We start from the raw sequence: 57,671 nt of genomic DNA, 5'->3' as shown, positions 1-57,671 counted from the left end.
TTGCATCAGTTCACCGTTTAATTTGAGCCAGATTCTCATGTTATCTACATCTTGAATTTCATCTTTGGTGGCAATGAACGGACCAATAGGAGCGAATGTATCGCAACCTTTACCTTTGTCCCAGGTGCCACCTCTTTCGATCTGAAACTCCCGTTCAGTCACATCGTTATGTAATACATAGCCAAAAACATAATCCAGCGCTTCTTCTTCACTGACATAGGAAGCTTTCTTGCCGATAACGATAGCAAGTTCGGTTTCCCAATCGGATTTCACGGAATTTTTAGGTAATGTAATACCATCGAAAGGCCCATTAAATGCAGAAACCGATTTCATGAATACAATAGGTTCTGCCGCTTGTTGCAAGTTGGTCTCCTTGACGTGATCGTCGAAGTTAAGTCCAACACAAAGAATTTTGGAAGGAGTTTCTAAAGGAGTGCCGATACGTTCATTCGCATCGATTTCTTTTAGGGTTTCGCTATTCTTTTCTACATATGTCTGAAGTTTCTCCAAATTTGCCGGATTTGCAAAGAAATCACGGTTATATTGAAAATTTCCTTCTGAAACATCATATTTCTTTTCATTTAAAATGACTCCCGCCTTTTCGGAGCCCTTTGCGCCATATCTAAAAATCTTCATAAGCCGCAAATATACGGATTTTGTCCCGAAAAGGCTTGAAATTAACCGGAATTAACAATTAACCAATGTGTAAATTATCTATACAATTATTGTCCAAAGTCGGATATTTAAACGGAAATTTCTCATTAAGGATCTTTTTATTGCTCACGCGGGTTCCGTTGAGTACCATTTCCTGTCCTTTTTTTCCAAGAAATAGCCTAATCAAAAATGCGGGTACAGGAATAGGAAGGTACAGTATGCCATATCGCCGTCTTGCAATCCGTTTAGTGAACTGGCCAATCGGCATAGGTTCGGACGAACAGGCATTGTAAACGCCAGCGACAGCATTGTTTTGTATGGCAAATAGAAGCATTCGGGTAAGATCCTCCATGTGGATCCAGCTCAGCACCTGTTTGCCCGATCCCAAAATGGGACTTAGCCGAAAACGTAACAACTGATTGATCTCTTTCAACATACCCTGGTCTTTGCTGAGCACAACTCCGAATCGAAAGACGACGAGTCTTTTTCCAAGGGTTTCGATAGGTTTGACACTACCTTCCCAAAGGTTGCAGACCCAGGATAAAAAATCGCCGCCCTGAGGATCACCTTCTTCAAATGGCTTTTTTTGATAGCTGTCATCGGCTCCATACCAACCGATCGCTGATGCTGATATAACGGCCTTTACCTGATTTGGAATCTGTTTTAATGTCTGATAAATCAGCTGCCCACTCTCTACACGGCTGGATATAATTTCTTGTTGATACGCTTTGCTCCATCGTGCGGCATTGAGATTGGCGCCAGCTAAATTGATGATGTAATCAGCCTCCTGGATTGATCTTATATCAACGATTTGCTTTTTCGGGTTCCAGTCGACATACCGAACGTTATGTTGTGCCGGATGAGCCTTTGGATCTCTTGTGAAGATGATTACTTCATAGAAATTGGCGACCAGCAATTTTGTCAAATGAAGGCCAACAGCGCCTGTTCCTCCTGTAATAATTACTTTTTCCATGGATTAAATTTCATCTTATTTGATCACGATATCTCTATTGTCCTCCTTAATTATCTCTTGTGCGATTAGCCTGATGCTCCTTCTAATATACTATTTTGAATTAATAAAAGAAGCTATAATTTAAGGTTTATCCTTTGAAATAATCTGTTTTTAAGGATTTCGTTTGGTAATTTATATTTCCGAGTCAACATGGGGTAGCTAATTTGGAAGATATCATAAAAAAGGCCCGTCTGCGTTGCGGACGAACCTTTTGGTATGTATACTGATCTCTTTGAAATGCTGGTCTCTTTATTGTAAAGTTTGGATTGTACTTCCGCAAGTCAGCATCTGGGCACCATAATATGGATTTTTGACGTCTTTATTGAGGCTCAACCAGGTTGCACCTTTGCCACCGTTAAACATGGGGCATTTTTGTTGATAAACCGGAAGTGCAGGTTTAGAACTTTTTGCCAACTTATAGACAACTTCAGAGAGCGATGCAAATGCTACACGTTGTTTCGCAAGATCTTTTGCCTCCTGGAGCGCTTTCGCATGTTGCGTAATGGCGTTTGCTTGTGCTTTCCACACTTGTTGCTCGTCAGCGGTTAAGTCAGACGATTTCAACTTCGTTATCAAATTTGAAAGTTTTGCTGCACCTGTAGCGACAGTCTTTTGATCAGAGGCAACCAGCGCATCTTTCAACTGGAAATACTGATCGTAAATAGCTTGGAAGTTACCCGCTTTAATGACAGATGATGCTCCTGTGCTTTCTTCTTTGCTTTCAGGAGTATTTTCGGGGTTGGCGGGAGGGGCATTTAAAGTTCTGTCATATTGACAACAGCCATGTAGGTCTGCATAAGTTGCCGCCGGTGCGAGATATTTTTCATTGTCATAACCGGCAAGTGCAATATTTTTCAATACAGCATCCAATGAAGTTTTGCTGGCATCAAATGAGATATTTGCTGTTTGATTGTCTTCATTCCAATCGACCTTGGAATCAGCCGAGTTTCCAGCTTTTTCTATTGTTTTCTTGCACATGCCGCAATTGCCACTGATTTTTACGGTTTGTGTTGCCATGCTAGTATGCTGACCATAAGTAGTTATGCTCACGCAAAGAAGAAGTACAGCTGTTATGATATTATTTAGAATTCTCATGTATTCCAATTTTTAAAATATTTTGTTGATTTAATAGACTTTTAACCTGCTTTATCCGGTTCCTATTAGAGTTTTGAGATAGGTGTTTTTTGTACATGTATACCTCGATCTCCTTTTTTTAGGCGTAATAAGTTTATAATGAGCTTATTTTTGGCGGAACCCAGGGATAAAAGTAACCGTCCGAAGGGTAAACGGATAGCAAACTGCTGTATGATCTTTTTAAGAATGAAGAGGAAATTTTAGGAAGCTGTACGGGCACTGTCGAGACAGCCAAGACACTTGTTACAGAAGCACAGTGGCAGCTACAGTCACGACATTGCTTGTGATGCTGGCACATGCTTTTCTCCTTACCTTGGAACTTTTTACAGCAATTATTTTTTTTACGCCCAGATTCCGTACTGTCCATACGGCAAGTCTGAACTTTATTTTGATGACATGGTAACGCAACTATTGGCTTGAACCATAAGCAAATAAAAAGCAATAATCCGATTAGATGTTTCAGTCCGGTCACAGTTCAAAGATAAGTTTTTTTGAATAAGTATGAGATCCATTCTTATGTTGGTTCGTGCTTTTTTCCTTATTCATACCAGCATTGTTTCCAGAAAAAAGGGGGGCTGTATTGGATTTCAGTTGTTTCATAAAAAAAGCGCAGTAGAAAGTTTTGCTATCTACTACGCTTCTTTTCCTTATTTAGGATTTCGTTAGAATTTGAAATTTGATAGAAATCCGGGTTTCTTCCAAGTCTTTTTATATTCATCTGCCAGTGGGCTATGATCTGAATAAACCAGTACTTCGTTGAGCAGATTATGCGCTTTTTTTAGGTTTCCTGTTTTGTAATTGACAAGAGCTTCTGCTAGCTTTACAGACTCACAGTCATCATCATAACCCCATTCACCTTGTGCATAGATACCGTTAAAGATTATTACATTTCGGTTGACTTCGGCTAGGTTTTCCTGTTCCGCAAGTAGCATGATTCCGAATTTTAGCCAAAGTACATAATCTTCAGGATCCATGACTGTGGCGACCCAAGCGTCATCGCGTTGAAATATTTCTGCACCCGATCTAAATTCGGAGCGGAAGTAATGCCCTTTGATAATCAGATACAAAGTCTTTGCTCTATCAAAGTCATCGATGATAAATTCTTTTTTATTTTTGAGGTATTTTTTTGCAGCAGCTACAATAGCGCTATAGTCGGATATTTCATTGTATAGCTGCATGAGGATATACTGCGGTTGTGCTTCATGCGGATATTGCTGTGCCATATCTTCATAATAGTGGATACGGTAATCACGATCGTAGGGCTCGAGGATATCATAAATTATACCTTCCACACCATTTTTAGCAGCCTCAAAATCCCTATAATGATAGTCGTTCAGGGTAGGATGATTTATATAGAAATGATAAATGTGCTCCAGAAGATATTGTGCTTCTGCCTGTATATCAGCAGAAAGTCCCAGATGATAATTTACTTCAAGCTGATACACAAACATTTGATAGCAACTTGGGAATACTAAATCTGAGTCATCTTCATCGAATTGTTCTTCCATTTCCTCATCGCGCATTTCATCGAGGTCGCTCAAAGTGACTTGATATGTGTCGAAATATAGTATGAGGGCGTCTTTTAAACGTTCATAATCCTCCAATTTCGACAATGCATCTGTTCGTGTCTGATGTAGTTCTTCAAAATCTGAGTAGTTTAGCCCTTCAGTTGCGATTTGATAGCTATCTTCGAGGAGATCTACATTCTTTAATGCAATTGCCAGGTTATTGCAATTCATTGCACGATTGTGGCTTCCACCGAAATAATCACTTTCATATTTTCCTTGTTCGAAATAAGCCGCAAAGGCATCATAAGCCTGGCGATAAACGGTAAGGTAAAGGTGTCTCAGGGCCAGTGTGTCTTCAGCTGACAGGGTATCCAATGCATCGACAAAGTCAGATAGGTTAATTGCTTCATTATAGAGATCGCGTGGTAAGTCATCGAACGTCGGAACTTGCGCATATACGTCGCCTGTTGTTAAGTAGGTGCATTCGACAAGACGGCGCCAAGATGTTGCATTCCACTGTCTTTCGCCCAATTGTTGGAGGTAAGGTAACGCAGCTTGATGTTGTCCATCGTCATAAAGGTATGCGGCTGCAAAATGATAGCCTGCGTATAAGTCTGGATATTCGTCAATCAGTTTTAGTGCGTGTAGATAATAATAGTCTAGCGGTATCCCAATATCTTCGGAATAATTGCGTTCAATGATAAGCTGGTAATAGAACACCTCAGGGTTTTCATAACCGTCAGCGATAAGCTCTTCAAAGCGACCATGCCATTTGACCATTTCCGCATGGATATGGGCAGCTGAATTTTCGCCCTTAATAAGTTTTAATAATACTTTTAAGGCAAGATCTATCTCTTTGTTTTCATAAGCGATCTCTGCAAGGTCCACATATTGCATTTCACTGCCGCTGACAAAGCGATCAAATTGCTCTCCTATTAAAGCGGTTAGCGCTGTACCCGAAATCTGTTTGGTACGGTCCAAAAGATATATTTTTTTCATCCAGAATATGGAGAAATTTTGATCAGCAGCTTCGCGATTGTCTTTAAAAGTTTCATTGAAATAACCAATCCCCTCATCCAATAACGCTAATAGGGCTGTATCATCCTGGAGACTCTCATAAATGTCTGCAAGGAAACCGTAGCCATAGGGCGCCATTTTAGGTATGGCGATCAACTGTTTTGCATAGTGAATAAACTGGTCTTTGTTATCCTCGCGAATGTGTTTCCTCGGACGATTGATCAGGGCCATTGAAGCCTCATTACTTAGAACGTAGTTGAGCAGATGGTAAAGCGTTGTTTCGTTTTCAGGCTCCACGCTTAGAGCCTGCTGAAGATAGGGGATCATCTTCTCCTGGATGATATCAAAAACAGCTTCATGTCCTTCGTAGAATACCTGATCGTGATACGCGATAGCAAGATGTGTCCAAAGCGGCACATCCCGGTCGTTTTGTCTCAATTGATTTTCACCTTCAATGATAAATAGATCCAGCTGTCCACTGTAAAATAAATCGTATATATTTTGCTCTTCCATTCCTTGTTTTTCTTTTGTTGTTTTCCCTAATATGTTAAATTTTATTGAAAATTATTTCAATAGCGCGTGTTTTTTGAACTTATTGCCATCCCATTGAAAATGTTCTTCTCTTTTCGAAATGCGATAGTCGGGGTCTAAGGTATCATCATCTTTCGCTTCACCTTCTTCGATGTATTTATAGATCAACTGGTTGTTTCTTTTGTGTTCTGAGGGGAATAGGATTTTTTCGTCGTAGTAAAAGAAACTAGCATCACTAACGGAGTACCTACTGGGGAGATTGATCAATTTCTGACCAGTCCAGGCCATGTAATTATACTCCGTGGGAACCCCGCAGGCGCCTGATAAAAACTCCATTCGTAAGATCTGTTTTACATTATCTAAGCCCATTCCGGATAACAATTTACTTTGTGCGCTCAGCTGGCCTGCAAATGCAAATTTGTAGGACTGGCTCGCGATTAGCGAGTCTTTTGTATTCAATACTTTTAATTTGGTTAAAAAATACGCAGGTTCTTCGTCATTTCCCTGTTTGATAAAGCGGTCAAAACCGAATAAGTATTGAAAACCCTCCTTGTCGACTTGCTTACCAAGTGCCAATAAGCCAAGCCAGATAAAACCCTGTTTAAGTTCGCCATGCTTAAAGTAGCTGATCTGATACCAAGGAGCATAGAAATTTTTGATGATGTCACCTTTAATTGGATCGCTGGCAATGCTGACAGTAGCGCCATGGCTTAATGAATCTACTCGTTTTGAGCTGAGCCCGGGACCGGAACGGATGTAGGCCTTTTCAACAAAAATCGTGGTGGTTTGCCCTTTCTGTATATTCCAAAGATTAAAATCATCGTCGAATGAGATGCCATCCTGTGCTTTTAGCAGTATAGGGAATAAGCTTATGCATACAAGTGTGATATTTCTTAAATTCATTTTTGTCCTGTTCGCTGTTGCAAAAATAGCAGAATTTTTACGGAGGCTTATCACTGGTTTCAGGTATTTTCCTGCTTGAGATAGTGGTAGGGTGTGTGCTTCTTAACCTCCTTGCTTTACAACAAATGAGAGGAAATAGATTTTATATTTAAAACAATTTTGTGCTAAATATGGTATCTTAAGACGTTAAAGTTTATACAGGCTGTTCAAGTGGCCGCCGAAAAGCGAATAATCGAATTTTATGAAGAAAAAAATAGATCAGAAACAGCAAATAGCTGAACTGTTTGATCGCTATAGAAATCATCTGGATAATCCAGCATTTACAGAAATTGAACTTTTGGTTTCAATTGTAGCTATTATTCGTCCAAAAAGAGTTCAGTTATTTTATCATGTCGATATCCAGTTTTTTCTTGATTTTCTGAAGGAGTTGCCCGATGTAAGGCGTCAATTTGTTCAGTATCTCAAACGTGTTCTCTGTCGAAGAGATTTTGATCAATTGGTGTCCGATACGGGGATTATTAGTTATGCCGACTTTATTTATGAACTCAGAAAGCGAATAACGGAGCGCTACTTGCCTTATCAACCGGCGAAGTCAACCTTACAATATTTACTGAACCAGGTGTTTTATACCGTGAAAGACGCTGATTGGATATCAACGATTCCTACGGAGCAATTGCATGAGCTTTTTCGATTATGTGAATTCAATTCGATCTATGATGATGAAGCGGGTTTTGAAATGATTGAAATCTTATATGGTATAGAATTGCTGGTGCAGCGTATCACGGGGCGTGCCATGGAAACTGATGTGAATAAAATGGTGCCTGAGTTTCAGAACTTCGATAGTCCATTTATCGCAATCATGCGGGAGTTTACAGAGTTAAATGATCGTATTTTACAATCGGAGAAAAAATACATTACGACTGAAGATCTTTCGTACAAACAGTTGTTGGTGCTTCACAAGCAATGCGAAACTTATATAGAAACAGCTTTTAGTAATTCACATCGTTTCGGTATTTCTATTAAAGTGAACCAGTCCTTATTGCGAATTCGGCAACAGCTGGAGCGCATCAAGGAGATGCTCTCTTTTTTGGTTATTGATTCAGAATCCCAAAAAGAAGAGAAAAGCATTCAATTGGCGAAGACGTTGATTGGCTATAATTCAAGAAAAAGCAATATTCGGAAATTAATAGGGCAGAGTACACAATTGCTGGCTTACGAAATTACCCACCATACTGCCCAGACAGGGGAACATTATATTACATCAACCCATCAGGAGTATTGGAAGATGTTTCGTTCTGCCTGCGGCGGCGGTGTAATTGTGGGTGCGATGTGTATTGTAAAACTTTTATTTGGAAAAGTGGAGACAAGCGAATTCGGGCACGCATTTCTGTATAGCCTGAATTATGCGATCGGTTTTACGGTGATTTATCTTTTTGGCGCCACCTTGGCAACCAAGCAGCCGGCGATGACAGCTTCATCGCTTGTTAGTGCGATTGAACAGGGAGCTTCGGACCAAGGTGCTGACAGACACCGTTATTGGGTCTTTGCGCAATTTTTCGCACGTTTATTTCGTTCGCAGTTTATCGCTTTTGTTGGTAATGTGATTATGGCATTTCCCATTAGTCTGTTGTTAGTTTGGGGAATAGCGCAGCTGTCGGGTGTAAATATAGCAAGTGCAAAATGGCTACATCTGGTCGACGATTTAAATCCGACGAAGACTCCCGTTATCTTGCACGCTTCTATTGCAGGAGTGTTTTTATTTCTGTCAGGGATTATCGCTGGAAGTATCTCAAATCGAGATAAACATAATTCCGTTTACTACAGGATTCAGGAGCATCCTCTGCTGAAAAAGATATTTGGGAAAACGAAGACGGACAAGATTGCCTCTTTTTATGAAAAGAAATGGGCTGGTATTGTTTCCAATCTCTGGTTTGGTGTTTTCATGGGCTCAACGGCTTCCATTGGGATGTTTCTTGGTATTAATATCGATATTCGGCACATTACCTTTGCGAGCGGAAATCTGGCCCTGGGTTTATTTGGACATCGTATGGAGCTGTCCACGGATATCTGGATATGGGGAATTTTGGGTATCGGGATTATTGGGTTCTTTAATTTTCTGGTAAGCTTTGGTTTGTCATTGGTGCTCGCATTCCGTTCGCGAAACCTGTCCTCTAAGGAGCTGGCGAAAATGGCCAAGGCGGTGTGGATTTTTTTTAAGATGAATCCAAAATCGTTCTTTTTTCCGCCTAAAAATTAAGGAATTATTTTATTTGATATCCATCTTACAGCCATGCATATTGTTTTGTAGAATTACCTAATTTTTGTAGATTACAGTCATGAATAATATGATTATAGTCCTTGGTGCACCGAACGACGCACAGGGTAATTTGTCTCAGATCGCGCACGACAGACTACATTGTGCTTACAATTTATACTTGGCAAATCCCGGTTTTAAAATAGTATGTACTGGCGGGTTCGGAGCCCATTTCAATACGGCCGATCAACCACATTATTTTTATGCACATAAATTTTTAAGGGGGAAAGGTGTTGCGGAAAATGCGCTTATGGAAGGAGTTCTTTCAACCAATACCATAGCGGATTTTGAGTTGTCTAAAGCATTGGTCATGGATGCGAGTCCGGAGATTTTACTTGTAATAACATCTGATTTTCATATGGAAAGAGCCCGAATTTTGTACAGGCAATATATTGGCTATCCTAAAGTTGTATTTATTCCTGCTGTTTCATCATTATCTGAGGAGCAGTTAGCTCCACTTATAGCACATGAATCACGCGCGGTAAAAAAGTTACGGGAAGAAGAGATTTAAGGAATTGCACCTAAATGCAAAAAGCTCAACTAATGTTGAGCTTTTTTAGTCTTGGCGGAAGAGGCGGGATTCGAATTTCACGTTTCTTCATAATATTGCCTTTATTTTGTTTAAACTCAATTTTCAACACCAATCTCAGTAAGTTTTAGGCCCAAATTTGGTGCTGTTTTTGGTGCGTTTTTTTATTTATTGAATTTCTAATTTAAACATTTATTTACAAATATCCTAAATCGAAGTATCAAAAATACACCTAAGCCGATATTTTTAATGTGTGAATGTTTCTGTTAAATAGAAAAGTCCAATTGCAGTTGTCGACCAGAAATTTTACTGGTACCGGAACGAATATCCAATGGACATATACTTATGACCCGACATCAAAATTGCTGGCCCAAGTGGCATTGGTAAATGGAGATGGCAACAATTCGACCGTTGCTTATGTCTATGACACGTACAAACGCCTTTCATCCCAGACCGAAGATAATTCGTATGCGTAGTTCAGCAGAACATTTCTATGTGATGCATTCGGGAGAGTAAATAATACGAAGATCAAGGTCACGCATAAGCCGACATCGACATCGGTCGAAAAGACTGTTTTAACACAATATCAGAATGGTCTAAGACAACAGCTGAACCTTCCGGCAACTCCCGATGGGGGACATATCTTATGGCTTGAACGCCAGCAGCTGCTTATATTTGATGACTTCGCCATACAGCCCTTTGATGCGCAAAGCAGGGCTGCCCTGATGGAAATTATAGAAGATAGGCATGGAAAAACCTCCCTGATCATAACTTCCCAACTCCCAGTTAGCGCTTGGTATGAGGTGATAGGTGATAAGATTATCGCAGACGTGATATTGAACCGTATCGTTCACGATGCCCATAGAATGGAAATGAATGGAGAATCCATGAGAAAAAAACGATCTGTTCAGCTTGAAAATAAAACCAGAATAGATACGTATTAATTATTACTTTTGAAGACATTACTTCTACAGCACCAAAGCTAGCTTCGCCAGAAGATCAGGTGGTCAATTTGCCACGGAATAGCAGGGTCAGTTTATCCGAAGTCTATGCCTATGTTGAGAAGTAAGGGAAATATGGCCACAATTCGCAATGAATTTGATGATTTCATCAAATTGGTGTTTCAATAGCGGAAAATATTCCATTAAGTTTATCTTTTTTTTCTTTTAAAAATAGACTGGATAAATATCTAAAATATGCGTTAATAGCTAATTTAATCGACTGTATACATCAATTTAAAGATGTGAAATATTTATAATATTTCTTCGGAAGATTATAAATTAATATTGCTTTTTTTTGCGTTAAACTGTTTTCGCTTAGTGACCTGATCACAGTATTTTTATAGATGTATCAAAATGACCTTCTCTAATAGCTTTACTGTTTTTGATCTCAAAATAGGCTCCGGATCGATATCAATATGAATTACTCATGTCGAGCATAACAGGTTTTAAACATTTTTACCCTTCTTTTAAATATTCGTTGCAAAGCTCTTTTGCCGAAAGCTATAGCTTTGCTTTGTAACCAATTGTCAGATAACCGGTCGATTTCAACGCAATGATCCGGTAAACTACAATACTGATTTTTTAGGAAGCATCTTATTTGAAGCAAAGTATTTATGCATCGTGTCTTCGGGTACTTCTTAAAGTATTAAAACAACATAGGGAAATAACCAATATAAAAATAGATAACCAAGTAAGTGCCTTTAGGAGCTAAAGGACATTTATCTCAAACAAAGATTATGAACAAAAATTATGTCTCTTCTTTCTTTTGTTTTCCGAAAGAAAGGAATAAGAAAGTGAAGTGGTTGTTAATGGTTTCGATGTTAATGGCCATGGGACAGCTATCCGCGCAAGAAAAAGTCGTCCATGGGAAGATCTTAAATGATCAAGGAAAACCAATTATTGGAGCATCGATCAAAGTGAAGGATAAAACCCTCAGTACATCAACGAATGAGAAAGGTGAATTTATCCTTAAGCTGAATCCGGGAGAGGTCATCGTTGTATCCAACGTAGGTTATAATCGTGTTGAATACGTCATCGGCAATTCTTCGGAAATCAGCATTCCCCTTGTTGCGGCCGAAATTGCTGTGGACGAGGTGGTCGTGGTGGGCTATGGTAAGCAGAAAAAGGTCGATCTGACATCTTCTATTGCTGTAGTTGACACCAAAGATCTTGTAAAAGTACCCGGAGGTACAATAGCGACACTTCAGAGTGCTGTACCCGGGGTGCAGGTGACCAATGGTGCTATCCGCATCCGCGGCGTTGGGTCCATTAACGGAACAGATCCACTTTACGTGGTTGATGGGATGATCGGTGGAGCGATGCCCGACGAAAATAATATTGCAAGCATTCAGGTCTTAAAAGATGCTGCTTCGAGTGCTATTTATGGAGCCAGGGGGGCCAACGGCGTTATTTTGGTCACCACAAAACGAGGCAAAGCCGGAGATGTGAAGCTGGATTACAATGCTTTTGCTGGTATCAAAAATATTTCCCACAATGTGCCCCTGTTGAACGGACAGCAATTGGCCGAATTGATTAATGAGGAGATGTATAATAAGGATCCTTCACGTAAGGACTATTTGGCTGCGTTGTCCAAACCGTCTGCCATCGGTCAAGGGTATAATATGATGGATGAACTGCTACAGACGGGCAATTACCAACGGCACAATCTCTCGGTTTCTGGCGGTTCGCAAAATGCTAATTTTCGCCTGAGTGGTATTTATGCAACGGATAAATCCATTATTATTCAGGACAAAAACAAGTATTATGGTGCTCAATTTATCTCTGATTTTACCAAAGGAAAACTCAAGATAGGTGAAACGCTATCCTTGGGTTACACGCGCCGCAACTGGAGCGACAAAAATATCATCGATGCACAAAAGTGGTCTTCCACTTTACCTTTATATGATGCCAACAGTAGCACCGGATTTGCAGGGGCCGGCAATGGAACAGATGTGCAGAGTGCTTTAGCAAATGCTTATCTCAACAAAAACGTCAATGACAATTTTTCTGTCAATGGCAATGCTTGGGCTACCTATGAAATCATCAAAGGGCTGACCTATAAATTCAATATGGGGATAGACCTTAGCCGTATTAGAAATGAAGGTTACATTGGAAATTACTCGGTCGGACAATATCAGAATCACAGTCCGGATGAGCTCAATATTTCGAGTAGCCAGAATAACCGCTGGTTGTTTGAAAATACGCTGACTTATGAAAATAATTTCGGAAAACACGCAATTTCTGCTTTGGCAGGGATTACATCGGAAGAGTCCCGGTACAACGCCGTCAATGCTGGTGCCCGTGGTTTGCCCAGTCCCGATGTATTGATTCTTAACTCTGCCTCCTTGGCCAGCTCCCGTCTTGTGGGATCAAGCGTAGGCCAGTCGGCTATGTACTCCATGTTGGGCCGGGTCAATTACAACTACGACAATCGTTACTTGTTGACGTTTAATATGCGACGTGATGGTTCTGCTAACTTTAGCAACCAATACCGCTACGGGAATTTCCCCTCGGTATCGGCAGGCTGGCGGATCAGCCAGGAATCCTTTATGAAAGCTTTTCCTGCGATCAGCGAACTGAAGCTCCGCGGTAGTTATGGACTCCTTGGTAATTCGGATATTGCGCAATATCAATACCAACGAACGGTTAGTTTTGACCATGTCTGGTATTATCTAAACAATGTGATGGTCACGGGTGCCTTACCGCAAACTCCTTCCAATCCGAATGTTAAATGGGAAAGCCAATATTCCACTGACATCGGGCTAGATTTGGAACTGTTTAATCACAAACTGGCTTTGACGGTCGATTATTATAATAAGAAGACCGAAGATATGCTGATCAATGTGCCTATTTCGTTCACCGCAGGGTATGTCAATAACTTTCCCGTGCTGAATGCGGGCAGTATACGCAACCGCGGATGGGATATATTGGCGTCCTATAAAGATCAGTCAGGTAATTTCAGTTACCAGATAGGGGCTAATATCTCTTTTGTAAAAAACCGAGTATTGAGCTTGGGCAACAACAATGAAATCTTATGGGGAAGTATTGCTCCTGGAGGTGAAAATGTGACACGAACAGCGGTCGGCCGATCCGTAGGTGAATTTTGGGGGTATACCACCAATGGGTTATATACGAGTCAGGTACAATTGGATGCAGACAAAGCCTTTGCTCCAAACGCAGCACTCGGCGATGTCCGGTTTAATGACCGAAACGGAGACAAGGTTTTAAATGATCAGGATAAGGATTTTTTGGGAAGTCCGATACCTGATTTTAGTTACGGCTTCAATGCCGATTTAAGTTACCATAGCGCTGTAGGTACATTTGACCTGTCGATGATGTGGCAGGGGAGCAAGGGCAATGACATCTACAACAATAGCCGATATTGGGGGGAAGGGATGTATCATTATTACAATAATTTTGCGTCAACGCTCGACCGTTATCGCGCAGAGGAGCTGATCTTCAAAAATCCGCTGTCCGGTGAAACGACCGTTTATCCTAAAAATACAGATACAGACATTCCACGGGCTGTCTTAGGGGATCCCAATCAGAATCTAAGGGCGTCAAACAGGTTTGTGGAAGACGGTTCTTACCTAAGGCTGAAGGTGCTCAACATCGGCTATAGTTTTTCTAGCCCTACGCTCGAACGCTGGAAGATCGATCGCTTAAGATTTTACCTTGGCGCAAAGAACCTGCTGACCTTTACCAAATATTCCGGTTATGATCCCGAGGTGGGGTCGGGGGATACACGCTCCAATTTAAGCCGTGGAATCGATGGACAAACGCCATGGGGACTGAGCTTCCCGAATTCAAGAGAGTATTTTATGGGTATTCAAATTACATTCTAATTACTATTTCGATATCATGAACAGACACTATATAAAACTAGCTGTTGTTGCGCTGCTGCTACAGTTTTCGAGCTGTAAGCCAAATCTAGATCTCTCCAATCCGCAGGAATTGTCGACAGAGACTTATTATAAAACAGCAGATGAATTGGAAAATTCGGTCATTCCTGCGTATCAGGCGCTGGTGGGCCGTACTCAGGGGGGCTACGCCCGTAGTTTATACTACGAATTACTGGCCCCGGGAGATGATTATAATCATACTTTCAAATGGGAGCCCATGTACCAGGATACCTACAATACACCGGCTAGTGACGGAATGGCTGCACAGACCTGGAGAGATCTCTGGAATGGGGTGTTTGCGGCAAACCTGGCGATCGACCGTATAACAAATTTTACGGGTGAAATAGAACAGAATAGAAAAAATAGACTTTTGGGCGAAGCCTATTTCCTGCGGGCGCTGCATTATTTGCACCTCGGTATGCTTTTTGGAGAAACCATCCCGCTGATCAACAAGCCTGTTGAAACCAATGAAGATTACTATCCGGGCAATTCACAGGCTGGTGCTGTATACGCGCTGATCCTGGATGATTTTAAAAAGGCTTCCGAATTGTTGCCAACGCGGGCAGCGCTCTATGCTGATAGCAAAATGATCGGCCGGGCAACCAAAGGTGCCGCACAGGCCTATCTGGCAAAAACTTATCTCTATAAACCTATCCTGGCCAAAGGACAGGCAGCTGACTTTTCCAATGCCGAAGCGCAATTGAAAAGCGTGATTGATAGTAAGGAATATCAATTGATGTCTTCCTATCGAGATAATTTTTTGGAAAAGAAAGAGAACAATCAAGAATCTATTTTTGAGGTCCAGCTCTACAATGGACCTGGCTGGCTCGGGGATGATATATCGAGCTCATGGCGATGGCAGGAAATCGGTATGTTTGACGGCACAGGTGGTGCCTGGTGGAATCTGGCTCCCAATAAAATGGCTCACGATGAATTTGAAAATGGCGACCCTAGAAAATACATGACACTATGGTGCGAGGATGGTGCAAAGTTCACCCAATTGGACGGTAAGGTCACGGCCTATGCCGACTGGATGAAAAACCTGGCTACGAACAAAGACTTCTTTGGGACAAGAAAATATTGTCCGGATGTTCAGATAGCGGACTTTGATAACGGCAACAATGACCGGATTTTTCGCTATAGTGATGTGTTGCTACTTTATGCTGAGTGTCTAAACGAACGCGGAGATATTACCGGCGCGAAACAATATATCAACCTTGTCCGTACTCGTGCGAATAATATTGTCCCAGATGAGCAACCACACCTTTGGTATCAAAAATCGAAGGGGACAATTCCCGATGTAGATGGCTTAATTGCCCAGGGGTTGGTAAAAAATGGTATACCATTGAATACTGTCAAAAATATCATTGTACATGAACGATTTGTTGAATTTTTGGGAGAATATCAACGATATTTTGACCTACTGCGATGGGGGATGGCCAATCCAACCTGGCTGGAGCCACTGAAAAAAGGAGGCTGGTCTCCCAAAGCAATGTATTATCCTTTCCCGCAGTCCGAATTGGACAATAATAAAAATCTGAAAGGTAATGATATGAACAATTGATTTTGAGATTTAGGTGTTTTTTTATTCATAGTTAGTGGTTAGGTGAAGGCGTCCTTTTGGGGACGTCTTTTTTCTTGGGGCAACAGCATGAAAATGTGGTCTACGTCGATATTGTGCAAGTATTCATCGATTATGTAGTTTCTTTCATGATTCAATACCGGTACTTTTGGTAGGAAAGAAGATAACAAATTATAAACCGAATGACTTTGTCCCACAATTTTGGCTTAGGCATTCTGACCGAAGATCATTGTATAATGAATAGAAGAACAGCAATTAAGTTTCTCGGTGCAACTATTCCGACCCTTTTCCTTGGTAAATTCAGCGCTGCCTACGCCTATCTGGGGAAAGCTCCTTTTCATCCCGACTGGCGTTCATTGGAAAACTATCAGGTACCTGATTGGTTTCGCGATGCCAAATTTGGCATCTGGGCACATTGGGGACCACAATGCCAGCCTGAGCGCGGTGATTGGTACGCCCGTGGCATGTATCAGGAGGGATCGGACCAATATCAATATCATCTTGAAAAGTATGGACATCCTTCTGTTTTTGGTTTTAAGGATGTGATCCATCAATGGAAAGCCGAAAACTGGAATCCGGAGGAGCTGATGGAGCTGTATAAGAATGCCGGTGCACAGTATTTTATGGCTCTGGCCAACCATCATGATAATCTGGATCTTTATCGCAGCAGTCACCATCGCTGGAATAGTGTCAATGTCGGACCTAAAAAAGATCTTGTTGGCGGCTGGGAACGTGCCGCAAGAAAAAGAGGTCTTAAATTTGGCGTGAGTGTACACGCAGCACATGCCTGGACCTGGTACGAAACTGCTCAGCGAAGTGATAAAGAAGGCAAGTTTGCAGGAGTTCCTTATGATGGGAAACTAACAAAAAAAGATGGTGCGGGAAAATGGTGGGCAGATTACGATCCACAGGAGCTTTATGCCCAGGATCATCAACTGAGTCTGGACAGCACGGATGATCACACGGTTCATCGGCAGTGGCATTGGGATGTCGACTCCGGGGTGAGCGTACCTGACAGAGCCTATTGTGAAAATTTCAAAGCGCGTACCCTGGAACTGATGGACAGCTACCGGCCAGATATCGTTTATTTTGACGATACGGTGCTGCCACTTTATCCAATAAGCAATGTTGGCTTGGAGATCGCAGCTGATTTTTACAATAAAAGCATGCAGGCAAATAAAGGCAAGGTTGATGTGGTAATTAATGGCAAAATCCTCAATGAACAGCAGCGTAAATGTCTAGTATGGGATATCGAACGGGGGCAGAGCAATACCATCGAGCCACAGCCCTGGCAGACCTGTACCTGTATAGGGGCTTGGCATTATGACCGCCGGATTTATGATAATAATCAATATAAATCCGCTAAGACCATTATTCATATGCTGATAGACGTGGTCAGCAAAAATGGCAATTTATTACTGAGTGTACCATTGCGCGGTGATGGATCTATCGATGAAAAAGCAAGGGGAGTGGTTGAGGGTATAGGGGGCTGGATGGCTCTACACCGGGAAGCTATTATCGGAACCAGGCCATGGCATATTTTTGGCGAGGGCCCTGCACAGGAGGAGGCTCCTTCACTAAGTGTTCAGGGGTTCAACGAGGGAAAAGGAAAAGCTTTTACCGGGGAGGATGTTCGTTTTACGACAAAGGGAAATGTACTGTATGCCTTTATTATGGGAACACCGACCGGAAAGGAGATTAGAATCAAGTCATTGGGGCGTTCCGCACCCGATCCACGTGCGGTCAGCAGGATACAGCTGCTGGGCATTAATGATCGGATATCTTTTCGGCAGCTCGACGATGCTCTTGAGGTTCAGATACCCGACAGTTTTGTTCGAAATACCATAGCTACCGTACTAAAAATTACGTAGATTGTTTTAGTGTAGCTATGGTATAGACTGGATTCAAACCCCGGAGGAAGAACTAAAAAGATTTTGTTTTCTTCAGAATCTTAAGCATGCTTGCCGCATAGTTTTTGCCTAGCTGCCGGTATCCCGCAGGACTGAAATGCAGTCCGTCGCCAATACCTGCACAGCCTTTGGAGGAGATGATATGGGCAGTAGGGATGGTAGCGGGCAGTGTCTGAATGATAGCGTTCATGCTTGCGCATTTACCGCCGGCTTCGGCCGAAAGGAGTTCGCCGGCAAGCAGCGGGACATCTTGGGCGCTCAGGTGCAAATCGCGCAGGAGGCTTTCATAGACTTTTTTTACTTTATTGGGCCATTGCCGATCGCCAGTGTTGGACTCACCCTGATGAAGCAAAATACCTTTGATAACACCTTTCTGCTGCGCCATCCTGGCTAGGGCTACCAGTCTCTGATAAGGATTGTTGTCATAGGCAGCAAGCATGGATTTCATCCATTCCGGTGACTTTGCAACATAACTTGCTGTGCTGTCCTGATCAAATAATTGAATATGACAGCCACCTACTGAAACGTTGATGACACCGACCTCAATATTTTTGGGAAGATTTTCTACAAGTGTTCGGCCAAAATAATCTGCAGGTGTAAGTCCAGTGTGGCAGCGTGTGAGTGGTGCCCGGGCCGGCGACCATTGGCCATATTGCCGCCCTAAATCGGGGCAATCTACTGCCGATAGTACCTTGAACCGTTCGATGGCCATGGTATCCTGTGCTTCGAATTTACCGTGCCCTTCCATATTGGATTGTCCAAAGCAAAGGTAAATATGGAAGTTTTTGTCTTGGGCGAACGCTGCTGTACCTGAAAAACCGCATAGTAGGAAGATCATTAACAGGATTTTAAATTGTGTTTGTCGCATGGTGAAGTTTTTCATGTGATTAAAATAAACTATTTCGCGGTAAGAATAGCTTACCGCGAAAAGATGACCTTTAGTTCATCGCTATAAATTTGAATTTAAACAACTGACAGGATGTACCATAGTAATCCCAAAGCTGCAGATTGGAGTTGCCATCCATCGTACAGCTGGGTACATCCCAACCGCGTGTGGCATCTACCTTTGAGGTAATTTTGTAATAGCCATTAGCTACAGCTGTGACCTTCCAGGCCTGCGCATCATTGCCATAGTTCTGCCAGAGCCGGATGGCAGTTCCGAGTACATTGCTGTTACTTGTCAGATCGATGCAACGACTGCTTGCGCTTGCTTTGGAGACAAAGCGCCAGTAACCATTGCCTGCATCGATGGCTACCCAGCGCTGTGCGTTTGCACCATTTCGGGTCCAGGGTCTGAGTGCTGCACCGTTGGCATCTTCCCCTGATTTCAAATCAAGGACTTTGTTGGCATCGGTCTGAAATTCAATTTCGTAAATCCCATTGTTCACCAAGCTGGTGACGGTGCAGTTAGACATGGGGTAATTGGAGGCGGCATATTGCTGAAACCATTGTTTGCTCGGTGCAGCGCAGGCCTCCCAATCGTTATTAAAGGCGGTGCCGGCATTGGGGTCTCCTTTGTGAAGCAGGTCGTCGGGGGCAAGGAGGTTCCAGCTGACATTGCCCGATTGATCGACGATATATTTCAAATTTGCACCAAAACCATTACCACCAGCGGTGCCCGTAGATCCAGTGCCGAAAGTACCATATCCCTGTGGAGCCCAGTCGGTCTCTGTAATAGCGATTGGCGCAATGTCAGCAATAGGTTTGACATTGGTATTCCAGGCATTTTGGAAAGCTTGATAGGTATTGACACCGCCCCAATAACCGGGATAAATGTGTACCGCATAGCCAATGTTGCCACCCGTAATCTGGTTATTGACGTAGCCTTGGTAATGGGATTGCCAACCGGTACCGGGTATCCAGCAGACGTTGTTGGCTCCGTTGTTACGGATGATATTGACTAAGGGCTGAAAGAAATTTTTCAGCGCGGCAAAATGTTCATTTCCCGTCATTCCCCAAGTACCGTTCGTCCCAAGGATTTCAACAGGCTCGTTAGCCAATTCAAACATCACATTGTCTGCATTTTTCAGGGCAGTGTGCTGCGACAGAAAGGTCCATACGGTCTTGAGATAGGTATGATAGGCATCATTGACGGCGATACGGTGCGGACATACACCTGGAGGACGCAAGATGACATACATACCGCGGCTGCGGGCATGATTGATTAAGGGGACAATGACCTGGTCGGTGTAGGTAACCAGACGATTGTAGTTGAACCGTGAGATATCGTCTTCGGGAATGGGTGCACCTGGATCATTGGTCCAATAAGGATCAATATGCAGACGGATATAATTGAGGTACCAACCGTCGGCGGCGCTGCTGAGCTTGTCCATGACCGCCTTGTTGTAATTGAGCGCGCCCTGCACATTGTAATTGTCCCAGGTGCAGTAGCCCGAGTTGGCTCCATACTGACAGCCATTGAACCAAGGGCTTGGCGTAATGGCTACCCCATGCAGGACAATGTTATTGTCGCAGGGATCTTTGAGGTACTTGCCTCCGACATGTAGGGTCGGGGTTGGCCGCGGCCAGCTTGTAACGGCTTGCGCGGAAACATTGGATTTAAGACTTCTTTCGGATTCGCTGGTCAATGTTTTTTCTTCCAGCCGTGAGCAGCTGGAAAAAATAGCTAATAAAAAGATCAGCAATAACCACATGTTGTTTGTTCTCATAATTTACATATTTAAAGGGTGATTAATGATCTTATTTTTTAGCTGACAATGCCTTAGCAACAGCCTGGTAGGCTGGCTTTCGAACAAATCCTTCGGTCCATAAGCCGATGGGCTCTCCACGTCGCCAGAATGAACCCTCTTGGTCTGGACTATCCAATGGGCTCCATAGGGTGATACCGTACTGTTTATCCTTGGGAATGATCTCGAGGTATTTCTCAACGACAAACTTGTATAAGTCAGCTTGTTTCTGATACATTTCAGCTGTTGCATTGCTGGTCTTTATGCCGTTTCCAAGGCCGATATCGAGCTCAGACACTTTAATCAGCTTGCCGGTTGCGGCCAATAGATTGAACATGCTGACGATTTGGTCTTTACTGGTATTGATATCGATGTGCATCTGAGTGCCGATTCCATCCACTTTGGCCCCTTTGCCTTCGATGTAGCCGACATAGGCGATGAGCCCTTTACATTTGTTGCCACTGCCTTCCAAGCCATAGTCATTGATGAAAAGGAGATCATTGGCATTACCATATTTGCGGGCAAACTGGAAGGCTTTCACGGCATAATCTTTACCCAAATAATCCTGCCAGTAGAATTCATCATCCGCCAGATCGGTTTTGCCGACTCCCGTCTTTAGGGCATATTGGTCGGGCCAGTCGGACATCGGTTCGTTGACTACGTCCCAAGCCTTGATGTAGCCTTTGGTTTTCTCAAGCATGCCGGCAATAAATGTCTCCATCGCTTTTGCGAGAATGGCTTCTTTCTCGGCAGGGGTTTTCTCGATCGTGCTGCCCCCAGGGCTTCCATAACCTTCGCCATTGGCGGACTGCGCTCTGGAGGAATTGTTTCCCCAGCCAAACCAACCATCAATATTGTTTTCAAAATCACTGTTGGCAATAAGGCTTGCCGAACTACCTGTTTTTGTCAGCACGACTTTGTCGATGAAAATAGTTCCATCATATTGACCAAAATTGATGATAAAACGGTTACGCGCTGCAGTTGCGGTGACTTTGAGTTCGTATTCTTTGTAGCTTGTTGTTAATGCCAATGAACCCATATTGTCGCCCGTATAATTGGAGGTGCTCTGCAGATCAATACCAATATTGCCTGTTTTGCTACCTCGGGCCACAATCTTCAAAACATATTCTTTACCCACTTCCGTTGGGTTAATGTCTGTGGCTGTCTGTGCTTCCCAGGCATTGACAACAGAGGGATTGCTCATTTTTAGTGCATGTCCCGCTAGAGCTGGTCCTCCAGAACCTGGTATAACCACAGGAGCCATTAACTTATTCAGGTAGGCGGCATTCTGTCCCGAATGCCAGCACAACGTGTGGCCATACAGTGCCATGTTGTTTTCCTGTGCAGCTGTGATCAGCTGTTCTACACGAGATAGATTCAGGTTTCCGTCGGCTTGCACAATGGAACCATGCTTCATTTCATAGCCCATCACCATTTCTTCGAAATTACGATTAGCCAAGCGGTAGAGTACTCCTTTATTAAAATAATCGTTCATATTGAGCGCGACACCAAGTTTAAATGCGGGGTTTGCCTGTTTGTCTAAATAAGTTTTCAGGGGATTGTAGGCATTTATATCTTCCTGCGCCAGCACTTCCTGCGGTTTATCAACAGCAAATTCCAAGGGTTGATATTTGGAGCAGGAACTCCAGACAGTGCCGAGCGAAAGTAGGATGACGATAGTTTTATTGATTTTTTTCATCGTTGTTCGTTATTGAATTGATACTACTTTTTGACGGGCGTAAAAGTTTCCATTTTTACGGATCGGTCCCGCATAACGAGGGTATCCTTGCTTGTGACGGTCATTTGTGCCATATCGATCGTGTAGGATAGATATAGTGCGTCTCGGTCTGCATTGCCCCAGCTGTTTTTTTCGCCCCGTTTGACGAATTTTCCACTTCCGGTAGCTGATACGCCGGCACTAGCCGAGCTAACACTGCAATTGTTGTCGTCGTCAAAAGATAGGTTCAGATTGACATTGATATTGACATCACCTGCTCCCTTAAAAGATAGGGGCAAGACTGATTTCTTAAGTGCTGCCGTACTGATGTTTTTGACTTCATCTTTTTCGACGTAGGCCTGATGCCTGACAACGCTTTTTGTCAAGCTACTGTTGGCGCCTTTGCCAACGATCTGATCGGTACCGCGGCGAAGGTAATTGCCATGCCAGGGATTGATATATTTGAGGGCATAGAAGATAAAATCTTTCGGTGCAGCGTCCCAGTCGGATGCAATTGCCCTATTGGCAGTCTGTAATGAGGTTTTACCGGAGAGTATTGAATCGGCATTGACAACCTTTGTCATCCGGAGCGGTAAAACGTAATAGGTTTCCAACGACTTGGGGTCGGCAAAAAACGCGTCGGTCAGCTGTACCTCCACACCGCCCGTGAGGCTACCGCTGGGAATGCTGATCTGGTTGCTGGCAAGCTGATAATAATTGTCAGGCAGTGCGGTAACAGCCCGCCCATTTGGGTAGTGAAGCCCATTTGTGAGACTGTTGTCGACAACGAAGTCGATACGAATATCTTTTTTGTTGTTGTACACGCCGCCTGTAGTTGCCATGACTTTGACCTTATGTTGGTTGTCGAGGCTATTGTCAAAGATGTCTTCGCCCAGGGTCACTGTTCTGACCGGTGTCTGATAAGCGAAGTATACCGATTGAAATTCAAAGTCAGGGAACTCCCAGTCGTTATTTTTGCAGGACGCCAAACTTACTAAAGCCATTGCGTACAGGATATTGATTTTTTTCATCGTGTGCATGTTAAGTTTAATTCCAACCTATATTTTGTACAAGATTGCTGTATTTAAGTACCTCGCTGTACGGGATTGGGCCGTAATTCATATAGTTTTCATAGAGTCTATTCTCGACAGGTATTTCGGTATAGCTGTTGTTGTTGATACTCATGCCCTTGGCGGCGACATTGATATCCATTTTCCAACGGCGAAGATCCCAAAACCGGAATCCTTCAAAGCAAAGCTCCAGTCGGCGTTCGTTTCGGATCAGCTGCCGCATTTGATCTTTATTATTTTTGACTTGCTCCAGGTAAGGGTCGCCATTGTTGGTGCCGACACCTGCACGCCGGCGAATAGCTTTGATGATGTCGTAGGCCGAGAACGTAAAGGTACCCATACCTGTAGGTCCCCAAGCTTCATTGGCCGCCTCGGCATAGGCCAGATACATTTCCGTCATGCGTATACGCGCGTTGAAGTGCATTTGTTGCGTAGAAGATGAGGGGTTGAGGTTGACATCCTGACGCAGGAGCTTTTTCAGGTAATAACCCGTCCGTGTGGATGTTTCGACTTTGTTCAAGCCGTCATTGGTCGGACTATTGGCTGTCGTATTGATTGCTGAATTGCTCACACCTGCTGTCGCACCATTGACAATGATATAGGTCTTCAATCGTGGATCCCGTTTATCGTAAGGATTGGCTTTATTGTAGGCCGAATTGGCATCGGCAATGGGATAGCCATTTTCCATAGGGAAGGCATCGACCAGGTTCTGCGTTGGGTTGAGTCGGCCCCTACCGAATAATGTTGGCGGAAAATGATCTTGTTCCATACTGTTACTATTTCCTTTGTCTGTACGCCAAAGAATTTCGGCCGGATTGGAGCCAGAGGTTAAACCGTCGACCACCTCTTTATTGTACCAGGTAAATCCTTTAGGGTCGATCCCACTGACACCGCCTTTGGCTTGGATGACCTGCCCCGCATAGATCGCGGCTTGCTCCCAGGTCGTTTTACTCCCTTCACTGTATGCTGGACTTGCTGCTAATAGCGCTGCCCTGGCACGAATAGCCTGTGCAATGCGCTTGGTCATCCGTAATTTAAACGTGGAGCCAAATACGCGATTGTAATCATTGGCGTTTACGGTTCCTGCATATTTAACTGGAACCTGGCTATCGCTTGCTATATTTTCATAATCCATCGGCAATAGATCCTCTGCTTTGTTGATGTCGTCGTACAATTGCTGCATACAGGCTTCAAATGAGGCTCGGGGTTGATTGAAATCCGAATTGACGGTCTCAGGAGTCAAATGGATCGGAACGCCCAATATCTCTCCAGTGCCTGACTTGCCGGCATGCGCCTGTAGGAGATGGAACATAAACAGTGCACGGAGGCCATAGGCTTCGCCTTTCATCCGGTCGTTGAATAGGGCGCTAACTTTTGGCTCCATGGCCCATTCAACCTGGTCTGTTAAGGACAGAAAATTGTTCAGGTATTGTATGGCCGAATAGCTGTTGCGCCATTGATCAAAGGGGTTGTTGATACTTGTCCACTGGCCGGTTGCCGTTTTTAGAAATGTATTGTTCTTATCGTTGCTCACCGCATTGTCGGTCGCAACGTCATCAAAGCTGTAGCTATTGCTTGGGATTCGGTTGTATCCGTTTAAAAGCAATCCCTGAGCATATAACGGGCGGCTATTGGCCGTTTCAATTTCAAGATTATTCTCGAGAGCCGGTTCAAACATATCTTCGCAGGAAGAAAATAACAGGCTACTCGCGATGGCTAGCGTTAATAGTTTTTTCATCATTCTCATTTTAAATATTCATGATTAAAATAGAGCCTTTAGGCCGACGTTGAAAAATCGCGTTTGAGGCGCTTGTCCGATATTCAATTGCATGGTTTCTTTTTCCTTTGCAATCATCAACAGATTGGATCCGTTGGCGTAAATACCTAATTCATGGATAAATTTGGAACTGAGTATACGTTTGGGGAAATCGTAGGAAAGCTGCACTTTGGACAGGTTGATGCGATCCGTCTTATAAAGCCAAAAATCTGAGCTTCGAAAGTTGTTATCACTGTTGAAGGTAGTTAGGCGTGGATAAGTAGCGGTTTCTTTGGTCGACTCTGTCCAGCGGTCGCGCACGACCACGGAATATTTATCCTCCGCATCTACCCAAAAGTAAGAACTGTTTTTCATGGCCTTGGCACCAAACTGGCCTGTAGCGGCAGCAAAAAGGGTGAAGTTGTTCCATTTGACCGTCAGGTTGAGTCCTAATGTAAGTGGAGCTCCGCTCCATCCGCCTTTGCCCAGATAAACTTCGTCACGCGTATCAATCGTGCCGTCCCCGTTTTGGTCTTTATACTTAATATCACCCGGTTTTACTTCACCAAATGAAGAGAAGGCCGAATTGTCAATGTCGGACTGGCTCATATAAAAACCATCATGCTGTAAACCCCATAATGCATCGAGCGGTTTCCCGGCTTTATTTTGATAGCTAAACTGATAAAGTTCGTCCCTTTTTGCGGCCTTTGTTGTATAGTACATCCCATTGAGTCCCAGTGATACAAAAGTTTGGTTTAACTGTTTGTTCAGATTGACTCCAAAGTCTACACCCCGCCGTTCGTCACTGTTGTAATTGATAAAGGGAAGATCCGAATAAACAGGCCAACCTGTCGTAAAATACATCGGGTATTGCGTTGCCGCTTGCACCAAACCACCGCTCATGCGGTTAAAAAAGTAGGATGTATTGAAAGTGATCAAATTATTGTAAAGTCCACCTTCAAGGCTGATGTTAAGTTCCTTGCGTTTTGGAAATTTCATGTTTGGATTGTCGCCTCTCCGTCGGTCGAAAGAGTGCACCAATGCGCCATCCGCCCAGCTATACCAGGCCCCATTGTTGTAGGTATAATAGCCTTGATACAGGAAATAATCGCTAATGTCCAGATCTGTGTTTAAGATCCCCGCCGAAGCGGACAATCTTAGGTCATTGACAACTTTGCTATTGACAAGAAAGTTTTCTTTTGACAGGCGCCAGGCAAGGGCTAATGTCGGGGAGAGGGCCTGTCTGTTCCCCTGCGGTAATTTTGCCGAATGGCTATAGGCGCTACTAAAATCAACATAATATTTACCGGAATAGTTGTAGCCCAACTGTAGCCCTAGGTTGGCATTACTGAGTTTATGGTAACTGCCGGAGGCAGCGATCTGAAATGCATTGGCCAATAGGATTGCCGAAAGATGGTGGTTGTTATCGTAGGTGCGGTTAAAGTTTAAGGATCCATTGAGTCCGATGGTCTGCCGATAGGTGCTGCCGCTGATGTTTTGCAAACCCGAAATGCGGTCATCCCCATATTTTGTAAGGCTACTGATTCGATCTTTTCCGTCATAGTTGTTCCATGAAGCTTGATATACTGCATAATTGTTGTTGTAGGCCTGATTGTAATTGGACTGATAGTCCACGGCGAGGTTGGTTTTGAAAACCAATCCTTCCAGGATATTTTTCAAGTCAAAATTCAAACCTGTATTGAATTGAAACTGGCGGTTGAGATAGCGGTTGGTGCCACCGGCATAAATGTTAGCAAAGGCATTGGTCTGATCCAGCTGACTTCCCCCCAGAAGGTATTTACCATCGATGAGAAAATTACTATTGTTGACATACACCATCGAATTGATGTCACCTTCTTCGATCATATCGATCGGGATGAGTGGGGAGAAGCGATGCGGCCTAGCGATGGCGGCTGCTCCCCAATAATCTGCGTTGACTCCTTTTAACATGTAAAAGCTGGCCGAAGCGTCCACATTGAGCGAGATCATTTCATTGACTTTGACGTCGATGTTGCCACGCATATTAAATCGATTGGCACCACCATTTTTCTTGGCCTGTCCAAAATTGAGCATAGACCCTTCAGACCAAAAACCAAAGTTGGTATAATATTGTGCCCGCTGATTTCCGCCTGAGATTTCGGCGGTGGCATCGTAGCGATTATAATGATCCTTGATATAGTCCGAGGAATAATAATCAACATTTGGGTAGCGGAAAGGGTTTGTTCCAGCTGCATGTTGGTAGATGGTTTCGGCACCGTAGAGTGCCGAGAGACCGTCATTTTGCCGGGCCTCGTTGTATAACGTCATATATTCGGCAGAGCCCAGGTATTGCGGATAACTGATCGCCGTATTGATACCGCTATTGGCCCTGATTTTTATCTGCTGACCCCCAGCTTTTCCGCGTTTGGTGTTAATGCTGATTACTCCTTTTGCCGCCCGACTACCATAGAGTGCAATGGCATTGACTCCTTTTAGGACACTGATCTGATCGATCTCGGTCGGCATAACGTTATTGGCGTCGCGCGGAAATCCATCCACTAAGACCAGATAACCGCTCATCCCCCAGATATTACCGTTATATCCGGAAATAAAGGCATCGAGATTTTCTAGACTGTAGGTGTTGTAGCTCTTGTCGAGCAATTGTGGGATGTTGATGGACTGGACATTGCCCATGAGGTCTTTTTTCTGAACTTTCCGGAAAGCAACTTGTACAAGTGTTGTACTGTCTTTGCCGATACTATCCTGAAGACCAGTTTTCGAACATGTTGAATGTGTATTTTTATATTGTCCAATGGTTGGATTAAGCGATTCTTTGGCCATTCCTTCCGTGGTGGCAATCCAGCTTAATCCAAGACATAGTGCTATACTTAATTTTTTGTACTTCATTTTTTAAATGATTAAATGAAAAACTCGTTACCAGCCTGGGTTCTGATAGAACTCGGGATACATATTGACATCTCTGACCTTTAGTGGCAGCCAATAATGCTTGCTCGTAAATTTGCGTTCCAGAATAACGTTCTCTTGAATATTGACTACGCGATTTTGAGACGGATCTTGGTTGTTAAACATACCTGCTCGATCAAACGAAACTGCTTTCTTTAAGGTGTAAGGCGCTTCGGTCAATAACAACCAACGGCGCAGATCATTAAAACGGTGACCTTCGAAGGCAAGTTCCACAGCACGTTCGCGACGTAGCTCGGGAAGCAGGGCGGCCGCGGAGCTGAGAAATTTGCTGTCTACATGGCCCACACCGGCGCGATCGCGTACGATATTGATGGCATCGACAGCTGTTTTACCGTAATTGTCTGCTTTGCCCGTAGCCGAATTGGAAGCCATTAGGGCAGACTCGGCATACATCAGATAGACATCAGCAAGACGCATGTAAGGGACGTAAATATGAAGATTGGTACCGTAACTGTAGGCTTGATCATATTTATTGGATGTTAAAGGGATAAATTTGCGTAAGACGTAGCCTGTCTGACTTCCGGTACGGGTATCCCGATAGCTTCCGCCTGTGAATAGATTGGCATAGCGGTTTTTTTCTTCTGATGCCGACATATTTCCCTGTACGACTTTTGTGCCGTCAAAAATAATGTCCTTATAAAAGCGTGGGTCGCGATCTTTCCAGGGGTATTCGGCATTGTATCCCGACTCCGCATCGGACTGGGTAATGTCCTTGATCGGTAAGCCGCTTTTCATGCCATAGTAATCGACATAATTTGCCGTTGGATTAAACTTAAGGTCGCCATCTCCAACCTCCAGTGGAATATATTGTTTGCTTGTTCCCCAGTTAGACACCCAAGCGTCAATATAAGGGCCTCTGAATATGGCCTCTGTACTACCTGGCATGGCCCAGTTTTGTCCCGTGGTGTAAAAGTTTAAATGAATATTGGCCAGGGGTACCAGTGCATAATTTGTCTGGCCGCTCTCCACAAGGGACAGCAATTCGCCAAAGGCCTGGGCAGCTTTTTTGCAGTAATCAGCCTGATAGGTTTTACTTCCGGTGGACTGAAAATTCATCAGTGGACTTCCTGCCCAAAGGTAGTTTTTGCCAAGATAGGCCAGTGCCATGATTTTATTGATGCGCAACTGGTTTTTACCGAGTGTACGCTTTCCAGCGGTTGTATTGTCCCAGTCGATCGGCAAGAGGTTGGCCGCTTCTCTAAAATCGGCCGCGGCAAGGTCTGCACAGGCCTGGTAGCTTAGTCTTGGCAACCGAAGCTTTTCGTCACTTGGGAGTACATAATTGATGTACGGCATACCGCCAAAGTATTCCATCAACCGGTGGTGAAACCAACCCCTGAAAAATAACAATTGCCCTTTGATCAGGTTTCTTTCCTCCTGCGTAGCTTCGGTCAGTTTATCGATGTTCTCTAGGCCAAGGCTTATTTTACGAAGGCCAAACCAGGAGGCACTCCATAGATCTCGGAAGGCACGATTGGCAAATACATCGTCGTTTCTGGTGGTAAAATCCCCCTGATCCATCCAACCCGCACCCCAGCCGTCGAATTCCCTTTGCCAACCCCAAAAATTGCCTTGATCGATCTTGTTTACATAATGAAAGTTGTTCGCTGTGGAAGTTATTTCATCTTCACCCCAGTTCCAGGAGTTGGTCCAGTAGTTGTTGCTGAAATTGACTACACAGTTGTACAGTTCTTCAGTATAACCCTGAAAGTTGATAAAGTTTTTAAATGCTTCTTTGGATGATACATTCGACTGTTCCTCTTTGTCTAGATATTTATTGCAGGATAGTAGTGAGGCAGTGGACCACAGTACACCCGTTATAAAGATTACCTTAAAATATTTTTTCATCTGTCTAATTGCTTTAAAAAGTAATGTTTGCACCTAGATTGAAACGCTTTACCGTAGGATAGGCTCCTTGAGAAGCCCAACCGGTACCGGCGTAATTGGATTCTCGGTCATCCGGCATTTTCGACCAGAAGACCAGGTTGTTGCCATTCAGGAATAGGCGGAGGTTTTGAAGGCCCAGGCGTTTGATTACGCCGGATTCGCGATTAAAATTGTAAGCAATTTCTGCTGTCTTTAATCGAATGTATGAACCGTCAAACATATATCTGTTGCCAGGGGCGTAGCTGCTTGACTGGGATAACCACCGGGGGAGTGGTACATCCGCATTGATATTGTCCTTTGACCAATAAGAACCTTCATCGTAGGCTAAATTTAGTTGCCCCGAGAAACTATTGAAGACAACCTGACGCGTCACATTGTTGACGGCATACCATTGTGTCATGACACTGAAATTCTTCCAGTCAAACCCAATTGTACAATTGTAGGTGTTTTGTGGAACGGAGGGAAAGGCATAAGGAATATTGTCTTTGGCATCGATAATACCATCGCCGTTATAGTCCAGGATGTGGTAATTGCCGGGAAGCTTCGCAAGGTCATTGCTTTCATGTATGGTGCTGCCATACAGTTCATCCCAGGTATTATAATATCCGGAGCTAACATAGGAATAGGTTTGACTCACCTGTTTGTTATCCGGTTTTTGATATTCGGGTAGCAACTCAGGTGCATCGGCATTAATGACTTTATCCTTGGCATGAGTAAAATTGACATCGGCCCATATCCGCCAATCGGGGTTAAGTTGTTTATTGAATTTCAGTTCGACCTCATAACCTTTATTTTCTACCTCTCCAAGGTTGGCCGTTGGAGCCTCGACCCCAAAATAGGATGGAATAGACCGACCGCCACCTGTGATAAGCACATTCGTCCGATGATCTTTAAAGAAGTCTACCTTTCCGGAAATCTGTCCATTGAACAGTCCGAAATCCACGCCGAAGTTTAATTTCTTCACTTTTTCCCAACGGATATTGGGGTTTCCAAGCACATTTTCTTTATACCAGATGTAAGGACTGGTATTTCCATCCGAGTAGGAAAACCGGCCATCTACCCCCATTCCTGAAGTACCGCCATAAGCCCATTGCGTTAAATAAAGAAACTGTCCACCACCACTATCGTCGCCAATATCCCCATAAGAGCCACGCAGCTTTAAGGTGTTCAAAAAGGATAAAGGTTTCATAAACTCTTCTTCCGAAACTAACCAGCCAATACCACCTGAATTAAAAAAGGCAAATCTGTTTTCGGGGGCAAATTTCTCCGATCCTGTATATGCGCCGTTATACTCCAGCATATATTTGTTTTTATAGTTGTAGGTCGTGCGGAATACCCAGTCTTCGCGATAGGAGGGAACGGTGCTCCCCCTACCGTATTGATTTCGGTTGACAAGTCCCATTGCCGAAATATTGTGGTGTTGCGCAATGGTTGTTGCATAATTTAATTGTAGCTGATAAAATAATCTTCTGTAAGTGGCTCTGTCGTCGACAAATCCTGCTCCTGTTGTCCAGTCAATACCCTCCACAAAATCAAATCTATTGGTGCCATCGAAAGGGATCTGATACGTAGGAAGTCCAGTTTTGGGATCTATCCACTTGCTCTGTGTGTTATTATTTGCGTCGTTGATACCACGATTGGCTTCAACAAAAGTGTTATCCAGCGAGAGTGTTCCACGTATATTAAGCCCTTTTGCTAAAAACTTAAGATCCTGTTCCAGTGTGAAATCGCTTGTAATGCGACTTGTAGTTGTATATTCCGTTCCACTGATGGCCAGTACACGCGCGGAGTTTATTCCGGCATTCGGATTTGGCGCATTAAATCCCCAGGTACCATCGGAATAACGTGGGTAAATAACATCCGGTGCTACGGTATAGGCTGCAATCCAATAGGAATAATTATTGCCGCCACCAAATGGACTTTTTCGGACACCACGGGAGCCCGCTAGATTCGTTGAAAATTTTGTTGTTGGCGTAAGCTGGAAATCCAGATTCGAACGTACATTGAGCCGGTTAAATCCATAACCCGCTTTATAACCTCTGGCGTTTTCAAACTGGCGGAACATATCACCTTCGTAGAGATAATCTGCATTGGCAAAGTATTTGACAAATGGTGTACCGCCGGCAATATTAACACTGCTATTTTGCGAAAATGCTTGGCTTTTAAAGAGTTCTTTTGCCCAATCGGTATTTACATAGCGCTCCCGTTCCGTTTGGTCGGCCGGGAAACGGTATTTATTGATAATATCCTGTGGTGAATAATCGGCCCAACTTGCAGGGTTAATGCCTAATTCATACTCAATCACTTTATTGCGTAGCATCAATGCATCGTATGAATCCATTTTGCCCGGAAGTTGGGACACGGTCTTAACAATGTTGTTGACGGTACCGCGTATCAGCATTTGCCCTTCTTTCCCCCGCTTGGTGGTGATTAAAATAACGCCGTTGGCTCCTCTGACACCATACACGGCGGTTGCTGATGCGTCTTTGAGCACGGAAATAGTTTCGATGGAACTGATATCAACGGCGGATAATGGTCGTTCCACCCCATCGACCATGACTAATGGGTCGGTATTATTCCAGGTACTGCGTCCGCGGATCACAATACGAGGGTCTTCTTCCCCCGGCATACCGGTACTTGCCGTGGTAATGACCCCGGGTACGTTACCGGTCAATGCCGCTCCTACACTAGAAACACCACCTGCGCGCTCGAGGATTTTACCGGAAGTTTGCGCAATGGCGCCAACAACGGTTTCTTTTTTCTGACGACCGTAACCGACCACAACGGTTTCCTCGATTTCGATAGACTTATCGGTTAACTGTACTTCTACCGTATTCTTATTGTGGATATCCACTTCGAGTTGACCATATCCTAGTTTGGAGATGGTCAATAAATTATTATCTGCAGGGACTTGGATCGTGAAAACTCCATTGTCATCGGTAGCCGTGGCTAGCGAGGTGCCCTTTACCCTGATGGAGGCGCCGCTCACCTTTTTATGGTTACTATCGACGACAATGCCCCTTATCTGCCTTTTGGCCTGAGCATAGAGTGTTGCCTGTCCCACATAAAGCAGGAACAGCAGTAAAGTGAATGGCTTAGCTATACCCCATAGCTTTTTCCAATACCTTACTCGTGTGATTGTACATGTAATCATCATCGCATTTTTGGATTGATAAATAGGTTGAAGAATTCGTGGTTAAATTTTCTCTAATTGGCTAGATACGTTTGTATCCGTATTCCCCTTGATTATTTTGATAAAAAATCAAGGGACAGTCATGGATCATCAGGTACTGTCATATGCTGTATAATAATTGGTTAAATTTTCTTTTATAATGACATAGCAACCGGTTGCATTGATTGCATATAGTTTTCCCTATATTGGGAACGCCTTTCAAAGCCGTTTATAATTGTAAATCAAAGCTAGCCATTGGAGAATTTAGTGGATAGCAAGAATGTTTAAATGAAGGATAAGAATGTCAAAAATTACCCCTTACATGGTGTAAATGATAGTGGAGACTAGTTTAGTAGGGATTAATTTGATAATTTAGTTGACAGCTCACTTCAAGTTTTTATGGTGGGATGATATACCTAAAGATATGATACGGATTTTACTGGCATTGAGCTGGATATTGCTGACCTTTTTTTCGTACGGGCAAAACCAGCCTGTAACATTTCAACGCTATTATTCAAAAGACGGGCTTTCTTCGAATACCATCTATAGTATCTATCGCGATAGCTATGGTTTTCTTTGGTTAGGAACAGAGGATGGACTTAACCGCTTCGACGGACGTCATTACAATGTGTATCGCTATGATGCCAATAAAGCAAACAGTTTAATGGCAAATCATATATCGGCCTTAAGTGAAGACAGAAAGGGAAGGATATGGATTGGTACTAATGGAGGTGGATTAAGTTATTATGATCGGGAAGCTGACCGCATCCGCTCGTATAATCTTACTCCCGACGGTAAATGGCTCAGTACCGCTATTAATGCAATTGATAACGACGCAAACGGAAATATTTGGATCGCTTCCTATGGTGCTTTGTTTATCGTGGATGTGAATGATCTACAAAAGAAGATGGATCCCACCTATCGACATATTGTGGAAATGTTTGCGGGTAAAGTGACGGGCTGTGTCTTTCGTGATCGACGAGGTAACATGTGGGTATCCTCAGAGAATGGAATTTTTCGTATCTCAGCAGATTTAAAGACTATTAAACGTTTTGAAGTCCTTTCGGAGCAGGAGAGGTATGGGAATGGGATTGAAGTTACCTCCATTGTTGAAGACGATGAGGGGAGAATCTGGATTGGGTCTATGCTTGGACTTAAATATTTGAGTCCTGGCGATGTTCAGTTCAAAAAATTTGGTACGGGATTAGGAAAAGGTGCTTTGAGCAGCCCACGCATTTATACGTTGTGTTACAATCAAAAGCGGGACTTATGGATCGGAACGGATAATGGTCTCGATGTACTTAATACCGGCGATTTTACAGTTCGGACCTTTAAACCTGATCCAAGTAATGTACATAGCCTTTCTCATAAATCGATACGGTCTATTTTTATGGACAAGAGTGGAATCTATTGGATAGGTACATTTCAGGGCGGCTTAAATAAGTTCGATACCAATTTAAGTCAATTTAGTTTGAAAAGCCTGGATTTCCTGGAAGGAATGACTGGGGACCCAGCTATAGTGACTTCGTTTGCGGCCTATCAAAATAAGATCTTTCTGGGGGTCGATGGTGGTGGTATTTGGAAATACGATCGAACGACGGATCGATTGTCGCCTGTTGTACTATCTGCGAGCCTGCCTAAAGATCTTACGGTGCTCACCTTGGAAAGAAAACTCGATCAACTTTGGATCGGAACTTATCAGCAAGGGGTGATGAATTACGATCTCACTTCAGGAAATCTCAAAAGATACACCGTTGGGAATAGAACAGACAACTTGAATAATAACGATATTTTTTGTTTGAAAGTCGACTTTCAGGGAAATACATGGGTTGGGACAAATGGAGGCGGTGTGAATATCATCCAAAAGGGAAGTGGAACTGTCAAAAAATACAAACGGGAAGAACACCCAGACGACGGGATCGAGTTGCCGGGGAATTTTATACGTGCGCTAACGGAAGATCAGGAGCACAATATGTGGATAGGAACGTACGGCTCGGGTCTGGTGATGTATGACCCTTTGAAACAACGGACTACACAATATGATAAAGCGAAAAATAAGCTTCCAAGCAATTATGTATTGGCCATACATATGGATAAAAATGGGAATTTATGGGTTGGAACAAATGGCAATGGGGTAGGCTTGCTACGAAAAGGGAAATTACTATTTGAAACACTTTCCGAGAAAGATGGACTAGTAAATGGTGCTATCCAGAGTATTGTGGAAGACGACAAAGGAAGAATATGGTTTTCAACAAACAAAGGATTGAGCTGTTATTCTCCGGCACATCATACGTTTAAAAACTATTCAAATGCCGTGGGATTGCAAGAAGGTGCTTTTATGCTGGGTGCGTCGTTAAAAACGGACGATGGAGAAATTTACTTTGGCGGTCAGAAGGGATTTAACCATTTTTATCCGGCACATTTAAAAACAAATAGCAATCCTGCCAAGGTCGCACTGACGGATTTAAAAATTGACAATGTGATCGTGCAGCCCACGGAGAAAGGTCCAATTCAGCAGTCTCTGTTGACTGCCGATCGTATCAACCTGAAGTACAAACAAAATTTTTCAATTTCTTTTGCGGCTCTAAATCTAACTGTGCCTGAGGATAACCAATACGAGTACCGACTTGTCGGTTTTGACAAAAATTGGATTCGCAATGGCAAGGAAAACAGCGCCTATTATACAAATTTGGATCCCGGAGACTATGTCTTTGAGGTACGCGCAAGCAATAATGATGGCATTTGGAACAAGGAGATCAAATCAATTGCTATACATGTTGCTCCACCGTTTTGGCGTACCATTTATGCCTATCTATTTTATGTGCTTGCAGTGTTGGGTGTACTTCTATGGATCAGGCATCGTGGCATTCAAAAGTTAAAGCAAAAATTTGCGATTGAGCAGGAACGTATCCAGGCGCGGCAGCTTATTGAGCAACAGAAAAGGGATGCAGAGACCAAACATCAATTGGATGCAATGAAGATTAGGTTTTTAACTAATTTAAGTCATGAATTCCGCACACCAATCTCTTTGATCATGGGCCCTATAGATGCATTGGTTGCTAAAAATAAAGATAGTAAGCTGGGGGAACAGCTTAATTTGATCAGTCGTAACGCGCGCCGCCTGTTGAATTTAGTCAATCAGTTACTTGATTTTCGAAAAATGGAATACCATGAACTGAAAGTGCAGGATGAAGAAGGTGAATTGGTATCTTTTGTACAGGAAGTATACCGCTCTTTTCAGGACATGGCCTTGCAAAAAGGAATCGATTATTCTTTTTACCCTTGCCAGGAGAAATTATATTGTCGATTTGACCGTAACAAGGTTGAGCGTATTTTGTTTAATTTGATCTATAATGCTTTTAAATTCACGAAAAAAGGTGGGGACATCGCCGTAAGTATATCTTCGGTAAATATGGTCAATAAAAAGCTGCATGTTTACCTTGAAGTGCGGGATACTGGTATCGGAATTCCCGAGCAGTTGCAACAATCGATATTTGAGAGCTTTTTTCAGCATGATACTGAGGGTAAAGTGGCGAGCCAAGGTTCAGGAATCGGACTGTCAATTGCACAATCATTTGTTCAGATGTATCATGGCGAGATTTCGGTAAGCAGTCAACCTGACAGCGGAAGTGTCTTTAAGTTTGATCTATGGTTGGATCAAGCTGATCCAGTTTACGAAGGTGTGCCTGAACCAGAAGCGATCGCTTTGGCACAACCTGCCGAGCTTAGACAATGCCCACTTGTGTTGATTATTGAAGATGATGAAGATTTTAGGTATTACCTCAGCGAGTCTTTAAAAGAGTATTATCAGGTTATCGAGGCTACCAACGGGAAGGATGGCTGGCAAAAAGCACTTTTCCATCATCCTGACCTTGTGGTGAGCGATGTACAGATGCCGTATATGAATGGTATGGAATTTTCACAGAAGCTTGCACAGGATAAGCGGACAAAACATATCCCTGTTGTTTTGCTAACGGCTTCGCAAGTCGATAATGGTCTTGTCTGTGGCCTTGAGTCTGGGGCGGTGGGTTACCTGACCAAACCCTTTGATATGGATGTACTGGTGGCGAAGGTTAACAGCCTGCTCCAGCTGAACCAAGCATTCAAGGAAGTCTATAGTAAACAGGTATCTATTGTAGCTCCCGAAATGACGATTAAGTCCGAAAAAGATAAATTTTTACAAAAAGTGCTCAAATATGTGCACGATAATATCGATAATCCACAACTTTCGGTAGAAGCGCTGAGTGCCCACACATCGATGAGCCGAGCCTCCCTATACAATAAGTTGCTGGAACTTACGGGAATGTCACCTGTAGATTTTATACGCTCGGTAAAACTAGAAAAGGCTGCAGGCTTGCTTGAAAAAAGTGATAAGTCCATTTCTGAAATTGCTTACGAGACGGGATTTGCCAATCCAAACTATTTTACAAAAGTCTTTAAAGCGAAATATCAAATGACACCAAGTGAATATATCCAATTGCAAAAAAGCACATCCGTGTAATAAGCACAAAATTGTTGTTTAAAAAGGTCGTTTTAGATCAGTTTTTTGGAAGGGTAATCTGTTTTAAACATTTTTACCCTTCTTTTTTTTATTTGTTGCAATCCTATCTGGTTGAAAACTATAGTTTTGCCTTATAACCAATCGCTAGAGATCTAGCGAATACAAAACTAATCAACTCAAAAAATGAAATTTTTTATCGATACAGCAAGTCTCACTGAGATTCGTATGGCTCAAAATTTAGGTGTCCTAGATGGAGTGACGACCAATCCTTCGCTCATGGCCAAAGAGGGCATTACAGGAACAACTCATGTACATGCCCATTACAAAGCTATCTGTGATATTGTGGAGGGTGATGTCAGTGCTGAAGTGATTTCGACTGATTTTAACGGGATGATTGACGAAGGTTTGCTCTTAGCGGCCTTGGACACTAAGATTGTTGTTAAGGTTCCGATGACTGAAGACGGCATTAAAGCGATTAAATATTTTAGTACAAAGCAAATTAAAACCAACTGCACCCTGGTATTTTCTGCCGGGCAGGCACTCTTGGCTGCCAAAGCCGGAGCAACTTATGTATCTCCTTTTGTCGGTAGGCTCGATGATATCTCTGTCGATGGACTCGCCCTGATCCGCGAAATACGGACCATTTATGATAATTATGCTTTTGAAACCCAAATTCTTGCGGCTTCGGTACGTCATAGTGCGCATATACTAGGTTGTGCCAAGATTGGTGCGGATGTTATGACGGGACCTTTGCAGGCGATCTTCTCCCTCTTAAAACATCCGCTGACGGACAGTGGGCTCGCTCAATTTTTAGCTGATCATAAACGCGTTGCTGCACAAAGTAACAATTGAGATGGTCATGACAAAACATAGTATACATAATTTAGAAGCGATTGTTAAGCAAGTCCGAAGGGATATACTCCGCATGGTACATGGTTGCCAGTCGGGGCATCCGGGAGGATCGTTGGGTTGTACTGAATTGTTGGTCTCTTTGTACTTCGAGTTGATGCAGCGAAACGATCATTTTGACTTGAATGGTATGGGGGAAGATCTGTTTTTCCTTTCCAATGGTCATATCTCTCCGGTATTTTATAGTGTGTTGGCGCGATCGGGGTATTTTCCAATTGATGAACTTGCTACTTTCAGAAAACTCAACTCACGGTTGCAGGGACATCCGACAACACATGAAGGACTGCCAGGTATCCGGGTCGCTTCGGGATCCTTGGGACAAGGGCTTTCTGTCGCTATTGGCGCTGCTCAAGCAAAAAAACTAAATAAGGATAACCGCTTTGTTTATGTGCTGATGGGCGATGGTGAATTGCAGGAAGGGCAGGTATGGGAAGCGGCCATGTATGCAGCCCACAACGAAATGGACAATTTGATTGCTATTGTAGATTACAATGGTGCGCAGATTGATGGGGCTACCAATGATGTCCTTTCGCTGGGTGACCTACCTCGCAAATGGATGGCATTTGGCTGGAAGGTTATTGAGATTATGCGTGGTAATGATATTGGTTCTGTGATTTCAGGACTTCAAAAGGCCCAAGCTTCAACCGGAGTTGGCTTGCCAGTAATGGTGTTGCTCCATACGGAAATGGGTAATGGCGTCGATTTTATGATGGGCTCGCATAAATGGCATGGCATAGCGCCCAGCGATGAGCAACTAAGTTTGGCCTTAAACCAGAATGCAGAAACTTTGGGAGATTATATTGCCTAATCGTAGGGTGATTTTGAAATAGATTAACATGAAAAAATATACATACACAGAATCGAAAGACACACGTTCTGGATTTGGAGCCGGTTTGCTGGAAGCGGGAAAGGAAGACGAAAATGTGGTTGCACTCTGTGCAGACCTGATCGGTTCCCTCAAAATGAACGATTTCATCAAGGCCTTTCCGGAGCGTTTCTTTCAGATCGGCATTGCCGAAGCAAATATGATGGGTATTGCGGCTGGACTTACCATTGGTGGAAAAATACCGTTTACAGGTACATTTGCCAATTTTTCAACGGGTCGGGTATATGATCAGATCCGGCAGTCCATCGCCTATTCGGATAAAAACGTAAAAATAGCAGCCTCGCACGCAGGTCTCACCTTAGGCGAAGATGGAGCGACGCATCAGATATTGGAAGATATCGGATTGATGAAGATGCTTCCCGGGATGACGGTGATCAACCCTTGCGATTATAACCAGACGAAGGCAGCGACGAAAGCTGCCGCCAAGCACGAAGGGCCTGTTTACCTGCGGTTTGGACGGCCAGTGGTGCCGGTTTTTACACCCGAAGATCAGCAATTTGTGATCGGTGAAGCCGTGATGCTCAACCCGGGTAATGCAGTGACCATTTTGGCAACAGGGCATCTCGTTTGGGAAGCTATACGTGCGGGGGAAGAATTGGAAACATTGGGTATTGATGCCGAAATCATTAATATCCATACCATCAAACCCCTAGACGAGAAAGCGGTACTGACTTCTGTCACTAAGACGGGCTGCGTTGTTACAGCCGAAGAACATAACCGTATCGGTGGACTCGGAGATAGTGTCGCACAACTGTTAGCAAAACAATTGCCTACTCCGCAAGAATATGTAGCTGTAAACGACAGTTTCGGTGAATCGGGACCGCCAAGTGCGCTGATGGATAAATATGGCCTAAACGCCGACGCTATTGTAGCGGCGGTATTACGGGTACTCAAGAGGAAAGTGATGGCTTAATTGAAATTGGGTTGTTAATAATAGGAATGCTTAACCTGATATTTATGTACTGTTAAACCAATTATAATATGAAAAAGATGATCTGCACGGCACTGTGCGTTTTGTCCGTCAACCTGATCGTACAGGCACAACAGGTTGCACCCAAAGGATTTGATGTTGAGCAGCAACTGGCATCAACCGGGAAAATAGATTCTATAGTTTATCCGTCAAAAACTGTAGGTGTATCCAGAAAAGCGGTCATATATACACCACCGGGATACAATACGACAAAGAAATATCCTGTGCTTTATCTGTTGCATGGAATTGGAGGAGATGAGCGAGAATGGTTGAGACATGGAAATCCCCAGGTTATTTTTGATAACCTCTATGCGCAAGGAAAAATGGAACCTATGCTGGTGATTATGCCCAATGGCCGTGCCATGACAGATGACCGCGCCGGTGGAAATGTAATGGCTCCGGATCGGATCGCTGCATTTTCAACTTTTGAAAAAGATCTCCTCGATGATCTGATCCCTTATGTAGAATCTAGATTCTCCGTCAAAAAGGACCGCGAACACCGGGCAATTTTTGGATTGTCCATGGGTGGGGGGCAGGCCCTGAATTTCGGACTTGGCCATATCGACACGTTTGCCTGGGTCGGTGGTTTTTCTTCTGCACCTAACACGAAGTTACCGCAGGAATTGCTACCTGTTGCGAAAGAAGCTAAAGACAGGCTTAAGCTGCTGTGGATCTCCTGTGGCGACCAGGATGGCTTGCTCAATATCAGTAAGCGGACCCATGATTATTTGCTGGAGCATCAAGTTCCGCATGTATATTATTTAGAACCGGGAGGACATGATTTCAATGTATGGAGAAATGACCTCTATAATATCTCCCAGTTGTTATTTAAGTGAACAAAAAGTAAGGAAGTGAAATAGTGTCCGGCTATAATATAAATCAAAAGGTTCCTGTTGGGCGCGCTGGATAGGTAGATCTCAATAGGGGATCGAATACCTGAAAAAATAATTCGAAACAGTAGATGATGCATGCAAGAGAAATGATCGGAAAATTTATTTTTAAATGTATTGGTGTACTGTTCGTGATGTTATCCATGAACAGTACATCTGCCCAGAAACGATCGGCATTAACGATGTGGTATGATCGTCCTGCCGATGCTAAGGTATGGGAGCAAGCCCTGCCGCTCGGTAATGGACGGTTGGGAGCTATGGTTTATGGAATTCCGGCTGTTGAGAGAATACAGCTCAATGAAGAAACAATCTGGGCCGGAGGACCTTATCGAAATGATAATAAGAAGGGCGGAGCGGCATTGCAAACCATTCAGAATTATATATTCGATGGAAAATCTGCTGAAGCTGACCGGCTTGCCAATGAAACTTTTTTCACTAAGACACATGGGATGCCTTATCAGACAGCAGGCGACATTCTGCTCCAATTTCGGGGTCATGAACAGTTTCAGGATTATTATCGTGAACTGGATCTTGAACGGGCAGTCTCCTTGTCACGCTATCAAGTTAATGGTGTGACTTTTACCAGAGAAGTTTTTACTTCATTTGCCGACGATGTGATTATCATGCAGATTACATCAAGCAAGAAGGGAGCGCTCAACGGTACATTGACCTATCAAAATGAAGCGAGGCATCGTATTTTTAAAAAGGGGCAAAATCTTATTTTAGAGGGTAGGGGGACGGATCATGAGGGGATAAACGGACAGGTTGTCTACCAAATTCATACAGGCTTACAACATACAGGTGGTAATATTGTCGTAACGGACTCGTCGATTGATATACAGCAAGCGAGCAGCATTCGTCTCTATATTTCAATTGCGAGCAATTTCCAGAATTATAAACAATTGGGAGCTGATCCATATACGCTGGCAGCAGAACGGCTGCAAAAGGCCATGGACAAGGATTATCAGCTTGCTTTGAGGCAGCATACGGTCGCTTATCATAAACAATTTAGTCGTTTTCAGCTCCATTTGGGGAGCGATAGCAGCGAACAGCTGGAGCCCATACCATTGCGTATTGCAAATTTTGCCCGTACCCAGGATCCGGCACTGGTGACACTGTTGGCTCAGTTTGGACGCTATTTGCTTATCTGCTCTTCGCAGCCGGGTGGTCAGCCGGCCAATCTTCAAGGTATCTGGAACAGGTCCATGCAACCTGCATGGGACAGTAAATATACGATCAATATAAATACCGAAATGAACTACTGGCCAGCTGAGGTCACTAATCTTTCCAGTACGCATGTGCCATTATTTTCCATGATCAAAGAGCTCAGTGAAAGTGGAGCAGAAACAGCGAAGACGATGTACAATGCACGGGGCTGGGTGGCTCATCACAATACAGATATCTGGCGTGTGACCAGTCCGATTGATTTTGCGGCTGCCGGAATGTGGCCCAGTGGAGGGCTATGGTTGTCTCAGCATCTGTGGGAGCATTATCTTTTTACGGGCGATAAGATGTTTTTAAGGCAATATTACCCTGTTATGAAGGGGGCTTGTGATTTTCTCTTGTCCACGCTGATAGCGCATCGCGGTTATCCCGCGGAAAAATGGCTCGTATTGAGCCCTTCCATTTCGCCCGAACAGGGGCCGCTCGCTGCAGGAGTAACGATGGATAATCAGCTCTGCTATGCTATGTTGACCCGTACGGCCTTAGCCGCAGAAGCGCTGGGGGTCGATTCGATCTATAAAGATACACTGCTGGCTACGGCGCGACGTATTCCACCGATGCATATTGGAAAATATAATCAGCTACAAGAATGGCTGGAGGATGTCGATGACCCTCAAAATCAACATCGGCATGTATCACATTTATATGGATTATTTCCCGGCAATCAGATCTCGCCTTTCCGTACCCCTGAACTGTTTGAAGCGGCGCGTAATTCATTGGTCTATCGTGGTGATTTTGCGACAGGATGGTCAATCGGATGGAAAATAAATTTATGGGCCCGCCTGCTGGATGGAAACCATGCTTACGAGATTATAAAAAAAATGCTGACAGTCTCCGATGAAAATCATCCTGATGGACGTACCTATCCAAACCTGTTTACTGCACATCCACCATTTCAGATCGATGGTAATTTTGGCCTAACTGCGGGTATCGCCGAAATGCTGATTCAAAGCCACGACGGAGCTGTGCATCTGCTGCCGGCTATTCCGGAGTTGTGGAAAGAGGGATGGGTAAAAGGAATAAAAACGCGCGGTGGATTTGAAATTGACCTGCAATGGAAAAACGGAAAGATAAAGGAGCTTCAGGTATTTTCGGCATTAGGGGGCAATCTGCGCTTGCGGACAAGATTCCCATTAAAAGGCCGTGGGCTACAGGTCGCAAAAGGGAATCAGACAAACCCTCTTTTAAATCCAATACAAATACCAGGGGCTATTCAGTCGGCGCATTCACATCTGAAAGGGATCGAATTGCCAAGTTTTTATGAATACGATGTGCTGACCTTACCGGGGAAGAACTACACGTTTAGGGAGCTACTGAATTAATGCGATTAATTAATCCTGTCAATATGTTAAGAATGAAAATCAGCGCTTTGGTGTTCTGTTTGATGAACCTATTTTTTGGGGCAACAGCGCAACAGGCCCATAATCCAATCATCTTTGCCGATGTACCCGATATGTCCATGATACGTGTCGGTGATACCTACTATATGAGCAGTACCACGATGCATATGAATCCTGGTGTTCCGATTATGAAATCCAAAGATCTGGTCAATTGGACCTTGGTCAACTACGCGTACAATCGCCTTGGAGATCAGGATGAACTTCAATTGTCAGACAAAAAAAATGCCTATGGACATGGTTCCTGGGCGAGCAGTTTACGTTTTCATGAGGGGCAGTACTTTGTGAGCACATTTTCTGCCAACACGGGGAAAACACATATCTATCGCACACGTGATATTGAGCGTGGACCTTGGATTTCAAGCGAATTTAGACCGATGATGCACGATCACAGCTTATTCTTTGACCAAGGGAAAATCTATATGATCTGGGGTGGAGGCCGGATCAATATTGCTGAATTATTACCAGATTTTTCAGGCATAAAGATGGAGACACAACGAGTTTTGATCGACGATGCCTCCTTACCTGCCAAGCCTAAAGAGGGCAAAGGTGGTTTACCGGCAGAGGGATCCCAGCTGTTTAAGATCAATGGCATGTATTATCTTTTTAATATTTCATGGCCAGCAGGAGGAATGCGCACCGTGATCGTGCATCGGGCGAGTCAACTAGAAGGTCCCTATGAAGGTAAAGTGGTACTACAGGATCAGGGTGTGGCGCAAGGTGGTCTGATCGATATGCCGGGTGGACAGTGGTATGCGTACCTTTTTCAGGATTACGGTGCAGTAGGCCGAATTCCGTTTTTGGTTCCCGTCAAATGGGAAGATGGATGGCCTATGCTTGGTCTTGGCGGAAAAGTCCCTGCCACATTGGATCTTCCTGCAAATAAAAGTTTAAGTCCCGGAATCGTTAACTCGGATGATTTTGACAGGAAAGCTGGGCAGGCAGCTCTCCCTTTGGTATGGCAATGGAACCATAGCCCAGACTCCAGCCTATGGTCGGTGACCGAACGCAGCGGTTTTCTGAGACTACGTACCGGCGAGCTTACCGATAATTTTTTGGCTGCCAGAAATACATTGACACAACGCACCACGGGACCAAAATGCAGCGTTTCTATCGCTCTTGAGGTTTCTAAAATGAAAGATGGTGATTTTGCGGGCCTATCGCTGCTGCAGAAAAATTATGGATTAGTGGGAATCCGTATGGAAGGAAATACCAGATCATTGGTTATGATCAATGCAGCGACAGGTGTACCGCGAGAACTGGCTAGGATCGGTGTCAAACAGACGCGTATATTTCTCAAAGCGAGCTGCGATTTTACCGACAGAAGAGACAGGGCTCAATTTTTTTATAGTATGGATGGACAGCATTGGAATACAATTGGTGATGAGCTGGCAATGAGCTATACGATACCCCATTTTATGGGGTATCGGTTCGGAATTTTTAATTATGCGAGCAAAGCAGCCGGCGGCTATGTAGATGTGGATTACTTCCATTTGACCACAAATTAAGATGATATGAGAAAACAATTTTTTAAACGATTACCGTTCGGGCTTCTGATGATGTTCGTGGTCACGATAAATATATTAAGGGCGCAGAATCCGATTGTACAGACGTCCTATACTGCAGATCCGGCACCATTGGTGTATAACAACCGTCTTTATCTTTATACCACGCAGGATGAAGAGGAATCCACCTGGTTTAATATGAACAATTGGCGTGTATATTCAACCAATGATATGGTGAACTGGACCGATCACGGCGCAATTCTCTCTTACACTGATTTTGAATGGGCAAAAGGTGATGCCTGGGCGGCACAATGTGTTGAAAAAAATGGCAAATTTTATCTCTATGTGCCTGTTATTTCTAAGCTGAACAATCGTGGTGCAATCGGCGTTGCGGTGGGCGATAGTCCACTGGGGCCATTTCATGATCCTTTGGGAAAACCGTTGCTGCAGAGTGAATGGGGCGATATCGACCCTACAGTGTTTGTTGATGACGATGGTCAAGCCCATATGTATTGGGGTAATCCCAAGCTGAAATATGTCAAGCTGAATGAAGACATGGTCTCCTATACAGGTGATATCGTTGAGGTTCCGATGACGGCGGCATCGTTCGGAAAAAGAGAGGGCGACCCTAAACGTCCTTCTAATTATGAGGAGGGCCCCTGGTTGTACAAAAGAAACAGTTTGTATTATCTTTTCTGGCCGGGAGGTCCTCTTCCGGAATTTATTGGGTATTCGACAAGTAAAAAAGCAGAAGGTCCCTGGAAGTACGGTGGGGTGCTGATGCCGGCTGAAGGAAAAGCATTTACAAATCATCCCGGTGTTGTGGATTTTAAAGGGAAAAGTTATTTCTTTTACCATAATGGTGCATTGCCCGGAGGGGGAGGTTTCACGCGTTCGGTCGCTGTTCAGGAATTGAATTTTCATCCGGACGGCAGTATTCAGCCAATGAAAATGACTGCCGGAATTACGAATGCACTTGCAACAGTGAACCCCTACGAGCTTAATCAGGCCGAAATGATTGCCTGGTCCGAGCATGTTAAATCCTATCAGAACGAAAAAGTAGGTGTTTTTATTAAAGCGAGGAAAGACGGCGCCTATACCGTTGTGAAAAACGTTGACTTTGGTGAGAAAGGAGCCCGCAATTTTTTTGCGCGGGTAGGAACGACACATAATGGCGGTGTCAGTATGGAGGTGCGTTCGGGGGCTACAGACGGACCTTTATTAGCCACTATACAGGTTCCTATGACAGGAGGTGATGATAGATGGACTACCATAGAGACTATTCTGCCGGATAGTGTAAAAGGGATACACGATCTATATTTTGTCTTTAAAGGCAAGGCTCCATCCAATATCCTGTTTTTCGATTGTTGGAAATTTGGACGGTAAGGTGGCAGCATATGGCTTTTAGATTTAAAAATTTCTTTTGTCTTTCCTCTTTTTTTTGTCATCTGACACTGGTTTTTGTTTTGCTTTTTTGCGGGCTAACGAGTGTTGCCCGTGTACGGCTCCCCGCAATTATGGGGGACCAAATGGTGCTGCAACGGGATGTCGATCTCAACATCTGGGGATGGGCAACGAAAGGTGAGAAGGTTACGCTGCGGTTTAGGGGGGCATATTATTACACCGAAGGGGGAGAGGATGGCAAGTGGCATGTGCGGATCCCGCCACAACGTTATGGTGGCCCCTATATGATGGAGATCAATGATATGGTCATTCGGGATGTGTTAATCGGCGATGTCTGGCTCTGTTCGGGCCAGTCTAATATGGAAACGCCAATTAAGCGACTCGTCGAACGTTTTCCTGAAATCAATGAATCTAATCATCATATGATCCGCTATTTCAAGGTTCCGACGCAAAATAGTCTGACCGATGTAAAGGAAGATATACCTCCCGGTGAACGATGGCATTCGGGGATTGCCTCTGATGTCATGAACTGGACTGCATTGGCTTATTTTTATGCATTGGATTCTTATCAGCGTAATGGAATTCCAGTCGGGATGATCGTATCTAGCCTGGGTGGATCGGAGATAACGCATTGGATCGATCAGAAATATTTGAAAAAATTTCCTGAGTTGCTGTTCGATCGGCATGCGATCGATAGCCTTCGGTTGGCCGAAAGAGATCGGGGAGCGGATTTGTGGACTGAAGAGCACTATAACGATTCAAATTGGCCCACAGTGCAAGTGCCCGAGTACTGGAGCAGACCACGGCAGACCCATAGAGGGGTCAGTTATTTTAGGCGGAGTTTTGTTGTTCCGGCAGCTAAGGAAGGACGGCACGCCAAGTTATATCTGGGGACTTTGGCCGATAGCGACTCGGTGTATGTCAATGGTAATTTTGTCGGTTCTACAGCCTACCGATATCCGCCGCGGATTTACGATATACCTGCAGGTGTGCTACACGCAGGAAATAATAATTTAACCGTCCGCCTGCGAACCGATGGGCGAGATGGCGGGTTTACGCCGGATAAACCCTATAAAATCAAGCTGGATGACCTGAGTATTGATCTTGTAGGCGAATGGCATTGGCAAATTGCGCTTGACCAGGATAAAATTGATGAGTATAAAAGCCGTCTTCGGCATATGAACCAGGTTGGTTCGGGCTTGTATAATGGAATGATCCATCCTTTGCGCGACTACGGATTAAAAGGTGTGCTTTGGTACCAAGGGGAAGCAAATACCGCCGATCCTACACATTACCGGGACTATCTTACTTCGTTGGTCAGCAGTTGGCGTGTGCATTTTGGTCAGCCACAGCTTCCTTTTTTGATGGTGCAGCTGCCCAACTTTATGGCCAAAGATACGGTGCCGGGGGAATCGAATTGGGCGCGAATCAGGGAAGCTCAATTTCAGGCGAGCAAAGAGATCCCTTTCACCGCATTGGCGGTAACTTATGATGTAGGGGAGTGGAATGATATACACCCGCTAAATAAAAAAGACATGGCAAAGCGATTATTTCTATGCGTGCGTAAGATGCTGTATGGCGAAGATGTCGTCGCCTCCGGACCGCAGTATCAGCGTATGCGGGTGGATGGCGATCAGGTTGTCATTTCCTTCGAGCAGACTGGAAAGGGACTGGCTATCGGTCATGGTAAAAAACTGCAGCACTTTGCAATCGCCGGTTCGGATCGCAAATTCGTATGGGCGAATGCAGTGATACGGGGAAATGAAGTGGTGGTGAGTCATCCAAAACTCAAAGATCCCAAGGCGGTGCGCTACGCCTGGAGCAATAATCCCGAAGATGCAAATCTAATCAATAAGGAGGGGTTGTTAGCTGTGCCATTTCGTACCGATAATTGGTAGCATAAAGTAATTTGAGTTAAGGAAAGTCAATTGAACAGCATAACATATAATTCAGCAATAATTTAAGTAATTAATTTAATCAGTTTATGAAGGGACTAAATATTGTCTTAAAAAAACGGACAATGGTATTTTTATTATCCGTTACGGGAATTTTATCAGCAACAAGCGTGTTAGGACAGCAGCAAAATATCCTGAAGGATTACAGTAAAGGTTATGTACACCAATCCATTGGTAATCCTTACCTACCGCTTTGGGAGCATCTTCCTGATGGTGAACCCCGTGTTTTTGAAGATCCCGACCAGCCGGGTAAATATCGTGCTTATATCATTGGTTCCCATGATTTACGTTTTAGCAGTTATTGTGGCCCTGATATCAGAATGTGGTCTGCACCGATTGAAAATTTAACGAGTTGGCGCGATGAGGGTGCTATTTTTACCTATCCGATCGATGGAAAATGGGATGTGATGTATGCCCCAGATCTCGTAGAGGTCAAACGCAAAGATGGGAAAAAAGAATACTACCTGTTTCCACACAGCAGGGGCGATAAACGTGAGGCAATGGTTGTGAAAGGCGATCGTCCGAACGGTCCATTTAAACCCATAAACCTCACGGAAGATGGCAAGCGTACCCTGCCAGGGAGTATCCTCGGATTTGATCCTGCGGTTTACATTGAATATGTTACGGATCCGAAAGATCCTGATTTTGAAATCGGATTCCGTGCATACGGTTTCTGGGGTTTTCAACGCTCTATGGCGGCACAATTAGATCAGAAAACGATGTATTCGCTGCGGCCCGGTACGGAAATTATCAATTATTTATTACCGGCAAGTGCACGGTATGGTGAATTACGTGATCCCAAAGGTACCTCATACCCCAATATTTTTGAGGGGGAGGATTTAGGAACATTCAATTTCTTTGAAGCGTCATCAATCCGTAAAGTTGGGAACAAGTATGTTTCGGTATATAGTGGTTATTCAGGTCCGGAATATGGAGTAGGGAGCTCAAATTCAACCCTGCGGTACGCTGTAGCAGATTCGCCACTAGGGCCATGGAAGAGTGGCGGTGTCTTGGTCGATTCGCGTGCGCCGGTGTTAAATAAGGACGGTTCGGGTATTGAAACCAGCAATGCGGGTCATAATACCCATGGCAGTATCGAACTGATCAATGGCCAATGGTATGTATTTTACCATAGGCCACCACGTGGATTTGGTTTTGCACGTCAGGCTGTGGTCGAACCAATCAAAGTTTCGTGGGATGAAAAAAGCGTAAAGGAAGGCGGAATGGTTTCTATCCGGGCTTTTGATCCTTTTCAGGAAAATTTGACCATTAAAGATAAGCAGGGAAAAGAATATAAAGGTGCCGAGGTAACATCGGAGGGATTTCATTTTTATGGATTGGATCCTTATCGGTATTATTCGGCTGGATATGCCTGTTATCTTTCAGATATCAGTCTGCAGCAGGATTCATGGGATGTCTGGGACAACCATATGCCTGTGACAAATATGAAAAATGGAAATATTGCTGGTTTTAAATATTTTGGATTTGGTGGCCTGAAAGAGGATAAGTTTGGGTTGAAGGCGTTTAAGGGAACGGAAAAAGGGAACCTTACAGCTTTTAATCTATTTATTACTCCAAAAACACAAACTTCATTTAAAGTCAATGTATGGCTGGATGGCCCTTGGGATAACGATACCTGGAAAGGGAAACGGATTGCTCAAATAACTGTGCCAGCAAATACTGGGGCAACAGTGAAGCAATTTACGGTAGATGTTTCTCGCTACGTCGATCAACTGGATGGCAAACATGCCTTGTTTCTGGTCGCTGAAGGTGAAGAAGGCAAGCCTCTTTTTGATTTTATAGGATTGGGATTCAGTTCGAAAGACAAAAAAATTGAACGTCCGGTACCACCTTCGGTCACGATTATCGTGAATGGCAAAAAACTAATGTTGCCTTCGATTCCTGTGAGATCTACCGATGAGAATGGTATCGTTGGTTACAACCATTATGAAGTTGCTTTTCCAATAGAGGCCAAAGACAAGAAGATTCCTGTAGTGAAGGCTCTGGCAAATAACCCCGAAGTTGAGATCAAGGTTAAACAAGCCCACTCGTTGACCGATTACGCACAGGTCGATTGTGTTTACAAAGGGCAAACGAAAAGCTATATGGTGAAATACGTAGCGAATTGAACCGAATGAGAGATCGGGGTCTTCTGTAGCGTTGGGAAAGGGAATCCAGTAAGGTTCCCTTTTTCTATGGTAATTTCTTTTATAGGAAGTCTTTTTAAACATTTTTATTGGAATATAAAACATTTGTATCGGGTGCCGGCTAAAGTGGACTTGTAGTTTTACTGCTGTAATTCAACTAATCGAATAACCAATTGTATGGACCAAAGTATGACAGAGGTAAAGTCTTTAAAAGGCTTCTACAAACTTTCAATGAAACAGCGTGTAGGATTTGGTGCTGGGGATCTCGCACAGAACCTTATCTATCAGACTGTTTCTATGTATCTATTGATTTTCTACACCAATGTTTATGGAATTTCCGCTGCCTCGGCGGGAGTGATGTTCCTTATCGTTCGCGTTGTCGATGTCTTGTGGGATCCCATTGTAGGGGCATTTGTCGATAAGCGAAATCCGCGGATGGGGAAGTATAGATCCTATCTCATTTTGGGCGGGATTCCCTTGACAGGCTTTGCTATTCTGTGTTTCTGGAATGGCTTTTCGGGGTCTCTGACCTATGCGTACATCACGTATGTTGGTCTATCCATGTTGTATACACTGATTAATGTTCCTTATGGTGCTTTAAATGCTTCCCTGACGAGGGATACAAATGAGGTGACAAAGCTGACTTCGACACGGATGTTTATGGCTAATGTGGGTGGGCTGGCTGTCGGATACGGAGTGCCCCTTGTGGTAAAATATTTTTCAGCGGATGGCAAGATTAATTCGAAGGATTCGGCAGAAGCCTGGTTTACGACGATGCTAATTTATGCGCTGACCGGATTAGTTCTTTTATTTTTTTGTTTTTCACAAACAAAGGAACGTGTTATTATGGACGAGAAGGATACAGATAATGTTCGGGTGTCTGATCTCTGGCAGGAGTTTAAGCATAACCGGCCCTTGCGTATTCTGGCATTTTTCTTCATTACCGCATTTGCGATGATGGCTATCGGTAATTCGGCCGGATGCTACTACATAATCTACAATGTAAATGCGCCAGATATGTTGCCTTATTTTATGGCACTGGGATCATTGCCTGCGTTTATTTTTATGCCACTGGTTCCGGCTATCAAACGTGCAATAGGCAAAAAGCAAATGTTCTATGTTTTTTTGGGTATTGCCATCCTTGGCATGCTGATGTTATACGTTATTTCATCCAACGATAACCTGAAGGGAAATATCGGACTGGTGTTGGGTGCTCAGTTTATTAAATCAACCGGTGTGATCGTTGCCACTGGTTATATGTGGGCCCTGGTGCCAGAGGTCATATCCTACGGTGAATATAAAACCGGTAAACGTATCTCTGGTATCGTCAATGCGCTCACCGGTATTTTTTACAAAGCAGGGATGGCACTAGGCGGAGTTGTTCCGGGCTTGGTACTGGCTTATGTAGAATTTGATAAAGATAATGCAACAACACAATCTCCTTTGGCTGAAAAGGGAATTCTATGGTTGGTGGCCGTTATTCCTGCCATACTTTTGGTGCTGGCCATGTATGTTATTTCCAAATACGAACTGGATGATGTGACCATCGATAAAATCAATCGGGATATTGAATCCAGATCCATTTATTAATCAAAAATAGACCATGAAAATATTAAAAACTATGATGACGGCCATAACGGCTTTATTGATTGCTACTTCTGCTTCAGCAGCTATTCAAAGCGCTAAACAAGCAACGGATTCGGTGATCTTGAAAGATGCTTTTGAAAACAATTTTTTTATAGGAACGGCCCTAAATCTTGATCAGATCTGGGAGCGGGATTCGAAGGCTGTTGCTGTGGTGAAAACACAGTTTAACTCCATCGTTGCCGAAAATTGTATGAAAAGTATGTTTTTGCAGCCGCAGGAGGGCGTATTCAATTTTAAGGATGCGGATCGTTTTGTTGCGTTTGGTGAAAAAAATAAGATGCAGATTATCGGGCATACACTGATTTGGCATTCGCAGACACCAGCTTGGTTTTTTGTTGACAAAAATGGGAAAGATGTCTCTCGTGAGGTCCTTATCGCACGAATGAAGAAACATATACAGACCGTTGTATCCCGTTATAAAGGCCGGGTGTTCGGGTGGGATGTGGTGAATGAGGCGATATTGGATAATGGTGAATGGCGTAAAAGCAAATTCTATCAGATTATTGGACCTCAATTTATTGAATTGGCTTTCAAATTTGCCCATGAGGCAGACCCTAAAGCTGAATTATATTATAATGATTATTCAACAGCCATTCCTGCAAAAAGGAATGGAATTATAGCTATGGTCCGGCAGGTAAAGGCCGCGGGTGGTCATGTCAGTGGTCTTGGTATGCAGGAGCATAATGGACTGGATAATCCATCAATCAGCGAAGTTGAAAAAACCATCCTTGGATTTGCAGGTCTTGGTGTAAAGGTAATGGTTACTGAAATGGATATTTCGGTTCTCCCGCATGTACGTCCTGATATGGGGGCAGAAATTGGGGAACGCCACGCATACAGTAAAGAAATGAATCCTTATGAAGAAGGTCTGCCTGCCGAGAAAATGGAAGAGCTTGGGAAGAGGTATGTTGACTTTTTTAGCTTGTATCTCAAACATCATGATAAAATATCCCGTGTGACTTTGTGGGGTGTCGGCGATGGGGATTCATGGAAGAATGGCTGGCCTATCCCGGGACGTACAGATTATCCCTTACTATTCGACCGGAATTATCAACCCAAACCATTTGTGAAAGATATTATTGCATTGACTCAAAAAAAAAAGAAATAAGAAATATGAACAAGAGTAGGTACTTATTTGCGGGGGATTATATGGCTGATCCATCAGCGCATGTTTTTGAAAACAAGATTTATATCTATCCTTCCCATGACCGGGAGAGCGGAATGCCCGAAAATGACAATGGAGATCATTTTGATATGCAGGATTACCATGTGTTTTCACTTGAAGATAGCCATGCCGAGGTGGTTGATCATGGGAAAGTATTGGATCTTAAAGACATTCCCTGGGCTGGTCGTCAGCTTTGGGACTCCGATGTGACGGAGAAAAACGGGAAATACTATATGTACTTCTCGACGAAAGACAAAAACGATATTTTTAGACTTGGCGTCGCTATCGCAGATCATCCGTATGGACCATTTGTGCCCCAGGACAATCCAATTAAGGGAAGTTATAGCATAGACCCCTGTGCTTTTAAAGATGAAGATGGTACATACTACTTGTATTTTGGCGGTATCTGGGGCGGGCAGCTGCAGTTTTATCGAAATAATAAGATTGTTTCTCCCAATGAATTGCCTCAACCTGATGAACCCGCATTATCTCCAAAGGTTGTCAGGATGTCTGCCGACATGCTCGAATTTGCGGAACAGCCACATGATCTCGTTATTTTAGATAAAGATGGAAAACCATTGAAGCATGGTGATACGGAAAAGCGGTTTTTTGAAGCTTCCTGGATGCATAAATATCAGGATAAATACTATTTTTCATATTCTACAGGAGACAGTCATCTGATCTGTTATGCAATGGGAGACAATCCCTACGGGCCGTTTACCTACCAAGGCGTTATTTTGTCACCAGTTGTTGGCTGGACAACTCATCACAGTATTTTGAAATTTAAAGACAAGTGGTACCTTTTTTATCATGACTCGGTCCCATCTGGCGGAAAGACCTGGCTAAGAAGTATGAAAGTGATTGAGCTGGAGTATGATGAAAATGGCTGTATTAAGCCTATCGACGGATTGACTTCTTAATTTTTAGTACGAATGAGGTCTATCATGCGTTTCTATTGCTTGTTGTTGGCATTTTTAGCTGCTGTTCCTTTTGTCGTACGGGCAGAGGACGGTAGTCAATTGTGGTTGCGATTTTCAAAACAGGGAAAACCTACGGGTACCGTCCGGATTACAGGTGGAGAATCAACGGATGCAACCCTAATGTTAGCAAAGCAGGAGCTGCAGCTTTACTGGAAGGGTATGGATGTCATTTTAAAGCTTGATCATCGGAGAAAGGAATTAAAAGATGGTTATCAAATAAGGCAGCATGGAAATCAGGTTCATGTGGTCGCTGGCCGATCGGTAGGGCTATTATATGCTGCCTATCATTTACTGCGTCTTCAGGAGACGGAAGGTCAAATACCGAATGCGGGACTCACAGAAATACCCTCTTATGATATCCGGATTTTGAATCATTGGGATAATTTGGACGGAACTATAGAACGGGGCTATGCAGGGCATTCACTCTGGAAATGGGAGGAATTGCCGTATAAACTTTCATCCAGATATGAGCAATATGCACGGGCTAATACATCGGTTGGCATTAATGCCACCGTATTGAATAATGTTAATGCTTCTTCAGAACTATTGAAGGCAGAATATTTGCTGAAAGTTAAAGCATTGGCGGATGTCTTTCGTAAATATGGTATCAAAGTATATTTGTCGATCAATTTCTCGGCACCCAAAAATTTAGGGGGGGTATCTAGTTCGGATCCGTTAAATCAGGATGTTCAGCAGTGGTGGAATTCCAAAGCAAAGGAGATTTATGGGCTGATTCCAGATTTCGGTGGATTTTTGGTCAAAGCAAATTCGGAAGGGCAGCCAGGTCCGCAAGATTATGGTCGCACGCATGCGGATGGTGCCAACATGCTTGCCGATGCGCTACGTCCCTATGGGGGGACTGTATTTTGGCGGGCTTTTGTTTATCATCCGACTAAAGATGACCGCGCGAAACAGGCTTATCAAGAGTTTGTGCCCCTGGATGGGCAGTTTCGGGAAAACGTGATCCTTCAGGTGAAAAATGGCCCAATAGATTTTCAGCCGCGGGAACCTTTTAACCCTTTACTGGGCGCGATGCCAAATACGGCAAAAATGCTCGAATTTCAATTGACACAGGAATATCTAGGCTTTTCTAATCATTTGGTCTATTTGGCCCCTTTGTTTAAGGAAGTATTGGATAGCGATACCTATGCCAATGGAAAAGGGCAAACGGTGTCAAAATTGACCGACAGTAGGGGGCATTTGGGACGTAAAACTGCAATCGCTGCTGTTGCCAATATTGGTTTGGATACCAATTGGACGGGGCATCATTTTGCCCAAGCTAACTGGTATGCCTTTGGTCGTTTGGCTTGGAACAATAACCTGTCGTCGGTTCAGATAGCGGATGAGTGGATAAGAATGACTTTTACGGGAGTCCAGGAGTTTGTAGAACCTATAAAGAAGCTAATGCTTGAATCACGGGAGGCAGCAGTCGATTATATGATGCCTTTAGGCCTGCATCACCTCTTTGCTTTTGAGCATCATTACGGCCCAGAACCTTGGGGAGATATTCCGGGGGGACGTCCAGACTGGATGCCATGGTATTACCATAATGCGGATAGCGTGGGATTGGGCTTTGACCGTACGGTTAATGGAAGTCGTGCTGTAACACAATATAATCCATCATTGGACAAGATTTATGGGAATATATCCACTTGTCCTGAAAATCTTTTATTGTGGTTTCATCATGTTTCTTGGAATTATCGAATGAATAGCGGCAATACGCTTTGGAGCGAATTATGTTTCCGTTATGATCACGGTGTCCAAAAGGTGAGGGAGTTTCAAAAAGTTTGGGATCGTATGGAAAGGTATATTGATCGATCACGTTTTTCGGATGTTCAGGCTAAACTTAGGATCCAGACTAGAGATGCTGTTTGGTGGAAAGATGCTTGTCTGCAGTACTTTCAAAGCTTTTCACGTCAGCCGATTCCTTACGAATTGGAAAGACCAATCTATGAATTGGAAGACCTAAAGAAAATAAAGTTACCCATGGGGCATCATAATTAGTTGATCGACAAATCGTGCTCAAATTCGACAGTTTATTCTTCTATTTTAAAATTGAATCAGCTTTAATTATACTGTCGATGCATAAATGAACATAGCATATTATTCATCCGCTTCTCATATTGTTATGGATCGGCTTAATTATCTTCCAATTTACATTCGGTCACACTGTTTGCAATCTTCCATGTCGGAGCTTTTTTAAGACGTTAAAAATGATCGAACGCTTGCTCCCCCCTGGGGAGCAAGCGTTCGATCTATTCTTTTTTATTAACTTTATAAAGTGAAAACACAAGCCTTGTGGGATTTGGCAATCCAATGTTCAATTTCTACTTCTCCGTTGTGGGGTTTGCCTTCATCAAATACTACGGCTGTTTCTGTAAAACATTTAGCATAAGCAATGCTATCGAAATTGTTCTTCATTTTTACCAACTCGTTGATTAATTTTGGTAAGGTCATATTTTCTATTTTTTTTTATTAAACTGTTGTTACTGTTTCATCATCGATTATATATTCAGTTCCGGTTAGATAGGTGGCTCTCCGTGGAATAAGGAAACCAGCAAATTCAGCCATTTCTTGAGGTTCAGCGGGTCTCCAGAAAGGGATCTCGCCCAATGCGTCCATTATACCTTATCGCGCTTCTTCCACGGGAATGATGGCGTTTCTTGCAATTTCGTCCAGCCATGCTTCCGAAGCTGTAGTGCTGGTCCATACGGGTGAGACAGTCGATACACGACCACCTTTTGGAGTCACTTCATATGATAAACGCTTACTGCAATTTTTCGGTCCCGCCTTTGCAGCATTATAATTTAAGGTTGAAATCCAGAAGAAGTGCGAGCTAGA

35 protein-coding genes (1 of these 35 only partly in view) are annotated in these 57,671 nt (G+C 43.6%); 21 read left to right on the top strand and 14 right to left on the bottom strand.

Annotation, left to right across the window (positions count from 1 at the left end; all coding sequences use genetic code 11):
* The 5 genes from HMAT_RS08400 to HMAT_RS08380 form a co-directional block, all read right to left on the bottom strand.
* Nucleotides 1-636, bottom strand: partial view of a fumarylacetoacetate hydrolase family protein gene (locus HMAT_RS08400; protein ID WP_104382289.1) — the 5' portion only. Its footprint begins 225 nt before the window's first position; only the first 636 of its 861 coding nucleotides appear in the window; the start codon lies at nucleotides 634-636; its stop codon lies off the left edge, out of view.
* A gap of 58 nt (nucleotides 637-694) precedes the next feature.
* Complete coding sequence (locus HMAT_RS08395; protein WP_104382288.1) at nucleotides 695-1,627, bottom strand: TIGR01777 family oxidoreductase; 933 nt, start codon at nucleotides 1,625-1,627, stop codon at nucleotides 695-697.
* 288 nt (nucleotides 1,628-1,915) lie between these two features.
* Nucleotides 1,916-2,761, bottom strand: a complete 846-nt coding sequence (locus tag HMAT_RS08390) for a DUF3347 domain-containing protein (protein ID WP_104382287.1) — start codon at nucleotides 2,759-2,761, stop codon at nucleotides 1,916-1,918.
* A gap of 701 nt (nucleotides 2,762-3,462) precedes the next feature.
* A complete protein-coding gene (locus HMAT_RS08385) occupies nucleotides 3,463-5,838 on the bottom strand; it encodes a hypothetical protein (protein ID WP_104382286.1) in 2,376 nt (791 codons plus the stop codon).
* 51 nt (nucleotides 5,839-5,889) lie between these two features.
* Nucleotides 5,890-6,759 (bottom strand): SH3 domain-containing protein, encoded by an 870-nt coding sequence (locus HMAT_RS08380; protein WP_104382285.1) that lies wholly within the window; start codon nucleotides 6,757-6,759, stop codon nucleotides 5,890-5,892.
* A 241-nt stretch (nucleotides 6,760-7,000) separates the two neighbouring features.
* Between HMAT_RS08380 and HMAT_RS08375 the strand changes: the two genes are divergently transcribed.
* From HMAT_RS08375 to HMAT_RS08345, 7 genes are all read left to right on the top strand, one after another.
* Nucleotides 7,001-9,016 (top strand): recombinase, encoded by a 2,016-nt coding sequence (locus HMAT_RS08375; RefSeq protein WP_104382284.1) that lies wholly within the window; start codon nucleotides 7,001-7,003, stop codon nucleotides 9,014-9,016.
* A gap of 79 nt (nucleotides 9,017-9,095) precedes the next feature.
* Entirely contained in the window at nucleotides 9,096-9,584 is a 489-nt protein-coding gene (locus HMAT_RS08370) for a YdcF family protein (RefSeq protein ID WP_104382283.1), read from the top strand.
* 275 nt (nucleotides 9,585-9,859) lie between these two features.
* Nucleotides 9,860-10,078: a hypothetical protein gene (locus tag HMAT_RS08365; RefSeq protein ID WP_104382282.1), complete on the top strand. Its 219-nt coding sequence runs from the start codon at nucleotides 9,860-9,862 to the stop codon at nucleotides 10,076-10,078.
* A 51-nt stretch (nucleotides 10,079-10,129) separates the two neighbouring features.
* Nucleotides 10,130-10,546 carry an ATP-binding protein gene (locus HMAT_RS27735; protein WP_371412045.1) on the top strand — a complete coding sequence of 139 codons (417 nt, stop codon included), beginning with the start codon at nucleotides 10,130-10,132 and terminating at the stop codon, nucleotides 10,544-10,546.
* A gap of 794 nt (nucleotides 10,547-11,340) precedes the next feature.
* Entirely contained in the window at nucleotides 11,341-14,448 is a 3,108-nt protein-coding gene (locus HMAT_RS08355; RefSeq protein ID WP_199768571.1) for a TonB-dependent receptor, read from the top strand.
* Nucleotides 14,449-14,464: 16 nt separating this feature from the next.
* On the top strand, nucleotides 14,465-16,069 hold the full coding sequence (locus HMAT_RS08350; RefSeq protein ID WP_104382281.1) for a RagB/SusD family nutrient uptake outer membrane protein: 1,605 nt from the start codon (nucleotides 14,465-14,467) through the stop codon (nucleotides 16,067-16,069).
* 254 nt (nucleotides 16,070-16,323) lie between these two features.
* Nucleotides 16,324-17,958 carry an alpha-L-fucosidase gene (locus HMAT_RS08345; RefSeq protein ID WP_104382280.1) on the top strand — a complete coding sequence of 545 codons (1,635 nt, stop codon included), beginning with the start codon at nucleotides 16,324-16,326 and terminating at the stop codon, nucleotides 17,956-17,958.
* A 52-nt stretch (nucleotides 17,959-18,010) separates the two neighbouring features.
* On the opposite strand, the gene HMAT_RS08340 is transcribed toward HMAT_RS08345, so the two are convergent.
* Genes HMAT_RS08340 through HMAT_RS08305 form a run of 8 tightly spaced genes read right to left on the bottom strand, consistent with a single transcriptional unit; the run spans nucleotide 18,011 to nucleotide 33,235 of the window.
* Entirely contained in the window at nucleotides 18,011-18,880 is an 870-nt protein-coding gene (locus tag HMAT_RS08340) for a sialate O-acetylesterase (protein ID WP_233789151.1), read from the bottom strand.
* 55 nt (nucleotides 18,881-18,935) lie between these two features.
* The gene (locus HMAT_RS08335) at nucleotides 18,936-20,666 is read right to left on the bottom strand and encodes an RICIN domain-containing protein (protein ID WP_104382278.1); all 1,731 of its coding nucleotides are present in this window, start codon (nucleotides 20,664-20,666) and stop codon (nucleotides 18,936-18,938) included.
* A 31-nt stretch (nucleotides 20,667-20,697) separates the two neighbouring features.
* Nucleotides 20,698-22,383 carry an endo-1,4-beta-xylanase gene (locus tag HMAT_RS08330; RefSeq protein WP_104382277.1) on the bottom strand — a complete coding sequence of 562 codons (1,686 nt, stop codon included), beginning with the start codon at nucleotides 22,381-22,383 and terminating at the stop codon, nucleotides 20,698-20,700.
* A 23-nt stretch (nucleotides 22,384-22,406) separates the two neighbouring features.
* Entirely contained in the window at nucleotides 22,407-23,432 is a 1,026-nt protein-coding gene (locus HMAT_RS08325; protein ID WP_104382276.1) for a DUF5627 domain-containing protein, read from the bottom strand.
* A gap of 16 nt (nucleotides 23,433-23,448) precedes the next feature.
* Nucleotides 23,449-25,212, bottom strand: coding sequence for a RagB/SusD family nutrient uptake outer membrane protein (locus HMAT_RS08320; protein WP_233789150.1), 1,764 nt, complete (start codon nucleotides 25,210-25,212; stop codon nucleotides 23,449-23,451).
* A gap of 21 nt (nucleotides 25,213-25,233) precedes the next feature.
* A complete protein-coding gene (locus tag HMAT_RS08315) occupies nucleotides 25,234-28,113 on the bottom strand; it encodes a SusC/RagA family TonB-linked outer membrane protein (RefSeq protein WP_104382274.1) in 2,880 nt (959 codons plus the stop codon).
* Between the two features lie 27 nt (nucleotides 28,114-28,140).
* On the bottom strand, nucleotides 28,141-30,039 hold the full coding sequence (locus tag HMAT_RS08310; protein WP_046675262.1) for a RagB/SusD family nutrient uptake outer membrane protein: 1,899 nt from the start codon (nucleotides 30,037-30,039) through the stop codon (nucleotides 28,141-28,143).
* A 13-nt stretch (nucleotides 30,040-30,052) separates the two neighbouring features.
* Nucleotides 30,053-33,235 (bottom strand): SusC/RagA family TonB-linked outer membrane protein, encoded by a 3,183-nt coding sequence (locus HMAT_RS08305; RefSeq protein ID WP_233789149.1) that lies wholly within the window; start codon nucleotides 33,233-33,235, stop codon nucleotides 30,053-30,055.
* Nucleotides 33,236-33,674: 439 nt separating this feature from the next.
* Between HMAT_RS08305 and HMAT_RS08300 the strand changes: the two genes are divergently transcribed.
* From HMAT_RS08300 to HMAT_RS08235, 14 genes are all read left to right on the top strand, one after another.
* Nucleotides 33,675-37,751 carry a hybrid sensor histidine kinase/response regulator transcription factor gene (locus HMAT_RS08300; RefSeq protein WP_104382272.1) on the top strand — a complete coding sequence of 1,359 codons (4,077 nt, stop codon included), beginning with the start codon at nucleotides 33,675-33,677 and terminating at the stop codon, nucleotides 37,749-37,751.
* A gap of 183 nt (nucleotides 37,752-37,934) precedes the next feature.
* Nucleotides 37,935-38,603, top strand: coding sequence for a fructose-6-phosphate aldolase (gene fsa, locus HMAT_RS08295; protein WP_104382271.1), 669 nt, complete (start codon nucleotides 37,935-37,937; stop codon nucleotides 38,601-38,603).
* 7 nt (nucleotides 38,604-38,610) lie between these two features.
* Entirely contained in the window at nucleotides 38,611-39,468 is an 858-nt protein-coding gene (locus tag HMAT_RS08290) for a transketolase (RefSeq protein ID WP_233789148.1), read from the top strand.
* Between the two features lie 28 nt (nucleotides 39,469-39,496).
* Entirely contained in the window at nucleotides 39,497-40,459 is a 963-nt protein-coding gene (locus tag HMAT_RS08285) for a transketolase family protein (RefSeq protein ID WP_104382269.1), read from the top strand.
* 68 nt (nucleotides 40,460-40,527) lie between these two features.
* Complete coding sequence (locus HMAT_RS08280; protein WP_104382268.1) at nucleotides 40,528-41,352, top strand: esterase family protein; 825 nt, start codon at nucleotides 40,528-40,530, stop codon at nucleotides 41,350-41,352.
* A 125-nt stretch (nucleotides 41,353-41,477) separates the two neighbouring features.
* Nucleotides 41,478-43,952, top strand: a complete 2,475-nt coding sequence (locus tag HMAT_RS08275; RefSeq protein WP_233789147.1) for a glycoside hydrolase N-terminal domain-containing protein — start codon at nucleotides 41,478-41,480, stop codon at nucleotides 43,950-43,952.
* A gap of 23 nt (nucleotides 43,953-43,975) precedes the next feature.
* Nucleotides 43,976-45,535: a glycoside hydrolase 43 family protein gene (locus HMAT_RS08270; protein ID WP_104383348.1), complete on the top strand. Its 1,560-nt coding sequence runs from the start codon at nucleotides 43,976-43,978 to the stop codon at nucleotides 45,533-45,535.
* 6 nt (nucleotides 45,536-45,541) lie between these two features.
* Complete coding sequence (locus HMAT_RS08265; protein ID WP_104382267.1) at nucleotides 45,542-46,918, top strand: glycoside hydrolase family 43 protein; 1,377 nt, start codon at nucleotides 45,542-45,544, stop codon at nucleotides 46,916-46,918.
* Between the two features lie 131 nt (nucleotides 46,919-47,049).
* Complete coding sequence (locus HMAT_RS08260) at nucleotides 47,050-48,834, top strand: sialate O-acetylesterase (protein ID WP_199768570.1); 1,785 nt, start codon at nucleotides 47,050-47,052, stop codon at nucleotides 48,832-48,834.
* Between the two features lie 122 nt (nucleotides 48,835-48,956).
* A complete protein-coding gene (locus HMAT_RS08255; protein ID WP_233789146.1) occupies nucleotides 48,957-51,020 on the top strand; it encodes a hypothetical protein in 2,064 nt (687 codons plus the stop codon).
* A gap of 249 nt (nucleotides 51,021-51,269) precedes the next feature.
* Nucleotides 51,270-52,628, top strand: coding sequence for an MFS transporter (locus tag HMAT_RS08250; RefSeq protein WP_233789145.1), 1,359 nt, complete (start codon nucleotides 51,270-51,272; stop codon nucleotides 52,626-52,628).
* Between the two features lie 13 nt (nucleotides 52,629-52,641).
* Entirely contained in the window at nucleotides 52,642-53,793 is a 1,152-nt protein-coding gene (locus HMAT_RS08245) for an endo-1,4-beta-xylanase (protein ID WP_233789144.1), read from the top strand.
* A gap of 5 nt (nucleotides 53,794-53,798) precedes the next feature.
* Nucleotides 53,799-54,770, top strand: coding sequence for a glycoside hydrolase family 43 protein (locus HMAT_RS08240; RefSeq protein ID WP_104382264.1), 972 nt, complete (start codon nucleotides 53,799-53,801; stop codon nucleotides 54,768-54,770).
* 12 nt (nucleotides 54,771-54,782) lie between these two features.
* Nucleotides 54,783-56,834, top strand: a complete 2,052-nt coding sequence (locus HMAT_RS08235) for an alpha-glucuronidase (protein WP_199768569.1) — start codon at nucleotides 54,783-54,785, stop codon at nucleotides 56,832-56,834.
* A gap of 270 nt (nucleotides 56,835-57,104) precedes the next feature.
* Here HMAT_RS08235 and HMAT_RS08230 read toward each other — a convergent pair whose 3' ends face one another.
* The gene (locus HMAT_RS08230; protein WP_104382262.1) at nucleotides 57,105-57,287 is read right to left on the bottom strand and encodes a hypothetical protein; all 183 of its coding nucleotides are present in this window, start codon (nucleotides 57,285-57,287) and stop codon (nucleotides 57,105-57,107) included.
* Between the last annotated feature and the right edge of the window lie 384 nt (nucleotides 57,288-57,671).

Origin of the sequence: Sphingobacterium sp. HMA12 (genome assembly GCF_002933815.1) — a bacterium.
GTDB lineage: Bacteria > Bacteroidota > Bacteroidia > Sphingobacteriales > Sphingobacteriaceae > Sphingobacterium.
The sequence above is the reverse complement of the archived record's forward strand: the minus strand, read 5'-3'. Positions and strand labels throughout refer to the sequence as shown.

Coding starts and splice junctions, on each gene's coding strand:
- HMAT_RS08285 (WP_104382269.1), top strand. CDS start 39,497: ATGAAAAAATATACATACACAGAATCGAAAGACACACGTTCTGGATTT.
- HMAT_RS08260 (WP_199768570.1), top strand. CDS start 47,050: ATGGGGGACCAAATGGTGCTGCAACGGGATGTCGATCTCAACATCTGG.
- HMAT_RS08370 (WP_104382283.1), top strand. CDS start 9,096: ATGAATAATATGATTATAGTCCTTGGTGCACCGAACGACGCACAGGGT.
- HMAT_RS08385 (WP_104382286.1), bottom strand. CDS start 5,838: ATGGAAGAGCAAAATATATACGATTTATTTTACAGTGGACAGCTGGAT.
- HMAT_RS08275 (WP_233789147.1), top strand. CDS start 41,478: ATGATGCATGCAAGAGAAATGATCGGAAAATTTATTTTTAAATGTATT.
- HMAT_RS08355 (WP_199768571.1), top strand. CDS start 11,341: ATGAACAAAAATTATGTCTCTTCTTTCTTTTGTTTTCCGAAAGAAAGG.
- HMAT_RS08340 (WP_233789151.1), bottom strand. CDS start 18,880: ATGAAAAACTTCACCATGCGACAAACACAATTTAAAATCCTGTTAATG.
- HMAT_RS08395 (WP_104382288.1), bottom strand. CDS start 1,627: ATGGAAAAAGTAATTATTACAGGAGGAACAGGCGCTGTTGGCCTTCAT.
- HMAT_RS08345 (WP_104382280.1), top strand. CDS start 16,324: ATGAATAGAAGAACAGCAATTAAGTTTCTCGGTGCAACTATTCCGACC.
- HMAT_RS08350 (WP_104382281.1), top strand. CDS start 14,465: ATGAACAGACACTATATAAAACTAGCTGTTGTTGCGCTGCTGCTACAG.
- fsa (WP_104382271.1), top strand. CDS start 37,935: ATGAAATTTTTTATCGATACAGCAAGTCTCACTGAGATTCGTATGGCT.
- HMAT_RS08380 (WP_104382285.1), bottom strand. CDS start 6,759: ATGAATTTAAGAAATATCACACTTGTATGCATAAGCTTATTCCCTATA.
- HMAT_RS08305 (WP_233789149.1), bottom strand. CDS start 33,235: ATGATGATTACATGTACAATCACACGAGTAAGGTATTGGAAAAAGCTA.
- HMAT_RS08300 (WP_104382272.1), top strand. CDS start 33,675: ATGATACGGATTTTACTGGCATTGAGCTGGATATTGCTGACCTTTTTT.
- HMAT_RS08250 (WP_233789145.1), top strand. CDS start 51,270: ATGAAACAGCGTGTAGGATTTGGTGCTGGGGATCTCGCACAGAACCTT.
- HMAT_RS08270 (WP_104383348.1), top strand. CDS start 43,976: ATGTTAAGAATGAAAATCAGCGCTTTGGTGTTCTGTTTGATGAACCTA.
- HMAT_RS08255 (WP_233789146.1), top strand. CDS start 48,957: ATGGTATTTTTATTATCCGTTACGGGAATTTTATCAGCAACAAGCGTG.
- HMAT_RS08330 (WP_104382277.1), bottom strand. CDS start 22,383: ATGAAAAAAATCAATAAAACTATCGTCATCCTACTTTCGCTCGGCACT.
- HMAT_RS08310 (WP_046675262.1), bottom strand. CDS start 30,039: ATGAAAAAATATTTTAAGGTAATCTTTATAACGGGTGTACTGTGGTCC.
- HMAT_RS08335 (WP_104382278.1), bottom strand. CDS start 20,666: ATGAGAACAAACAACATGTGGTTATTGCTGATCTTTTTATTAGCTATT.
- HMAT_RS08325 (WP_104382276.1), bottom strand. CDS start 23,432: ATGAAAAAAATCAATATCCTGTACGCAATGGCTTTAGTAAGTTTGGCG.
- HMAT_RS08320 (WP_233789150.1), bottom strand. CDS start 25,212: ATGATGAAAAAACTATTAACGCTAGCCATCGCGAGTAGCCTGTTATTT.
- HMAT_RS08235 (WP_199768569.1), top strand. CDS start 54,783: ATGAGGTCTATCATGCGTTTCTATTGCTTGTTGTTGGCATTTTTAGCT.
- HMAT_RS08245 (WP_233789144.1), top strand. CDS start 52,642: ATGAAAATATTAAAAACTATGATGACGGCCATAACGGCTTTATTGATT.
- HMAT_RS08375 (WP_104382284.1), top strand. CDS start 7,001: ATGAAGAAAAAAATAGATCAGAAACAGCAAATAGCTGAACTGTTTGAT.
- HMAT_RS08265 (WP_104382267.1), top strand. CDS start 45,542: ATGAGAAAACAATTTTTTAAACGATTACCGTTCGGGCTTCTGATGATG.
- HMAT_RS08240 (WP_104382264.1), top strand. CDS start 53,799: ATGAACAAGAGTAGGTACTTATTTGCGGGGGATTATATGGCTGATCCA.
- HMAT_RS08230 (WP_104382262.1), bottom strand. CDS start 57,287: ATGACCTTACCAAAATTAATCAACGAGTTGGTAAAAATGAAGAACAAT.
- HMAT_RS08365 (WP_104382282.1), top strand. CDS start 9,860: ATGTTTCTGTTAAATAGAAAAGTCCAATTGCAGTTGTCGACCAGAAAT.
- HMAT_RS08315 (WP_104382274.1), bottom strand. CDS start 28,113: ATGAAGTACAAAAAATTAAGTATAGCACTATGTCTTGGATTAAGCTGG.
- HMAT_RS08390 (WP_104382287.1), bottom strand. CDS start 2,761: ATGAGAATTCTAAATAATATCATAACAGCTGTACTTCTTCTTTGCGTG.
- HMAT_RS08290 (WP_233789148.1), top strand. CDS start 38,611: ATGACAAAACATAGTATACATAATTTAGAAGCGATTGTTAAGCAAGTC.
- HMAT_RS08280 (WP_104382268.1), top strand. CDS start 40,528: ATGAAAAAGATGATCTGCACGGCACTGTGCGTTTTGTCCGTCAACCTG.